The organism is Agromyces sp. GQ35 (genome assembly GCF_059758475.1).
Genome location: NZ_JCAXEO010000001.1, coordinates 1,464,582 through 1,522,252 on the forward strand (window position 1 = coordinate 1,464,582; position 57,671 = coordinate 1,522,252).

General features: G+C 68.3%; 38 protein-coding genes (2 of these 38 cut by a window edge). 25 read left to right on the forward strand and 13 right to left on the reverse strand.

From position 1 onward, the window contains the following. The 3 genes in view from AC6CH0_RS06900 to AC6CH0_RS06910 are tightly spaced (each overlapping or abutting the next) and all read left to right on the forward strand, a layout consistent with a single transcriptional unit that may run on beyond the window. Window positions 1–890, forward strand: partial view of a branched-chain amino acid ABC transporter permease gene (locus tag AC6CH0_RS06900; RefSeq protein WP_498099072.1) — the 3' portion only. 151 nt of this gene lie to the left of the window's left edge; the window shows 890 of its 1,041 coding nt (coding positions 152–1,041); the start codon falls outside the window, past its left edge; it ends in the stop codon at window positions 888–890. Then, window positions 887–1,606: an ABC transporter ATP-binding protein gene (locus AC6CH0_RS06905; protein ID WP_498099074.1), complete on the forward strand. Its 720-nt coding sequence runs from the start codon at window positions 887–889 to the stop codon at window positions 1,604–1,606. The genes AC6CH0_RS06900 and AC6CH0_RS06905 overlap by 4 nt, the downstream gene beginning before the upstream one ends. Then, window positions 1,603–2,322: an ABC transporter ATP-binding protein gene (locus AC6CH0_RS06910; protein ID WP_498099076.1), complete on the forward strand. Its 720-nt coding sequence runs from the start codon at window positions 1,603–1,605 to the stop codon at window positions 2,320–2,322. Before AC6CH0_RS06905 ends, AC6CH0_RS06910 begins: the two co-directional genes overlap by 4 nt. A gap of 42 nt (window positions 2,323–2,364) precedes the next feature. On the opposite strand, the gene AC6CH0_RS06915 is transcribed toward AC6CH0_RS06910, so the two are convergent. Both AC6CH0_RS06915 and AC6CH0_RS06920 read right to left on the reverse strand, forming a co-directional pair. Beyond that, a complete protein-coding gene (locus AC6CH0_RS06915; protein ID WP_498099078.1) occupies window positions 2,365–2,754 on the reverse strand; it encodes a nuclear transport factor 2 family protein in 390 nt (129 codons plus the stop codon). Between the two features lie 36 nt (window positions 2,755–2,790). Then, window positions 2,791–3,906 carry a zinc-dependent alcohol dehydrogenase gene (locus AC6CH0_RS06920; protein WP_498099080.1) on the reverse strand — a complete coding sequence of 372 codons (1,116 nt, stop codon included), beginning with the start codon at window positions 3,904–3,906 and terminating at the stop codon, window positions 2,791–2,793. A 167-nt stretch (window positions 3,907–4,073) separates the two neighbouring features. Here AC6CH0_RS06920 and AC6CH0_RS06925 point away from each other — a divergent pair, with 167 nt between their 5' ends. Next, entirely contained in the window at window positions 4,074–5,591 is a 1,518-nt protein-coding gene (locus AC6CH0_RS06925; RefSeq protein ID WP_498099082.1) for a GMC family oxidoreductase, read from the forward strand. Between the two features lie 31 nt (window positions 5,592–5,622). Then, on the forward strand, window positions 5,623–6,438 hold the full coding sequence (locus tag AC6CH0_RS06930) for a MoaF C-terminal domain-containing protein (RefSeq protein WP_498099084.1): 816 nt from the start codon (window positions 5,623–5,625) through the stop codon (window positions 6,436–6,438). A gap of 34 nt (window positions 6,439–6,472) precedes the next feature. Here AC6CH0_RS06930 and AC6CH0_RS06935 read toward each other — a convergent pair whose 3' ends face one another. Continuing rightward, window positions 6,473–7,441, reverse strand: a complete 969-nt coding sequence (locus tag AC6CH0_RS06935; RefSeq protein WP_498099086.1) for an AraC-like ligand-binding domain-containing protein — start codon at window positions 7,439–7,441, stop codon at window positions 6,473–6,475. Between the two features lie 188 nt (window positions 7,442–7,629). Here AC6CH0_RS06935 and AC6CH0_RS06940 point away from each other — a divergent pair, with 188 nt between their 5' ends. Further along, window positions 7,630–8,535, forward strand: coding sequence for an EamA family transporter (locus AC6CH0_RS06940; protein ID WP_498099088.1), 906 nt, complete (start codon window positions 7,630–7,632; stop codon window positions 8,533–8,535). Between the two features lie 62 nt (window positions 8,536–8,597). Here the strand turns inward: AC6CH0_RS06940 and AC6CH0_RS06945 are convergent, their stop codons facing one another. Beyond that, the gene (locus AC6CH0_RS06945; RefSeq protein WP_498099090.1) at window positions 8,598–9,011 is read right to left on the reverse strand and encodes an ACT domain-containing protein; all 414 of its coding nucleotides are present in this window, start codon (window positions 9,009–9,011) and stop codon (window positions 8,598–8,600) included. Window positions 9,012–9,216: 205 nt separating this feature from the next. Here AC6CH0_RS06945 and AC6CH0_RS06950 point away from each other — a divergent pair, with 205 nt between their 5' ends. After that, window positions 9,217–9,426 (forward strand): three-helix bundle dimerization domain-containing protein, encoded by a 210-nt coding sequence (locus AC6CH0_RS06950; protein ID WP_498099092.1) that lies wholly within the window; start codon window positions 9,217–9,219, stop codon window positions 9,424–9,426. Between the two features lie 120 nt (window positions 9,427–9,546). On the opposite strand, the gene AC6CH0_RS06955 is transcribed toward AC6CH0_RS06950, so the two are convergent. Together AC6CH0_RS06955 and AC6CH0_RS06960 are read right to left on the reverse strand one after the other, a co-directional pair. Beyond that, a complete protein-coding gene (locus AC6CH0_RS06955) occupies window positions 9,547–11,817 on the reverse strand; it encodes an alpha-L-fucosidase (RefSeq protein WP_498099094.1) in 2,271 nt (756 codons plus the stop codon). Between the two features lie 311 nt (window positions 11,818–12,128). After that, window positions 12,129–14,654, reverse strand: a complete 2,526-nt coding sequence (locus tag AC6CH0_RS06960; protein ID WP_498099096.1) for an excinuclease ABC subunit UvrA — start codon at window positions 14,652–14,654, stop codon at window positions 12,129–12,131. Between the two features lie 49 nt (window positions 14,655–14,703). Between AC6CH0_RS06960 and AC6CH0_RS06965 the strand changes: the two genes are divergently transcribed. Then, complete coding sequence (locus tag AC6CH0_RS06965) at window positions 14,704–15,171, forward strand: VOC family protein (RefSeq protein ID WP_498099098.1); 468 nt, start codon at window positions 14,704–14,706, stop codon at window positions 15,169–15,171. A 50-nt stretch (window positions 15,172–15,221) separates the two neighbouring features. On the opposite strand, the gene AC6CH0_RS06970 is transcribed toward AC6CH0_RS06965, so the two are convergent. Next, window positions 15,222–15,671: a MarR family winged helix-turn-helix transcriptional regulator gene (locus AC6CH0_RS06970; protein WP_498099100.1), complete on the reverse strand. Its 450-nt coding sequence runs from the start codon at window positions 15,669–15,671 to the stop codon at window positions 15,222–15,224. Between the two features lie 114 nt (window positions 15,672–15,785). Continuing rightward, entirely contained in the window at window positions 15,786–16,733 is a 948-nt protein-coding gene (locus AC6CH0_RS06975; protein WP_498099102.1) for a GlxA family transcriptional regulator, read from the reverse strand. A 127-nt stretch (window positions 16,734–16,860) separates the two neighbouring features. Here AC6CH0_RS06975 and AC6CH0_RS06980 point away from each other — a divergent pair, with 127 nt between their 5' ends. Genes AC6CH0_RS06980 through AC6CH0_RS07000 form a run of 5 tightly spaced genes read left to right on the forward strand, consistent with a single transcriptional unit; the run spans window position 16,861 to window position 19,477 of the window. Further along, window positions 16,861–17,487 (forward strand): isochorismatase family protein, encoded by a 627-nt coding sequence (locus AC6CH0_RS06980; protein WP_498099104.1) that lies wholly within the window; start codon window positions 16,861–16,863, stop codon window positions 17,485–17,487. 60 nt (window positions 17,488–17,547) lie between these two features. Further along, window positions 17,548–18,084, forward strand: coding sequence for a TetR/AcrR family transcriptional regulator (locus AC6CH0_RS06985; protein WP_498099106.1), 537 nt, complete (start codon window positions 17,548–17,550; stop codon window positions 18,082–18,084). Beyond that, on the forward strand, window positions 18,081–18,431 hold the full coding sequence (locus AC6CH0_RS06990) for a DMT family transporter (RefSeq protein WP_498099108.1): 351 nt from the start codon (window positions 18,081–18,083) through the stop codon (window positions 18,429–18,431). Before AC6CH0_RS06985 ends, AC6CH0_RS06990 begins: the two co-directional genes overlap by 4 nt. Beyond that, window positions 18,428–18,754 (forward strand): DMT family transporter, encoded by a 327-nt coding sequence (locus AC6CH0_RS06995; RefSeq protein ID WP_498099110.1) that lies wholly within the window; start codon window positions 18,428–18,430, stop codon window positions 18,752–18,754. The genes AC6CH0_RS06990 and AC6CH0_RS06995 overlap by 4 nt, the downstream gene beginning before the upstream one ends. A 54-nt stretch (window positions 18,755–18,808) precedes the next feature. Further along, window positions 18,809–19,477, forward strand: a complete 669-nt coding sequence (locus AC6CH0_RS07000; RefSeq protein WP_498099112.1) for a hypothetical protein — start codon at window positions 18,809–18,811, stop codon at window positions 19,475–19,477. Window positions 19,478–19,619: 142 nt separating this feature from the next. Here the strand turns inward: AC6CH0_RS07000 and AC6CH0_RS07005 are convergent, their stop codons facing one another. After that, on the reverse strand, window positions 19,620–20,255 hold the full coding sequence (locus tag AC6CH0_RS07005) for a TetR/AcrR family transcriptional regulator (protein ID WP_498099114.1): 636 nt from the start codon (window positions 20,253–20,255) through the stop codon (window positions 19,620–19,622). A gap of 123 nt (window positions 20,256–20,378) precedes the next feature. Between AC6CH0_RS07005 and AC6CH0_RS07010 the strand changes: the two genes are divergently transcribed. Continuing rightward, the gene (locus AC6CH0_RS07010; protein ID WP_498099116.1) at window positions 20,379–20,921 is read left to right on the forward strand and encodes a dihydrofolate reductase family protein; all 543 of its coding nucleotides are present in this window, start codon (window positions 20,379–20,381) and stop codon (window positions 20,919–20,921) included. 152 nt (window positions 20,922–21,073) lie between these two features. On the opposite strand, the gene AC6CH0_RS07015 is transcribed toward AC6CH0_RS07010, so the two are convergent. From AC6CH0_RS07015 to AC6CH0_RS07025, 3 genes are read right to left on the reverse strand one after another with little or no spacing between them, the layout of a single operon-like run. Then, entirely contained in the window at window positions 21,074–23,272 is a 2,199-nt protein-coding gene (locus tag AC6CH0_RS07015) for a family 43 glycosylhydrolase (RefSeq protein ID WP_498099118.1), read from the reverse strand. Next, entirely contained in the window at window positions 23,266–26,157 is a 2,892-nt protein-coding gene (locus tag AC6CH0_RS07020) for an immunoglobulin-like domain-containing protein (RefSeq protein ID WP_498099120.1), read from the reverse strand. Before AC6CH0_RS07020 ends, AC6CH0_RS07015 begins: the two co-directional genes overlap by 7 nt. A 28-nt stretch (window positions 26,158–26,185) precedes the next feature. Further along, window positions 26,186–29,155, reverse strand: coding sequence for an immunoglobulin-like domain-containing protein (locus AC6CH0_RS07025; protein WP_498099122.1), 2,970 nt, complete (start codon window positions 29,153–29,155; stop codon window positions 26,186–26,188). Between the two features lie 225 nt (window positions 29,156–29,380). On the opposite strand from AC6CH0_RS07025, the gene AC6CH0_RS07030 reads away from it, so the two are divergent. The 9 genes from AC6CH0_RS07030 to AC6CH0_RS07070 all read left to right on the forward strand — a co-directional run bounded on the left by AC6CH0_RS07030 (window position 29,381) and on the right by AC6CH0_RS07070 (window position 51,640). Beyond that, on the forward strand, window positions 29,381–32,062 hold the full coding sequence (locus tag AC6CH0_RS07030) for a LamG-like jellyroll fold domain-containing protein (RefSeq protein ID WP_498099124.1): 2,682 nt from the start codon (window positions 29,381–29,383) through the stop codon (window positions 32,060–32,062). Window positions 32,063–32,098: 36 nt separating this feature from the next. Continuing rightward, window positions 32,099–36,256, forward strand: coding sequence for a beta-L-arabinofuranosidase domain-containing protein (locus AC6CH0_RS07035; protein ID WP_498099125.1), 4,158 nt, complete (start codon window positions 32,099–32,101; stop codon window positions 36,254–36,256). 34 nt (window positions 36,257–36,290) lie between these two features. Beyond that, on the forward strand, window positions 36,291–39,524 hold the full coding sequence (locus AC6CH0_RS07040; RefSeq protein WP_498099126.1) for a family 43 glycosylhydrolase: 3,234 nt from the start codon (window positions 36,291–36,293) through the stop codon (window positions 39,522–39,524). Window positions 39,525–39,750: 226 nt separating this feature from the next. After that, a complete protein-coding gene (locus AC6CH0_RS07045) occupies window positions 39,751–40,386 on the forward strand; it encodes a hypothetical protein (protein WP_498099128.1) in 636 nt (211 codons plus the stop codon). A 4-nt stretch (window positions 40,387–40,390) separates the two neighbouring features. Next, window positions 40,391–41,449, forward strand: coding sequence for a hypothetical protein (locus AC6CH0_RS07050; protein ID WP_498099130.1), 1,059 nt, complete (start codon window positions 40,391–40,393; stop codon window positions 41,447–41,449). Between the two features lie 112 nt (window positions 41,450–41,561). Further along, a complete protein-coding gene (locus AC6CH0_RS07055; RefSeq protein ID WP_498099132.1) occupies window positions 41,562–44,987 on the forward strand; it encodes a family 43 glycosylhydrolase in 3,426 nt (1,141 codons plus the stop codon). A 13-nt stretch (window positions 44,988–45,000) separates the two neighbouring features. Continuing rightward, window positions 45,001–47,190 (forward strand): family 43 glycosylhydrolase, encoded by a 2,190-nt coding sequence (locus AC6CH0_RS07060; RefSeq protein ID WP_498099134.1) that lies wholly within the window; start codon window positions 45,001–45,003, stop codon window positions 47,188–47,190. A gap of 98 nt (window positions 47,191–47,288) precedes the next feature. Next, a complete protein-coding gene (locus AC6CH0_RS07065; protein ID WP_498099136.1) occupies window positions 47,289–49,952 on the forward strand; it encodes an immunoglobulin-like domain-containing protein in 2,664 nt (887 codons plus the stop codon). Continuing rightward, window positions 49,949–51,640: an AbfB domain-containing protein gene (locus tag AC6CH0_RS07070; RefSeq protein ID WP_498099138.1), complete on the forward strand. Its 1,692-nt coding sequence runs from the start codon at window positions 49,949–49,951 to the stop codon at window positions 51,638–51,640. Before AC6CH0_RS07065 ends, AC6CH0_RS07070 begins: the two co-directional genes overlap by 4 nt. Window positions 51,641–51,644: 4 nt before the next feature. Here the strand turns inward: AC6CH0_RS07070 and AC6CH0_RS07075 are convergent, their stop codons facing one another. Then, window positions 51,645–52,685 carry a LacI family DNA-binding transcriptional regulator gene (locus AC6CH0_RS07075; protein ID WP_498099140.1) on the reverse strand — a complete coding sequence of 347 codons (1,041 nt, stop codon included), beginning with the start codon at window positions 52,683–52,685 and terminating at the stop codon, window positions 51,645–51,647. A gap of 214 nt (window positions 52,686–52,899) precedes the next feature. Between AC6CH0_RS07075 and AC6CH0_RS07080 the strand changes: the two genes are divergently transcribed. Next, window positions 52,900–55,836 carry a beta-xylosidase family glycoside hydrolase gene (locus tag AC6CH0_RS07080; protein WP_498099142.1) on the forward strand — a complete coding sequence of 979 codons (2,937 nt, stop codon included), beginning with the start codon at window positions 52,900–52,902 and terminating at the stop codon, window positions 55,834–55,836. A gap of 112 nt (window positions 55,837–55,948) precedes the next feature. Then, window positions 55,949–57,671, forward strand: the 5' portion of a protein-coding gene (locus tag AC6CH0_RS07085) for a family 43 glycosylhydrolase (protein ID WP_498099144.1). It continues 701 nt past the right edge of the window; the window shows 1,723 of its 2,424 coding nt (coding positions 1–1,723); it begins with the start codon at window positions 55,949–55,951; its stop codon lies beyond the right edge, outside the window.

Sequence of the window (57,671 nt, forward strand, 5' to 3'; positions counted from 1 at the left end):
CGGTCTCGATGATCTTCGCCATCGCGGCGGCGGGCATCGCCCTGCTGTACGGCCGGCTCGGCCTCGTCTCGCTCGGGCAGGTGTCGCTGATCGGGGTCGGCGGGTGGATCACGCTTCGCGTCGGCCACGCGACCGAGATGCCCTTCGAGATGGTGCTCGTCGTCGCTGCGATCGGCACCGGACTCATCGGGGTACTGGTCGGTCTGCCGGCACTGCGCCTCTCGGGCCTCAATCTCGCGATCGTGACGCTCATGCTGGCCGGCGCCTTCGAGGTCGTCTTCAACGTGACCGGGTTCCCGAACGGCGGCGAGGGCTTCCTGGGCCGGGCCCAGGGCGGCGTGCTGCAGCAACCGCTGCCGCGCCCGGCGCTGGGAACCACGGATGCCGACTACTTCCGCTACGTGCTCGTGGTCTCGGCGATCATGTTCCTCATCATCGCGCTGCACCTGTCGAATCGTCCGGGCAGAGCCTGGGCGGCGATCCGGCAGAGCGAAGCCGGTGCTCTCGCCGCCGGCATCGGCACCGTGCGGTATCGCCTCTGGGCCCTCGCCGTCGTCTCCGCCACCACCGGAGTCGCGGGCGGGCTGCTAGCCGCGAACGCCGGACTCCTGGACCCGATCTCGTTCAAGGCATCGCAGTCCATCCTGCTCTTCGCGACCGTGCTCATCGGCGGAGCGTTCTCGCTGCTCGGCGCGGCCATCGCCGGCTTCCTCTCCCAAGGACTTCCACCCCTGCTGGATGCCTGGGGCGTCGACGGCAACCTCATCTTCGTGATCCTCGGGCTCGGCATGATCCAGGCGATCACCACAGCTCCCCAAGGGATCGCCGGGCAGTTGAAGGCGCTCGCCGAACGAATTCGCAAACGACTCACTCGAGGGAGGTCGCGATGAGCGGCGGACTGCTCGTCGAAGGCTTGACCGTGCAATACGGCGGAGTGAAGCCGCTCGACGATGTCTCCCTAGGCTTCGAAAGCGACGTCTGCGGCCTGATCGGCCCGAACGGTGCCGGGAAGACCACGTTCTTCAATGCGCTGTCGGGGTTTGCGATACCGGCATCCGGATCTCTCACCATGGCAGGAAGTAATCTGCTGGCGATGAATCCGGCGAAGCGGGCGCGCTGGGGGTTGCGGCGAACGTTCCAGCAGGAGCAGGTCGTTCATACCCTGAGCGCGTGGGACAACATCCGCCTCTCTTCCGAGCACACGGGCGGCGGCCGCTTCGCGGTCGATCGTGCCATCGAGTTCGTCGGGCTCGATGGCGTCGACCGATTCGGCGCAGGCCTCTCGATGCTCGAGCGGCGGCTGGTCGAGATCGCGAAGGCCGTCTGCGGGGATCCGCGACTCATTCTGCTCGATGAGCCTGCAGCTGGATTGGATGCCGGTGAGACGGAGCGGTTGACCGCCCTGATTCGCCGGATCCCTGCGGAATTCGGGGCCCTCGTCATTCTCGTCGACCACGACATGGATCTCGTCTCCACCGTCTGCCGCACCACGGCCGTGCTCGACTTCGGTCGCGTGATCGCGGTCGGCACGACGGCTGAGGTGCTCGCCTCAGCCGAGGTTCGCCGAGCGTATCTCGGCACCGTTGAACTCGAGGAGCAGGCATGAGCGGCGATGGGCGACTGGTCATCGAAGGGGTCGCGATCGAACGCGGCGGACGCGAAGTCGTGCACGGGGTCGATCTCGTGGCGGAGGAGGGCGCCATCACGGCGCTCCTCGGCCCGAACGGCGCAGGCAAGTCATCGCTCGTCCTGGCCATCGCCGGCACCATCAAGGTCTCTCGCGGATCGGTGCGGCTCGACGGTGCCGACATGGTCGGCAAGAGCCCGACGGCCATTCGCGCGGCAGGGATCGCAACCGTGCCCGAGGGGCATCGCGTGCTCAAGGACATGACGGTCGCCGACAACCTGCGCGTGGCCTCACTGCTCGTACCGCGCGCCGAACGCCAGCCTGCAGTGGAGCGCGTCGAAGCCCTCTTCGAGGAGCTCGTCCCGTTGCGCGGTCGATTGGCAGGGTCGCTGTCGGGCGGCCAGCAGCAGATGCTGGCGATCGGCCAAGCGCTCGTCGCGCAGCCCCGGTACCTGATCGTCGATGAGATGTCACTCGGACTCGCCCCGATCATCGTGCGCCGACTCGTGCCGGCGCTGCGTCGCATCGCGGCCGCCGGCGTCGGTGTGATCCTGATCGAGCAGTTCACCCAGGTCGCGCTCGATCTCGCGACCGATGCGTATGCCATGGCGCAAGGCCAGGTGGTCATCCACGCCCCGGCTGCAGAGCTGCGAGAGGCGCCGGAGCGGCTCGAGCAGGCGTACCGCCTCGCTTGAGCCGCACCGGCTGCCGTTCAGGACATGGCCTGGAGTCGGTGCTCAGGGCATGGCTTCGAGAACTTCGGCCGTGTCCGTGATCTGTTCGAACTTGACGGCTTTGCCTTCTCGCACGCGCCAGATGTGCGCGACACGAGCGCTGACCGACTTGCCCGTCGCCTTGTTCGTGCCGGTGTAGGTGCCGAGCCCGACCACGGTCTCACCGTCGACCGCGAGTTCGTCGATCGCCACCGCCCAGCCGTCCCACTCCTGCGCAAGGGCGATGAACACGTGATCGCGCACCGAATCGGGGCCGACGTAGGTGCCTGCGACAGGGAAGCCGGCCGCTTCGGTCCAAACGATGTCCGACGCGAAATCCGCCATCATGCCTGGCAGATCGCCTCGCTCTCCGGCGGCGTAGTGCGATTCGATGACCTCGCGGGGGCTCTTCATGGTGACGACTCCTTGTGATGGGCGGGATGCGGCGTGTCAGTCGGCGAGGACCAGCACAGCCTTGATGACGTCATCGCGCTTGTTGCGCACGACGTCGTACGCGTCACCGACCTGTTCGAGGGAGAACCGGTGGGTGACGAGGTCTGCGAAGGGAAATGCCGAGTCGGCGAGCGCGGCGATCGACGGCTCGTAGCCGCCGGCGGAGAGGAACGAGGGCAGCACATCGATCTCGCGAGTGAGCAGGTCTCGGTCGGAACCGAACGTGACATCCGCACCCCATCCGCAGGCGCCGGCCAGCACGACCCGGCCGCCACGACGCACCAGCGTCACGGCGAGCGACTGCGCATCAGTCACGCCGGCGATCTCGATGACGACATCCGCGAGCCCGCCGAGTGCTTCGGCGACGGCATCGCGGACGTTCTCGACCTCACGGGAGTTGACGGTGGCATCCGTGCCGAAGCGACGAGCGAGGTCGAGCCGGTTCGGTCGGGTACCGACCATGACGACGCGAGCGGCACCGGCGACCTTCGCGGCCGCCGAGATCAGCAGGCCGACCGGGCCCGGGCCGATGACGACGACCGAGTCTCCTGCAGCGACGCGGCCGCGCTGCACTGCCCGGAACGACACGGCGAGCGGCTCGACGAGCGCAGCGGTGTCCCACGGAATGTGCGCCGGGAGCCGATGCACGATGGCTTCCGCCGGCACGTGCAGGACGTCTGCGTAGCCACCCCAGAGGCCGGGTGCCGCCGTGCGCGGGATGTTGACGCCGTACTCCCGCCCGACCGGCAGCCCATCGGCCGGATCATCACGATCGCAGATGTTGTACCGACCCTCGGCGCAGCGCGGGCACGCACCGCACGGCAGCTGCATCTCGACGGCGATCCGGTCGCCGACAGCGAGCTCGCGCCGGCGCGCGGCCTCGTCGCCGATCGCCGCCACCTCACCGACGAACTCGTGGCCGGGCACCAGCGGGAACGGGTCTCCGATGTGCCCGTCGAGGAGGTGCAGGTCGGTGGCGCAGATGCCGACCCGACGCACTCGCATGAGCAATTCATCGGATGCCGGCGGCGCTACTTCGATCGAAGTGAGTTCGATCACGCCCCGCTCGGGGAAGACGACTTGCCGGGAGGTGGTCGACTCGGCGGTCACCATGGAGTACTCCTTCGACGTGGATCACGGTCGCGTACCGGGATGCTCAACCCAGCATCCCCAGAAGCGGTCTCCGCGCACTTGTCGCGGGCCGAACGCCCCTTGACTCAGAGTGAACGGAGACCCGTTCGCCATGGTGGCGCCCGCGGGTGCCGTGACACGCTCAGGCCATGAATGAACGACCCGATGTCATCGTGGTGGGCGGCGGCTCCAGCGGTGCGGTCATCTGCCGCCGTCTCGTGGATGCCGGCAAGCGCGTGCTGCTCCTCGAGGCAGGAGGTCCTGATGAGAACCCTGCGATCCACGATCCTGCCCGACTGGGCGAGCTCTGGCACAGCGCGGACGACTGGGACCACTTCACCGTGCCCCAGGCCCACGCGGCCGACCGGCGACTCCACCTGCCCCGCGGCAAGGTGCTCGGGGGCTCGCACTCCCTCAACGCGATGATCTACGTTCGTTGCGCACCTCAGGACTACGACCACTGGGAGTCCCTCGGCAACCCGGGCTGGGGCTGGAACGACGTGCTTCCGGTCTTCAAGGCGATCGAGAGCTACGACGGTCCGCCGTCGGAGCTTCGCGGCACCGATGGTCTTCTCGACGTCACCGTCGACTACGCGCTCCATCCCATCCAGCAGTCGATCATCGATGCCTCGGCGGAGATCGGGATCCAGCAGAACCGCGACTACAACGGCGAGCACATGGACGGCATCTCGAAGATGCAGCTGAACATCAGGGATGGCAAGCGGCTCAGCACGTGGCGGGCCTACGCGCAGCCGGTACGGGATTCGCCGCTGTTCACCGTGCTGACCGGGGCCTGGGTGCACCGGCTGCTCCTCGACGGCACGCGCGTCACCGGTGTCGAGGTCGAACGGGACGGCCGGATCGAGCAAGTCGAGGCCGACCAGGTCGTGCTCGCGGCCGGCGCACTCGCTTCTCCCCGAATACTGATGCGCAGTGGCATCGGGCCAGGCGGAGCACTCCACGACCTCGGATTCGACGTGGTCGTCGATCTCCCGGGCGTGGGGCAGAACCTGCACGACCACTTCCTCTCGCCGGTGATCTTCGCAACGGATACGCGGCCCATCGACCCGCCTCCGTTCGGCACCGGCATCACGCAGACCCACTCCTTCTGGCGGAGCCGGCCAGAGCTCGAGGTGCCCGACACCCAGCCGATCAACTTCAGCGTTCCGATGTACGAGCCATGGATGACCGGGCCAGCGTCGGGCTTCTCCCTCATGGCCGGCATCGTGAGCCCGAAGAGTCGTGGCAGTCTCACCTTGGCGGGGGACGACCCGCATGCGGCGTTGCTCATCGACGTCGCCGCGCTCGCCGAGGACGAAGACCTCCGGGCCCTCGCGGCGAGCGTGCGACAGTGTCGAGAGATCGGCGCCGCATCGGCGCTCGCCGACGGCTGGGGTGCACGCGAACTGTATCCCGGGCCTGATGTCGACGACGACGAGGCCCTGACGGACTACATCCGTCGCACCGTCATCACGTACCACCACCAAGTCGGCACCTGCAAGATGGGCGTCGATGATCTCGCGGTGGTCGATCCCACGCTGCGGGTGCACGGTGTCGAGGGCCTGATGGTCGCGGATGCCTCGATCATGCCGCGTATCACGACCGGCAACACGAACGCACCGACCATCATGATCGGCGAGAAGGCCGCCGGGTTCCTGCTGCACTGACCGATTCGAGAAAGAGAGTTGAGAGACGATGATGTCCGAACACGACACTGAGACGGTGCTCCGCGAGGAATCCACCGAATGGCTGAACATGGACGACTTCTCGGTCGGCATCGATGCCAACCGGGTTGCCCGGAGCACGGACCTCGCGGGGCGCGCCCTCGTCATCAGCACGGCTGACGGTGAGCTGGCACTCGCCTTCGGAGACGACGGCACGGTGGCCTGGGAAGCCACAGGATTCGCCTGGTCGGGATCGGGCGCGGATGTGTACGAGGAGGTGCCGGTCGGCGATGGAGCCTACTGGGTCGATTTCACGCTCGGCGCGCATCGCGTCGAGAGCCTCACGGTGGCCCTCCACCCGGAGCGGGGCTGGGCGCTGATCGTTCACTCGCGCATCCATGACGAGCGTGCCGAGGTCGAGACACGCGTCATGCAGAGCTTCCACGGCGGCACGATCGAGGGTGCACCCGGTTCGGCTGTGACGCCGGCTCCGACTCGCGACCTGATCGGAAAGCGCACCCTCTTCCGCTACAGCCCGAATCACCTCTACGAGCACATCTATCTCAGCTCGCGGCGGTTCGTGTGGCACAACCTCGTCGGCGAACAGCGAGGGCACGCCGCCGCAGAGCTGGCCACGACCTACAAGCTCGACGACGAGCTCTACCTCTTCACCTGGCGCGAAGAGAAGATCCCGGTCGGCACCGTCTTCGTCTTCGACTACGCCGGTGGTCGCTCGACCGGCAAGTTCATCGGCCTCGAGAGCGACGGAAGGATCGCCAACTCGCCCGGCGGTGCGCTGATCATTCCGTTCGGCAGGTCGGACTACGCGGAACACCAAGAGCCGGTCTGACCCGGTTCTCCCGCGAACGTCGAACCGCGGGCGCTCAGCGGCCCACGCTGCGCGCCCGCAGTTCGCTCGGCGAGGCGCCGTAGGCCGCTTTGAACACACGCGAGAAGTGCGCCGCCTCGACGAATCCCCACCGTGCGGCGATCGCGCCGACCGAGAGGTGGGCGTTGAGGGGGTCGATGAGATCGCGTCGACAATTCTCGAGCCGCCGTTCTCGGATCCACGTCGAGACGGTCGTGCCCTTCTGACGGAAGAGACCATGCAGATGCCGTGTCGAGATGAAGTGAACGGCGGCGATCTGCGACGGGCTGAGTTCGGTCGAGCCGAGATTGGCCTCGATGTAGCGCCGAACCTGCTGCATGAGCAGTTGGTGGCTGTCGCGCGGGTTGACCTCGAGGTCGAGTTCGTTCGCGAACATCGTGGTGATGAGGTCGATGGCGGTGCGCACCAGTCGAGGTCCGGTGACCCCGCCCACTCGGTCGAGGCTCTGCGAGACGTTCTGCAGGAACGGAATGATCATCGCGCCGAGCCCGATCGCACTCGAGAACCGATGCGCCGTCAGTTGTTGCATCATGTCGGGTGGCAGCCCCAGCTGCTCACGCGGGAACATGAGCACGAGCATGCGCATGTCGTGCTCGAACAGCATCGAGTACGGCCGGGCGGTGTCGTAGATCGCCAGGTCTCCGGGCTGCAGCAGGGCCTCGCGACCGTCTTGGATGAGCAGGCCGGTGCCGGAGAGCTGCAGGCTCGCCTTGTAGAAGCGCGGGTCGTTGGCGGCGACGAGCGTCTCGGTGCGCTCGACCATGTGCTGCGACGCGGTCACCTCGTGCACGTGCGCATCATCGAAGTCGATACTGCGCAGGCGCCCCCAGAACGGATCGGCGCTCACGCGCGTGACATCGAGCGGCACGAAGGAGCTGACGACCGCGTGCCGGTATTCCCGGAAGCTGTGCGACACCGAGGTGTGCACGCGACCGGCGGGCTCGATGGGAGGGTGAACGTCCACGTATTACCACCTTGTAATAGCGAAACTTCGGGCCGCGGGGGAGTCGACTCGGTGAAGGCCAAGTATACGCTGGCGAAGCGCGCAAATTGTATATCATTTCAAATACCTGACCCGGATGAGGGCGCGGTGCCAGGAGCATCGAGGCTGCACCGGCGAATCGGGCGGCGGGGCATCGTGAGGTGGCCGGAATGATCGCCAGTATCGTGGCAGCGCTCATCGCGTCGCTCTCATACGGCGTCTCCGACTTCCTTGGGGCGGTCGCGGCCTCCCGCTTGCGGGTCATCCCGACCACGACCGTCAGCTACCTGGCGGCGACTGTGGTGCTCGCCGCGGCCGTTCTGATGACGGGGGGCCGGTGGTCGAACGAGGTGTTCGTCTGGGGTGCGATCGCGGGCGCGTGCGCGGTTGTCGGTTTCACCACATTCTATGCTGCGATGTCCCGTGGACCGATGAGCCTCGCATCTCCCCTGATCGCCGTGCTCAGCGCCGCAGTGCCGATCGCCGCCGCTGTTCTGCTGGGCGAAGTGCTCCCACCGGCAGCATGGGCGGGCGTGGTGCTCGCCCTGGTTGCTGCCGTGCTGATCGCATCCCAACCACGCGGCAGCAGCGGACGCATCGCCCTGCCGACCGGGGTGCTCGCGGTGGTCTCGGGCGTCAGTCTCGGCAGCTCGGTCATCGCGCTCGACCGGGCACCGGCCGACTCCGGACTCATCGCCGCCCTGATTCAGATCAGCGTCGGGCTCGTGCTGTTGCTCGTGACCATCGCGTTGTCGTTCGCCTCTGCGCCGGTGCGATGTTTCCTCGATGCACTGGGCTCCGAGGTGACGGCCGCGGGGGCTCACGGTCGTCGATGGGCCGTCATCGCCGGCATCGTGGCCGGCGCCTTGATGGGGCTCTCGGCGGCTCTCGTGCTCGCCGCCCTGCGGTCGGGAAGCCTCGCCGTCGTTTCGGTGCTCATCGCCCTGTATCCGCTCGCCACGCTGGTGCTCGCTCGCCTCGTTCTCAAAGAGCGCATCTCAGGGGTGCAGTTCGGTGGCGTCGGGCTCGCGATCGCGGCATCGGCCGTGCTCGGGCTCGCGCTGGGCGGGGTGTAAGGCCGCGTTGTGCAACCGGCAGCTCGGTCTCAGCCCGGCGCACCGGCATCCGGCAGTGCTCGTCAGGCGACCTCGTGGCCTGCGTCGCGCAGAGCGGATGCCGCTGCATCGGCGTGATCGAGCGGCGCCATGATGAGGTCGCTGTCGAACGTCGACACCACGAACACGGGTATTCCTCGTGATGAGAGCGGAGACACGACCGACTGAACGACACCGGTTAGCCCGAACGGAATCGGGCCGACGATGTACCAGGCGGCCCACGGCCCGTCGATTTCGGCTCCGTCGGGGGCCATGGTGCGCGGGCAGACGATCGACAGCTCCGAACCGGTGCGGGTGACCGAGGTGACCGAGGCGTCGGCACTGAACAACGATGGCGGGATCGGCTCGCCCGGATCGAGTCTCGCGATGACGAGTTCTTCCTCGATACGGGAGAGGCGAACGGTGGGAGCGGAGGAGGGATTCACGAGGTGGCCCATCGGAGCTGCGGAAGGCTGACAGTCGGTGCAGCCACGGTGATCGCACAATGATTGTGGCAGGCGGCACGACCTGCCTCAACTCGCATGACGCACCCGCCGAGACTGACGTGCTCGAGTGCCGGCCCCAAGGCGGCGAGCGTGAACCACGCGTGACGATCCGTCGAATCGTGTTGACGCGGCCTCGGGAATTTCGGAGACTCGCACCATGGAAGAACGTGAGAAGGGCGAGCAGCGCAGCGTCGACGAGGTGATCGACCGGCTCGCGGTGAAGTACCCGACCGTCGACCGCCCCGAGATCGCGCGGATCGTTGCCGCCGAGCATGAAGCGTTCGAGGGGCTGCCCATTCGGGACTTCGTGCCGGTACTCGTCGAGAAGAGCGCGAAGAAGCGGGTCAAGAAGCTCGCAGCGGCGTGACATCCTCGCCATGCTCTCTTTCCCCCCACCTCGGGATCGGGAGGGCCTCGCTCTGCGCCAACCCTGTGGCGAGCGGAACGAAGCGAGGCCCTCGAACTCGGCAACCGTTACGCGGTCAGCTCACCCGCACGTTGCCGCCGCGTACGCTGCCTCGAGCCTGGCGGTGACATGGCTCCCATCGACCTGCGCACTGAGATCGGCGCTGGCGGTGCCCGCGCCGATCGTGGCCTGACGCGTAGAGAACGCATGGAGTGCTGTCTTGCCGGGGAGGAGGGTGAAGGTCTTGTCTCCGAAGTCGGTCGACACGCTCACGTTGACCGGCAGCACCGACCCGTTCTGAACGCGAACCACCAAGGTCACCTTCGAGGCGACGCAGCGGGTGGTCGCGGTGAATGACACATCTGTGAACGTCGGATCCATGGCCTCCGACACCGTCCACGCGAGCGTCGTGTCGCTCGTCGAGGAGGGGCGCAGGGTCACCGGTACTCCCGATGCGACGTCACCGGAAGTCGGGCCCAGGGTCAACATGTTGAATCGGTTGGTCAACAGGTAGGTACCGTTCTCCAGGGCCGAGATCGCCCACTGCTGACGGAACGTCCGCTCTCGGGGCGCAAGCGTCACAGCAGCCCCGGAGTTTCGGTTGGTTCCGGTGAGGGTCAGCACCATCGAGCTGTCGAGGCTCTCGAGATACCAGTAGTGGTCTTCGGCCTCCCGCACGACCCAGACCTGGCTTGCGCTCTCGTCCGCCGCGCGCGCCGAGGCGGCCCCCGCGGCAGCCGTGAGCGCCGCACCCGTGGCGGGGTTGGTGACGCGGATCTGCTGGTCGGTCAACGGGTGATCCTTGCGCTGCGGGCGGGCATTGCGTCCACCGACCTTGATGCCGTTGACGTTGGAGTAATTGCCCGACCCGGCGAGCACCTCGAACTTGACGTAGGCGACATCCCGAGGCGCCCATTCGACCGTCTTCGGCGACGGATTCTGGCCCCACACCCCCGTGGCGACGTGTTCATACTCGATTCCGTCCGTCGACACGTACACGCGCGCGTGGGTGATGTCCCCGTCGGTGGTTCCCGAGCGCCGCCATTGCTTGGGCAGGTACTGCAACGTGCTCACCTCGGACCAGGTGCCACCCAGGTCGACGATGAGGGTCGCAGGGAGTGCGAGTGCTCCAGTGCCCGGCCACGTCGACCAGCAGGTCTCGAAGTCCTTGTCGCCGCGTCCGTCGATGGCATGAAATGGACCCTCACCGACGCGATACGCGGTGGCGTACGCCGCGATCGGCACCACGGGCCACTCGACCTTCACCGGTTGCGCGGGCAGGGGTGGTCGTGCCGCGTCGGGGCCGGGCCAGGCGGCGCCGACCTCCGTCAAGCGTTGCACCACGTTCGTATCGAGGCGCCCGTTGCGATTCGGCGGGCAGTTGAGCAGGAACGAGGTGTAGCGCGGCTCCAGCTCATTCAGGTGCTCCAGGATGTCGTTGACCGACATCAGCGCCTCGGTCGGCACCGAAGGATGCCAGAACCAGCCGTTGCTGATCGTCTGACCCTGCATCCCTCCATAGATGTTGCCCTCGGGCACGGTGATCCCGAGCGGCTCCTCCCAGAAGATCGCGTCGCCGAGCCACGGCTGCGTGACTGCGCAGATATCGGTGAGTAGGCAGTCGGGCTGGAGCTCCTTGACCAACTCCTGGACACGCCGGTAGCTGACCGATTGCATGCCCATCTGCCACGTGTAGCCATCGGTCATGAGCAGGTCGATCGGGCCGTAGTCGGTCAGCAGCTCGGTGAGCTGGCCGAGGATGAGGTCGAGGTTCTCGGGCTCGATGTGCTTCGTGGTGTCCGAGACGTGGCCGCCGTAGGCCTGGATGGGAGCCGTTCGATCCCAGATCGAAAAGTAGAACCCGATGCGCAACCCCTCGGCACGGAACGCATCGACGTAGTTGCGCACGACGTCTTGCCGGTACCCGCTGTGCGCGACGTTCTGCGTGCCGAAGGCCGTCGGCCAGAGTGAGAACCCGTCGTGGTGCTTCGTCGTCAGCACGGCGTACTCCATCTTCGCTGCCTTGGCTGCCGCAGCCCATTGCGCACAGTCAACCGATGTGGGGGCGAACAGGGTCGGCGACTGGTTCGGCAGCGCCCACTCCTCGTTCGAGTAGGTGCCCAGGCTGTAGTGCAGGAACATGCCGAACCGCATGTCGACGAAGTTGCCGAGGAGCCCCTGCATTCGATCGGTCGTGCTCTCGCTGGGGTCGCTCTGGGCGACGAACGCAGAGGGCACGCTCCTGCCGAGTGCAGCGCTCGCCTGTGCCGGCAGGATCGCCGGCAGCACAGCGGCTCCCGCGATCGCGCCGTAGCCGGTGAATTGGCGGCGTGTGAGTCCGGTTGCAGTCATGTTGTAGAACCTCACTTCAATGTGATGGATGGACCGTGGCGGGATGAGCGTCCGGAGTTCCGAGGTGGCGCGTCCGATGGTTGAGCGCTCCCTTGCGCCCGTTCAATCGGCCTTTCGTCACTGCCGAACTCCACGGAACGACACGTTACGTTACCGTTAACATCCGATGTTAGTCACTGGTAATGCACGAGCCCAAGCGGTATTTTCGCCCCGGTGCCAGCTGGATGACTGGAAATTCCATGATTTTGAGTTCAGGGAGCTTGGTGCGCTTGACCTGATGGTCTGATGTCATGGCGCGGCCTTGTCTCCCTTCATCGGAGGACGAGGCTGGCGAGGTGGCTTCCCGTGACGCTGCTTGGATTCCCGGCGACGCGCTCAGGCGTACCGGTCGCGACGATCTGTCCGCCGTCGGCGCCGCCGCCGGGGCCGAGGTCGATGACGTGGTCGGCGTTCGCAATCATGTCGAGGTCGTGCTCGATCACGATCACCGTCGCGCCCGTCTCGAGCAGCCGGTCGAGGACCTTCAGCAGAACGCGGATGTCGAGGGGGTGAAGGCCCACGGAGGGCTCGTCGAAGACGAAGAGCGTTCCGGTGTGGGTGCGTCCGAGCTCGGTGGCGAGCTTGAGGCGCTGGGCCTCCCCGCCGGAGAGGGCGGGGGTGTCTTCGCCGAGGGTGAGGTAGCCCAGCCCGAGGTCGATGAGCCGCTGCAACTTCTTGCGCACTTTCGGCAAGCGCGAAAGCAGGTCTGCTGCGTCGGCGACCGTGGTCCCGAGGAGTTCGGGGAGCGAACGGTTTCCGCTGGTCGTGTCGAGCCCGATCCCGGCGGCGTCGGGTGAGTAGCGAGTGCCGCCGCACTCCGGGCAGGGGATGTCGACGTCGGGGAGGAACTGGACGTCGAGGACGACCTGGCCGGTGCCTTCGCAGCGGGGGCACTTCAGTGAACCGGTGTTGTAGGAGAAATCTCCGGCGGTCAGCCCGCGCTCCTTCGCGACGGGTGTCGTCGCGTAGGCGCGGCGCAGGTCGTCGAGCACGCCGCTGTAGGTGGCGACTGTGGAGCGCACGTTGGTGCCGATGGGGGTCGCATCGACGACGTCGGCCCGGGTCACGCCCTCGGCGTCGAGGGCGGTGACGTGCGCGGGCAGCGGGCCCCCGCTGTGGGCGGCGGCGAGAGCCGGCACGAGGCTGTCGAGCACGAGCGTCGTCTTACCGGAACCGGACATACCCGTGACGGCGATGAGGCGACCCTTGGGGATCGCCACGTCGAGCGCGCGGACCGTGTGGATCGGCGCGGTCGACAGCCGGATCGCCCCGTGCGCGAACACCTCGGTCTCGGGGGCGCGTTGGCGCATGGTCACGGGTTCGCGGCCAGCGAGGAATCCGCCGATCAACGACGCCGGATGCTCACTGACCTGTTCGACGGAGCCCTCGGCGAGGATGGTGCCGCCTGCGGTGCCGGAGCCGGGGCCGATCTCGATCATCCAATCGGCCTCGCGGAGCACCTGCACATCGTGGTCCACGAGAACGATGGAGTTCCCGTCGGTCAGGAGGTCTCGCATCACCCCGATGAGGCCTTCGATGTTGGCCGGGTGCAGGCCGATGGAGGGTTCGTCGAGCACGTACAGCACCCCGGTGGTCTCGTTGCGAACGGCCCGTGCGAGCTGGACGCGCTGGCGCTCCCCGGTCGACAGGGTGGAGCTCGCCCGGTCGAGGGTGAGGTAGCCGAGGCCGAGCTGCATCAGCCTCCTGCCCATCTCGACGAACTGGCCGGTGATCAGCTCGGCCATGGGGCGCATGTTGGCGGGCAGGGTGACGGGGACGGTTGGGACCCAGGCAAGAGCATCAGCGAGGGTCTTCGCGCTCGCGTCGGCCAGGTTGATACCAGTCACCTGGGTGCCCCGCGCCTGCTCGGAGAGACGGGTGCCGTGACAGGTCGAGCAAGTGCCGGCGCTGATGAACCGGTTGATGCGAGCGAGGCCCTTCTCACTTGTGGCGTTGTTCATCGACTCCCGCACGGCCTGGCGCGCGTTGCGATAGGTGAAGTTGAGGTCGAACAGCTTGCCCGACTTCGACGGGACCCGGATCTGCCGCTTCTCGGCCGGGCCGTCGAGCACGATGTGCTGCTCCTGCTCGGTCAGCTCCGCGTAGGGGATGTCGGTGCGCACACCGAACTCGGCGACGACCTGCGGCATCACCGCGAGCCCGAACATGCCCCACGGTGCCACGGCGCCCTGGTCGATGGTCTTCGACGGATCGGGGATGAGGGTCCGGTCGTCGATGTCGCGCACCACTCCCGTTCCCGCGCAGGTGGGACACGCGCCATCAGAGTTGAACGCGAGCGACTCCGCACCCGGCGGGTAGAACACCGCCCCGCACACCGGGCAGACGAGATCCTTGTTGGCGGCCACGTCGATCGTGGGGTCCTGCCGATGTCCGTTGGGGCACACGTGCGAGCCGAGGCGCGAGAACATCACGCGCAGCACGTTCAGCAGTTCCGTCGACGTTCCGAACGTGGACCGTACGCCGGGAACCCCCGGTCGCTGGCGGAGAGCGAGTGCCGCGGGGATGTGTCGCACGGAGTCGACCGTGGCCCGGCTCGCGTGCGACATTCGGCGACGCGTGTAGGTCGACAGCGCCTCGACGTACCGGCGCGACCCCTCGGCGTACAGCACCCCCATCGCCAACGACGACTTCCCTGACCCCGATACTCCCGCGATCGCCACCAGCTGCTGCAAGGGAACGTCGACATCGATGTTCTTCAGGTTGTGCACCCGGGCGCCGCGCACCTGCGTGACGAGGGGTGCATCAGCGGCTGCGAGGCTGTGCTGGTCGATGCTCATCGGTTGCTCCCTGACTCATCAATTTGATTCCGCGGCAACTATATCGCTTATGCTGGGACCCGTCCTCCCGCTGCCGATCGGCCTTGGGAGTCGTCACGAAGTCTGCCTGCGGGCGATTGGAGATGCAATTGTGAACACTCCGGCTATCGGTTCGGTGTCCTGGTTCGAAATCGGCAGCGACAAGCCCGAGGAGGTCAAGAAGTTCTTCGGTGAGCTGTTCGGGTGGCAGTTCCGCCTCAACACCGACCTGGAAGGCGTGGAGTACCACGCCGCGATCACGCCCGGTGCTCCCGGGCCTGGCGGTGGCGTCTTCGATCACGCTGGCCGATTCGACGATTACGCGATCTTCTACGTGCTGGTCGAGGATGTACCTGCCACCATCCAAAAGGCAGAACGACTCGGCGCCGAGGTGCTCATGCCACCTGTAGTGGATGCCTCCGGTGTCAGCTTCGCCCGTCTGCGCGACGCGAACGGCCATCACTTCGGCGTGTACTCGATGCCTGTGGCCGGAGCTTGACCGAACCGCCGTCGCGAACCGCCGACGCGGATCGCGACGGCGGTCAAGGCTCACGCGGTGAGTCGGTCGTCGCCGGCGAAGGCGCTGGATCGGAGGAGCTTCAGCCCGGCCGCCATCCGCTCGAGCTCAGCGGTGCCGAGTACTGATCCGAACCGCCGCTGCAGCTCGTCCTCGAACACCGGGAGCGCCTCGTCGAGCTTCGCTCTTCCGGCGGGTGTGAGCACAAGCAATGCCGAGCGTCGGTCGTTCGGGTTGGGCATTCGCAGGCAGAATCCGGCCTTCTCGATGCGATCGATCACCTTGCTCGTTCCGCCCACAGTGATCACGAACTCCTTGGCGACATCCTGTACTCGCAGCCCCGAACGACGCCCGAGCAGCTGCATGATCTCGAACCAGGTCAGCTGCAGTTCGCAGTCATGGCGCAGGCGCGCATCCACCACAGCCCACAACTCGGTCTCGAACCGAACGAGGTCGTGGTACAGCTGCTTCAAATTCGTCATGCGTCACCTCAGGTCGCGTCACACGCATCCATTCCATGGAAGTCTCTGCAATTGTCGCACGCCACTCGCGAGACGGCGTCCGACAACCACTACCGACGTCGGATGCGCGCTGCGTCAGTGGCGAGCGTCGAATCGGCGTCGGTAGCTCGACGGTGTGCTGCCGAAGGCCGAAGCGAAGTTCTGGCGAAGCGTGACCGGGTTGCCGAAACCACACGAGGCAGCGATCTGGTCGATCGAGAGGTCGGTCGTCTCGAGCATGCTGCGGGCCGCATCGAGACGCCGGGACCGCACCCATGCTGCAGGTGTCGAGCCAGTCGTGACTCGGAAGGCCCGTATGAACGAGCGTCGGCTCATGTGCGCCACCTCGGCGAGTCGTTCGACGCTGAGTTCCTCGTCGAGGTGCAACAGTGCCCAGGCGGAGGTCGCAGCGATCGGATCGCTGCCGGCGCCCACCGAGATCGGTCGTTCGATGTACTGGGCTTGCCCGCCTTCACGGTGCGGTGCCACGACGAGACTGCGAGCGACCCGGTTGGCGGCGTCTGCCCCGAGCCGCGTGCGGACGATGTGCAGGCACGCGTCGAGAGCCGAAGCCGTGCCGGCGGAGGTGAGTACGTCTCCGTGGTCGAGGTAGAGCACCGAGGCATCCACCGTGATGTCGGGGTGGCGTGCGGCGAGGTTGTCGACGGAGTGCCAGTGCGTCACGGCACTGCGCCCCGTGAGCAGGCCGGCGTCGGCCACTGCGATGGCGCCGAGACACAGGCCGGCGACGGTGGCCCCGCGCTCCTGGGCGTTGACGAGGGCCCGGCGGAATGCCGGCCGGGGCTCACGACCGTCGTCGACCCAGGATGGCACCACCACGACATCCGCGTCTTCGGCGGCACTCAGCCCGCGGATGCCGCCGATGCTGTAGCCCTCAGCGGTCTGCACCGATCCGGCGCGGTCTGAGAACAGCACCGTCTGCCAGTCGCCGAGGCCGAGACGGGCGACCTCGTCGAACACCATCTGCGGCACGGACAGGTGGAACATGGTCACGCCGTCGAAGGCGTAGATCGCGATTTTCATGGTTCCCTCGTTTGGCCTGTTTTCATCATAACGCGGCATTTGTGCCAATGGTGTTCACGGGCGTGTCGCGTCACTATCGAGAGGCCGCGACAAACGCGACTCCCCGAATCACCAGGAGTAGATGACCATGAGCACCCCGCGCCGCGCCCTGATCCTCGTCGACGTGCAGCAGGAGTACTTCGACGGACCACTCGAGATCCAGTACCCGCCGCACGCCGACTCGCTGCCGAAGATCACCGCGGCGATCGACGCGGCGACGTCTGCTGGCGTGCCCGTGGCCGTGATCCAGCACACGTCCGGAGACGACGCGCCGGTGTTCAACCCGACCATGCCGGGATTCCAGTTGCACCCGGAGATCGCGCAGCGCCGGAGCCCGCAGTGGAAGGCGGTGACGAAGACGTTCGGCACCGTCTTCGCCGGCACCGACCTGCTCGAGTGGCTGCGCGAGCTTGACGTCGACACGATCACGCTCGTCGGGTACATGACGAACAACTGCATTCTCGCCTCGGCCGCCGAGTCGGAGACGCACGGGCTCGCCGCGGAAGTACTCTCGGACGCCACGGGTGCCATCAACATCGCCAATGACGCCGGTTCTGCCGACGCCAGGACGGTGCACACCACGCTCATGGCCCTGCTCAACTCGAACTTCGCCGCCGTCGGGACCACCGACGACTGGACTCGTGCCCTCGGCGATGGCGCGGCGCTTCCGAAAGACAACCTGCCCGGCTCCGCACTCCGCGGCGCGGCGATCTGAGTGACGCGAGCCCCGGCGGCCGATGCCAGAACTTTACCGTACGTAAGGTAAAGTTCTGGCATGAGAACAAGTTCCCGCACCGACATCCTCGATGCCGCGATGCGAGTGGTCGACGAGATCGGCGGCGCCGACCTCACATACCAGTCGGTCGCCCACGAGGCGGGCCTGACCAAGGCCGGCCTCATGTACCACTTCCCGACGAAGGACGCGATGATGATCGCCGTCATCGAGCACGTCATCGGGCGGTGGCAGGCCGAGCTGCGAAACGTGCTCGGGGTGCCGCTCGAGGAGTCGACGCTCGCGGAACGCGTTCGAGCGTTCGTGCTCTTCGCCGGCGAGGGCGGCGTGACTCAGGGGGAGTTCGTCGTGTTCTCCGAAGCGGTCAGGCGGCCGGAGCTCTCGCGGCCGTGGCTGGAGTACCTCCAGACCTGGTTCGGCTTCGGCGACGGGGTCGATACGACGCCCCTCCTCCTCGTCTGGCTGGCAGCGAACGGCCTCTGGGTTGCCGAGGCGACCGGCATCCTCACCATCGACGCTGCGCAGCGCGCAGATCTGCTGACCAGACTCACCGCACTCCTCGAAGGGGCACCCGCATGAAGAAATGGCTCATCCTGGCCGGCGCGATCCTGCTCGAGGTCACCGCGACGCTCGCGCTGCGCGCCGCGATCGACGACCCGTGGTGGGCGCTGCTCGCCGTGGTCGGGTACGGGGGCGCGTTCGTCGCCTTGGCCCTGCTGCTCCGAATGGGCGCACCGATCGGCGTCGTCTACGGCATCTGGGCGGCCGCCGGGGTCGCGCTGACCGCGGTGATCGCCTCCGTGATCTTCGGCGAGCCCTTCACGTTCATGATCGGGCTGGGCATCGCGATCGTGATCGCGGGAGTCGTGCTCGTCGAGACCGGCCACGTCACGCCCAAGCCGGCGAAGCCGGAGGTGCGCTCATGACCTGGCTGCTCCTCGCCGGTGCGATCCTGACCGAAGTCGCCGCGACCATGTCCTTGCGGGCCTCGGAGGGGCTTCGCAAGAAGCGCTGGATCGCGCCCGTCGCGGTGTTCTACATCTCGGCCTTCTCGTTGTTGACGATCGCGCTCGCCGAAGGGATGCCGGTCGGCATCGCCTACGGCATCTGGGCGGCATGCGGCGTCGCGCTCACCGCCGTCGGTGCTCGCGTGTTCTTCAAGGAACGCCTCACCTGGCGCATGATCGCCGGAATCGTGCTGATCGCGATCGGCGTCTTCGTCATCGAGCTCGGCAGCCAGGCTCACTGAACCGCGACGACCACGGCGGCGGCGATGCAAGCATCGACGACCTAACCTGATGGGATGGCTTTCACGCTCATCCTGCCGGAATCGCGCCCGAGGATCGAAGCGGTCGGAACCGACGAGGCGGCGATCGCCGAGGCTGATCAGGTGGTCACGCAGCTGCGCCACGACTATGAGCGCTGGTCGCGCTGGGTCTGGGGCCTCTCCGCCTTCGTCGTGACGACGCTGGCGGTCTTCGTCACGGGCGGCATGGTCGATGCGATCGCCGCGCTCGGGCGCCCGCCGGCTGCCGTCGATGTCACCGTGCTCGCCGTGGCGGTGCTGATTGCGCTCACGGGTGTGTTCGTGTTGGTGCGTCTGTGGACGACGGGCGGCGCCCTCACGAGGGCGGCTGCGGCCTGGCTCCGCGTACCGTATCGCCACGGTGGGCGACAGCGGCGCGGTGGCGCCTGGGTGCTCACTCGCACGACCAACTTCGAACCCCCGATCTTCGCGCGACTGACCACGGCGACGCTGGCTTTCTTGCTCGCGATCGCCGGCGTCGCCCTCGTGGCGCGCGACGTCGCGGGCGATCGATTCGGTGCGATGTCGATCGCCGCGGGGTGCATCGGCCTGATTTCGCTCGCGTGCGGTCTCGGTCAGTCCGGCGGCGTCGCGCGCATCGTGTCGGGCGTGAGTGAGGGCGACCCGCTCTGGCAGCGCATCCGCTCCGCCGTCACCGGCCGCTGAGCCGCCTCGGTCGGTTCGAATCCGTGAACCAGTCGACAGGCACGACTCCGGCGGTGCGAAGGCACGACGTGATGCGTCGCGGCCGCACCGTTCGATTCCGTCGCTGCACCTCTGGTGGTTCTGCTCTCGGTCGTATGACCTGTCATCTGTGCTCGTCGGAAGCGGCGTAGCGGGCGGCGATCGTTCGCGCGGCCTCGTCGACGGTGCGGAGCACCTCGTCGTCAGTGAGCGACCAATCGCCGTGGACGAGGCGGGGCCAGAAGACGACGGTGGCGATCATGCCGAGGAACTGCGCCGCGGCGACGTCGAGGTCGCTCACGTTCGCGGTTCCGTGAGCGTTCGCCTCGTGGAGGAAGCGCCGGAGCGCCCGGAGCACGGGCAGCGTGCCGAAATCGAATGTGCGCTGGCGCAGTTCGGGGAACCGCGCGGATTCGGCGATCACCGCCCGGATCAGGTCCGCGATTCGGGGCCGCGACAACAGCTCGGCGTACGCCATGCCCAGGCTGACCAAGCCCGCATGGAAGTCATCGGGTGGCGGCTCGAGCAGTTCGGAATCCGGCGTCGCGCCCGCCGCGAGCACCGTTGCCTCGAAGAGCTCCGCCTTCGTCGGGAACTGCTTGAACAGCGTCGCCTTCGAGACGCCCGCGTTGATGGCGACTCGGGCCAGCGGCGTTCGGTCATACCCGAGTTCGAGGAACAGCCCGGCGGCCGCCTCGAGAATCGCAGCGCGGTTCTCGGCGGCGACCTGTCGATGGTACGCAGAGAGTTCGCGTGGCATCCCTCAAGTATGACGCAAAGGTGAGTCCATTGACTCACGACAAAGGGGGCGGTACTCTCGGCAGAGGTGAGTCGACCGACTCACCTCTGGCGGCATCGAAGTAGCCGCGTTCAAGGAGGAGCAATGTCGAAGGTATTCATTCACGCGACGGTGACACTGGATGGGTTCATGGCCGACGTGGACGGAGGGGTCGACTGGATGAACGGATTCCCGGCGGCTCCTGAAGACGAAGACGCCGTCCAGAGGGTGGTACAGCGCATCGGCGCCGTCGTCGGCGGCGCGAACAAGACCCAGACCATCGAGGACGGAGAAGTTCCGTACGGGGCCATGATCAAGGTGCCGGTGTATCTGATGACCCACAGCGCTCACGAGCCCATCGAGAAGGACGGCGTGACGTACACCTTCGTCGTCGATGACATCGCGCAGGCTGTTGCAGCTGCCAAGCAGGCGGCGGGGGAGAAGTGGGTCAGCCTGCTCGGCGGCAGCATCTCGAGACAGTGCCTCGAACTCGGGCTCGTCGATGAGATCCACTTGGACGTCGTGCCGATCCTGCTCGGAGAAGGGATCTCGCTCTTCACCGGACTGAGCAAGCGCATCACGCTCGAACGACTCGAAACGTCGGCCTTCGCGAGCGAGACCCACCTCCGCTACCGCGTTCTTGCGTAGCCGGCGCTGCCGCGCTCTTCTTCATCGGTCTCGATCTCGATCTCGATCTCGATCGTCGGTCGTCAGGCCCACGAGTCGACGAAGGCCGGTCGGGATGCTTCCCGACCGGCCTTCATCGTTGCAGTGTTGACCGCGCGATCAGTGCCGAGGCGTCAGCAGCTCGCGGCCGGATGACTCGCCGTGACCGTCACCGACCGGCTCGGGTCGGCGGGATCAGCTGCCGAGACCGTCACCGACCCCGCGCCGACCGACTTCGCCCGGGTCGAGAACGCCGTGCTGCTCGACGCACCGGCGTCGAGCGCGAACGTCTTCGATCCGTAGGCACCGGCGGCGGTCACCTCGAGGGCGACGGCGTCGGCGTTGCGCACCGTGGTGACGATGACGGCCTTGCCGGCGACGCAGCGCGTCGTGGCGGTCGCCTCGAGCATCGGCGCGTCGACGGGGTCGGCCGCGACCGAGGCGATGCGGTAGCGCTGGCAGTCGTTGTTCAGCACGCTGTACTGGTGGATGCGCGTGCCGTCGGCCGCCGCGCAGAACGAGAGGTCGAGCGCCTTCAGGCTCGTGCCGTTGCGGAACTCGACGGTGCCGTCGTTGCCGACGAGCACTCGCCAGGTGCTGCCGGCGATGCCGCACGCGCCTTGTGTGACCGCGACGCTGTCGGCCGTCGATCCGCCGGCCACGGCGAGGCACTTCTCGGGTGCCGAGCCGAGGTGCAACTCGGCTTCGCCGTTCGCGGCAGCGGTGAAGCTCACGCCCTGGCAGGGCGCAGCGACGTACTCGCGCTGCTGCAGGATCGCGCCATCGGCCGTCGAGCACCCGGGCAGGTCGAACGACTTGCCCGTGACGATCGAGGTGACCACGACCTGGCCGGCGGGGCGGAGCGCCCAGTCCTGCCCGGCCGCGGCGTTCGCCGTCGACTGCACGAGCGCGGCGCCGGCCGCCGTGCCTGAGCCCGCGTCGAGCACCTTGCCGCTCGTGCGGTTCGTCAGCTTCGACCAGCCGCCGGTCGTCGAGGTGACGGTCCACTGCTGGCATCCCGTGGTGAGGAAGGGCGTCTGCAGCACGGCAGCGCCCTCGGCCGTGGCGCACTCGTCGGGCCCGAGCGACTCGCCGCTCACGGCGTTCACGACCCGCAGGTAACCGTCTCCGGTGGTGTCGAGCACGAAGCGAGCGCGCGACGAGGAACAGTCGCCCTGCACCGCGGCAGCGCCGGCTTCATCAGTCGGCACCGTGGCGCAGAGCCCCGTGCTGCGGCTCACGAGGTTCCACCTGGCGCCTTCGACCCGGGCGGTGATCGGCGCGTTCTCGCCGCTCGGCACCGACACCTGCGTGCTGGTCGCCTGCGGGACGCCGAAGTCGGGGTCGCCGTCGGCGCCCCAGTTCACGATCTGCGCGCGGGCTGAGCGTTCGCGGCTGCATCCGCCGTTCGGCCGGTTGTTGGCGTGGTAGAGATTCCACGTCTCGGTGCCGTCGGGCGAGGTGAAGAAGTCGTTGTGACCCGTGCCGTAGACGCCGTTCGCCTTCGAGAACACCGGGCCGTCGCTCTTCTGCCATGATGCCGACAGCACGGGGTCGCCGCCGAGGTACTCGAGGGTGCCGAGCTGGTAGTCCTCGGTGCCGCAGAAGCTCGCCGAGTAGACGATCCAGGTCTTTCCATCCTTCTGCAGCGGAATCGGGCCCTCGTTCACCGGTTGCCCGATGACCTCCCAGGGCTCGGTCGGCTGCGAGAGGATGTTGAGCGGCCCGGTCGCCGACCACGGCGTCGTCATGCGCGCGATGTAGTTGCTCTGCAGCCCGTCGGGTGCGAACGCCGACCAGGTCACGAAGAGCTCACCGTTCAGGTGCAGGTACGCGCCGTCGATGTTCCAGTCGTCGGTCGGGATCGGCCGGCCCTTGTAGGTGTACGGGCCCATCGGGTCATCCGCTGCGCTCTCGATCACCTGCAGGTGCTGCGTGCCGAAATTGCCGGAGATGCCCATCGTGTACATGAGGTACCAGCGCCAGCCGTTCGGCCCTTCGATGCGTTCGAGCTCGGGAGCCCACATGTTGCCGTTGCGGCCCGCATTGGTGTCGGAGTAGACCGTCACCGGCTTGGTCGTGCCGAGGCCCGCGAGTGTCGGCGCCTTGCGCATCACGACCTTGTTGTCCCACGTGGTGGCGACCATGTAGTAGTTGCCGTCGTGGAACTCGATCGTCGGATCGGCCGTGTCGGGCGCCAGGGGATTGGTGAAGGTGTCCTCTCCGATCGCCTCGGCGGTAGGGGCCTGCGCGGCGTCGATGGCGGTGAGGCCGCCGAACGCGAGCGCGGCGATCAGCGCCGTGCGCAGCACGGTGCGAAGCGGTCTCAGCATGAGCGGCCTCCGAATGCAGCGGTGGTGGTGACGCCGTCGGCGGTGGCCGAGACCTCACCGGTGGGCACCGTCACGAGACGGCTCGAGAACGTGGCCGACTGGCTCGCGCCCGCCGTGATCGTCACGACGCGCTCGCCGTAGGGCGAGGTGATCGTGACGCTCGACGCCTGGTCCGACTGGTTCGTCGCTTTGACGACGATGACGGCCTTGCCGGCCACGCACCGGGTCGAGGCCGCCACGTCGATGCCGGGCGTGACGGTCACGGTCGCCGTCACCGGCATCCGCGAATCGTCGTGCGCAACGCCGCGCACCGTGAACGTGCCGGGTGCCTGGTAGTCGCCGGGCGAGACGCCCTCCCACGTGACGTCGACCTGGTCGGTCGTGCCGTCGACCGTCGTGAGCGAAGCACCGGGAAGCACCGGTGCCTGACCGGGGCGCGTGGTGACCTCGATGGGGGCGACCTCGGCCACGGCGACCGCCGGGGCGTAGGCCTCGAGCACCGTCTGGTACTCGGCCCGGGTCACCGGGATCACGGTGCCGTGGCGCGGCTTGCCGCCGTCGCTGTTCTGCGGCAGGTTCTCGCGCAGCGTGGCACCGAGCGGCTGCCACGACGAGCCATCGGCGATGTCGTTCGAGCCGAACGGGATGTAGTAGTTCGGGCCGTCGTGATACGAGGGCTGGTCGATGAACAGGAACCAGTCGAGGTTGTTCACGTCACCGGGGTTCGCGGGGAAGATGCTCGGCCCCTCGCCGCTCGTGAAGGTCTTGCCCGGTTCGCCGTTCGGCAGTCCGGTGGCCACCTGCTCCTTGACGAGCGTCCACTCGTCGGCGGCGCCCGTGGTGCCGGGCAGCGAGCCGTTGATCGTCGCGAGCAGGTCGGTCGACTTCTCCTCGCGGATCGTCATGGATGCCTCGTCTTTGGTGAAGCGGTAGTAGATGTCGTCGACCTTGGCGACCGTGGAGTCGATCAGGCCGCGGCCGGTTCCCCGCTTGACATCGGACCAGACCTGCGGCTCGGAGAAGGTCACGAAGTCGTCGGTCGTGGCGTACATCATGCGGTTGTAGGTGACGGCCGTGCGAGCAGCGGGGTCGGTGCCCGGGTACAGGTTCGACGCCCAGAACACCACGTAGCGGCCGAGCTCGTCGTCCCAGTACGCCTCGGGCGCCCAGGTGTTGCCCGCGTATGGGGTCGAGACCTGCACATGGCGCTGGTCGGACCAGTTCACGAGGTCGGTCGACTCCCACACCTCGATGCCGAGCGAGCCCGAGATCTGCGCCGTCGTGAAGCCGCCGGGCAGGCCGGCGACCTTCAGGTCGGTGGCGAGCATGTAGAACTTGTCGCCCTCGTGCGAGCGGATGATGAACGGGTCGCGCAGCCCGCTCGTGCCCTGCGTCGAGGTGAAGATGGGCTCGCCGTCGTTCAGCGTGTTCCAGCGCAAGGCGTCGTTGCCCTTGGATGCCGCGAGGCTGACGCGCTCGGCTCCGGCGCCCTCGCCCGTGAAGAAGGCCCAGACGTAGGCCTCGGGGTCGGCCGTCGTCTCCGGCGCCGCGGGCACCGTCAGGGTGAACGTGCGTGAGGCGGTGGCCGCGCCACTGGTCGCGGTTGCGGTGAGCACGATGTCGGATGCCGCGGCGGGACGTGTGATCGCGACGGTCGCGGTGCCCGGCTTGACGCCGTCGCGGAGCGCCGCGATGCCCTCGCCCGAGGTGACAGCCCACGAAATCGTCGAGCCGTTCTCGCCGGTCGTCGGCACCGAGAAGCTCGTGCGCACGTCGGCGGCTCCGGGAATGGCGAGGGCCGCAGCATCCGCGTCGACCTTCGCCTGGTCGGAGAGTTGCGCCGGCACCGTGACGGTGTAGCTGCGGGTCGCCGTCGCGCTGCCCGCGGTGAAGGTCGCGGTCAAGGTGACCACGGCGTCGGCCGAGCCGCCGGCGGGGCGGGTGACCGTCGCCGTTCCGTCCGACACGGCGATCGCCGCACCGTCGGAGGCCCACGAGACGGTTGCGCCGTGGCTCGTCGTCGGCAGGGCGAAGTCGGCCGTCGCGCTCGCCGGAGGCGAGACCGCCGCGGTCGCGCGATCGATCGCCTGGTCGGCGAACACCTGCTGCACGGTGGTCGTGTCGAGCGCTTCAGCGTACACGGCGAAGTCGTCGATGTCGCCGGCCCAGCCCGGGTCGTTGTAGGTCGAGCGGCCGAGGTACGACAGCAGGCTCGAGCCGAACGACGACACATCGCGCGCGATCGCGTGCTGGCCGATCTGCTGGCCGTTGACGTACACCGTGAGCTTCGCGTTCATCCCGTCGATGACGGTCGTGTAGAGCGCCATGCCCGACGGCGTGCGTGCACCCGTGGTCGCGGTGTTCGTCGCGCCGGGGCCGATCTCGGTGCCCCACGGGGCGCCGGCATTGACGGTGTTCGTCACGACCGACTTCACGAAGCCGCTCGGGTTCGTCGGGTTGAGCATCCAGTAGCCGCTCGAGTACGAGGCTCCCGACGCGACCGGCGCGCCGATGAACACGGCCCCGACGTTCGCCGGGCCCGAACGGTTGCTGAGCCAGGTCGAGATCGTGAGCTGCTTCTTGCCGACGAGGCCCACGGTCGGGATCTCGAGGTAGGCGGCGCTCGCGCGTGCCCCACCCGGGAGGGAGAGCGCTCCCGCGTTGACGGTGGCGCCGCTCTGCTTGATGACGCCGTCGTGCCCGTTGCCGGACGCGTCGCTGACGACGCCGCCGACGGCGGCGTCGAAGGTGTAGTGGATCAGCGGGGCGGGCGCCTCGACGGCACCGGCGGCCTGCGGGGCGATGGCGCCCGCAACAGCGAGGGCGGCGACGGCCGCAACCGCTGCGGCCCCCGTTCGCAGCTTTCGCACGAGGATGTCGCGCATGTCACTCCTTTGTGATGGGTGGTGGGGTTCAGCCGCAGTGAGCGGCCGGGGTGCTGAACGATCCCTCGAAGGTGCTGCCGCCGGCGGTGCTGCCGGTCAGCGTGAGCGAGCCCGCCGCGATCGACGCCGCGCGTGTCGCGAACGCGGCCGAGGCGGAGGCACCGGCGGCGATCGCGACGCTCTTGCCGCCGTACGGGGTCTGGATCGCGACCGCGGCACGCTCGTCGTCGGCGTTGTGCACGGTGACCACGAGCTGCACCTTGCCGGCGACGCACCGGGTCGTCGCCGTGGCGTCGAGCTCGAGGTCGCCGTGCAGTTCGACGGGCTCCGAGGCGGAGGTGGCCACGAGGGCATCACGGTAGCCGTCGTAGGTCGCGGTCACCGACGTGACCTCGGCGGGAGCGGTGACCGTCGCCGTGCCGTTCTGCAGCGGCACGGTGGTGCTCCAGTCGCCACCCGAGAACGTCACCGTTCCGGCGATGTCACCGGCGTCGGCGGCGGCCACTTCGGCCGTGACGTCACGGCCGTCGGCGGTCAGCTGCGTGGTCGACGCGACGGCAGTGATTCCGGTCCAGTCGTGCATGGCCGTGAGCACCGTCTGCGGCACGCTGACGAACGCGCCGTGCCGCGGGCTCGCCGGCAACCCGCCGACCGGGCGCACGTTCCAGTTCGAGCGCTGCGAGATGCGGTCGCTCTGCGAGCTCGAGGCGATCTCGGCGCCCGTCGTCGCGAAGGCGCGGTAGCCGCCGGCACCGTAGTTGTCGACGAGGAAGACGTAGCCGTCGCCCGAGGTGTTGTTCGGGTCGCCCTCGTTGAGCTTCACGATCTCGGGTCCTTCTCCGGCCTGACCGGTCTCGAGGCTCGTCATGTGGGTGTCGGTGAGCTGCCACGTCGTGGCGGGGTCGGCGCTCCAGCTCGACGAGGTCGTCGGCGCGGTGAGCACCTTCGATCGCTCGAGGAAGATGTCCTTGCCGGCCTCGAGCGTGCCGGCGGCGCCGCCCTCCTCGTTCTTCGTGAAGCGGTAGTAGTAGTCGTCGATCTTGGTGACCGTCGAGTCGATGCGGGCGTACCCGGTGTCCTGCCACGTCGCGGGCGGCGAGGTGAAGGTTCGGAAGTCGCGCGTGAGCACCGAGAACATGCGGGCGTAGAGCTTGTCTGTGTTGGTGTGCGACGCGTCCGAGTAGAGGCGCGATGCGAAGAACACGACGTACGACTGCAGCTCGTCGTCCCAGTACGCCTCGGGCGCCCAGGTCATGCCGGCCTCGGGCTGGTTGATCGTGATGCCGGTGTCGATGCCGTTCGTACGCGTCCAGTGCACGAGGTCGACCGACTCCCAGACCTCGATCTTCAGGCTGCCCGCCGACTGGGCGGGTCCCCAGCCCGTGCCGCAGCCGATGCAGAGGTCGGTGGCGACCATGTAGTACTTGTCGCCGTCGTGCGATCGCAGGATGTACGGGTCGCGCAGGCCCTTGGTGTCGGTCGTCGACGTGATCACCGCGGCGCCGCCGTTGACGGGCGAGAACGTGAAGAAGTCGTTGCCCGACGTTGCGGCCTGGTAGATCTTCTCGTCGCCGTCGGACTTGAAGTAGGCGGCGGCATAGCCGGCGTCGGGGGCCGAGCGTGCGTGCTCGGCGACGGCGACGGTGAACGTCTTCTCGACCGTCGACTGGCCGAGCACTGCGTGCGCGGTGAGCGTGACCTCGCGGTCGCCGGCACCGTAGGCGGGTCGGTCGACGAGGCCGCCGCCCTCGAACGGGTCGGGGGCGCCGACCGCGGGAGCGGTGTAGCCGGGGTCGGTCGGCGTGACCAGCGCGGGATCGGAGGAGGTCCACGTGATGGTCGCGCCGTTGACCGATCCGGTCGTGACGAGCGGCAGGTTCTCGGTCGTGCGCGCGGTGAGCGAGATCGCTTCGAGGTCGGCCGACGCCGAGGCGGCGAGCACGGTGAGGTCGAAGGCGATCGTGGTGCCGAGCGAGGTGGTCGCCGTGACCGTCACCGGGGTGTCGGTCGTGACGGCGCGCGAGACGACGCCGGTGTTCGAGATCACCGAGGGGTCGCTCGAGGCCCAACTCAGCGTGACGCCGTTGACGGATGCCGGCAGGGTGAGGTTCTGCGAGACGGCGTCGGCAGAGGGGTTGCCCGCCAGCACGGTCGGCAGCAGGTCGGCGCGCAGCATCGCGTCGGTCGTCGCCGACTTCGCCGCCGCCGTCGGCATGCTCTCGGTGACCTGTGCCTGGCTCAGCGCGACGTCCCAGAACTTCACGTCGGTGACGTCGGCCTGCAGCATCGGATCGGGGGCGTAGAGCGAGCGGCCGAGGTAGCCGAGCGTCGTGCCGGCCGGCACGATCGAGCTCATGGCGTACGAGTGGGTGACCGTCGAGGCCTGCACGCCGTCGCGGTAGAGCGTGAGGGTGTTGCCGCTGCCCACGAGAGTCAGGGTGGTGAAGCCCGGGTTGAGCCCGCCGCCGTTCGGCAGGCGCACCTCGCCGTTGCTCGTGCCCGTCTTGACCCTGATTCCCGAGAGCACCGCGTTGCTGTACGCGGATTCGCTCGAGCGCGGGTTGACGAACACGTGGTTGCCGAGGGCAGTGGTGTTCCATGCGCCGACGCCGTCGCCGATCACCCAGCCGAACTGGTTGCCGGCGGTCTCGCTCGAGACCGTGTACTCGACGGTGAAGTCGTTATCGGCGGCGGTCACGAGGCCCTTGGGCAGCGCGGCGTAGCCGTTCTTCTTGAACCGGAGCACGGCGTCGCCGCCGGCATCGGCGAACGAGGCATCGGTGAGACCGCTGAGTGCGGCGTTGCGACCGTTGCCCGAGATGTCGAGCAGTGCACCGCCCGCGTGCGACATGTCGTAGTGAGCCGTGACGGGCGGCAGCTCAGCGGCCGACGCGGAGAGCGGAGCCGTGGCGCACAGGCCCGCGACCACGGCGCCGGCGAGGCCCGCGGCGAGCAGTCGTCGCGCACGAGTTGGGGGGAGGGCGGCAGACGGGCGCATGGGTCTCCTTGTAGTCGCCATTGACGGAGGGCCGACGATGATCGCCGGGAGCTCGAATGTTACCGGACACATTGCCGCAAAACCAAGGATCGTGGACGAAGTGCTCGACTGCCGAAATCTTCTGGCGTCGCTTCACGACTCTGTGCTACGGTCTGGCGTTACCGGTAACAAAGGATGTCGCCGGTATCGCCCCGCCACCGAAGTCGTAGGCTCGAGGAGCTGTCAATGTCGACGCATGCCCCCACCGTTCGCGCGTTCCGTGCCGCTGCACTCGCCCTCGGCGCCGCCCTCCTGGCGACCGTCACCGCGGCCGGTCCCTTCCTTCCTGCCGCGGCCAATGCCGCGCCGGCAGATGCCCCGCGCGACGGCCTGCTGGCGGAGTACCTCTTCACCCAGACGACCGGCAGCACAGTGGCGAATACGGCGGGCGGCTCGTCATCGCTCGGTCCGGCCACGGTCATCAACGGAACCGATGCCCTCTGGACCGGATCCTCGCTGCGGTTCACCGGCGGGGCCAAGACCAGCACGGCCGATTGGGTGCGCCTGCCCGATGGGCTGCTCGCCGGCGAGCAGTCCGCGACGATCACCGTCGAGACGAAGTTCGACGCCGCGATGGCCTCGACCTGGCACTTTCTCTGGAACATCGGCAACGACAGCACCACCTCGTACTACTTCGCGTCGCTGAAAGACCTGGCGCGCACCGCGATCACCACCGCGAGCAACGGCGGAGAGGCGAACGCCCGCGCGGCCTCGGCGCTCGTGCCCGATCGCTGGTACAGCGTCACCTCGGTGATCGACGGTGCCGCCGGCACGATCTCGTTCTACATCGACGGAGTGCGGGTCGGGCAGACGGCCACCGCGCTCACCCCGGCGTCGATCACCGCCCAGACCCTCAACGCGATCGGCCGCTCGCCGTGGCCCGACTCGTTCTACCGGGGCGAGGTGTCGACGTTCCGGGCGTACGACCGCGCACTGTCGGCCGCCGAGGTCGCCGCCGTGTCAGACGCCGACGGCAGCCTGCACGCGTCGTCGTTCCAAGCGAGCGCGCAGGCGTCGCTCGATTCGATCCAGCCGATCGCCATGTCGGACTCGTCGATCACCCTGCCCACCCCGGCCGGCGTCGCGATGAGCTGGTCGAACCCGTCTGCCGGCCTCGCGCTCGGCGCGGCGGGCGATACCCTGCAGGCCGTGCAGCCGGCGCCGGGCTCGACGGAGCTCAGCGGCACGGTGACCGCGACGGCCACCGTGCGCGGCGTGAGCGTATCGAAGGAGATCCCCGTGACGGTCGCCCCTGCCGCTGCCGCGAACGACGACTACGGCTACCTGATGGTGCACTTCATCGAGGACTCGGCCGGCTACGCCGAGAAGATCTACCTCGACGTCTCGCGCGGCGACGACCCCGAGCAGTGGGACCCGCTGAACGACGGCAAGCCGATCCTCGCGTCGCAACTCGGCACCACCGGCATCCGCGACCCGTATCTCACTCGCAACCCCGAAACCGGCACCTACTACATCATCGCGACCGACCTGCGGGTGTTCGGCGGTGACGGCGGCGCGGGTTCGTGCACGAGCTGGTGCCACTGGACGACGAAGGGCAGCACGAAGCTGCTCGTCTGGGAGTCGACCGACCTCGTGAGCTGGGGCGAGCCACGCAGCCTCGACGTCTCACTCGACGCGAGCGGCGGCAAGGTCGCCGAGCTCGGCATGGCCTGGGCACCCGAGGCGACCTGGGTCGATGACTACTTCCCCGACGGCCGCGGCGCCTTCGTCATGTACTGGTCGTCGAACCGCTACGACAACCCCGAGCACACCGGCGCGAGCCACAACGAGGTGCTGTGGGGGGCCACGACCGACTTCACCCAGCAGACCTACGCCTACGGCGGGTCGTTCATCGACACCGGCGCGAACGCCATCGACACCACGATGATCCAGAACGAGGGCACCACCTACCGCATCACGAAGGACAACGGCCTCGGCAAGGGCATCTACATGGAGTCGACGACCGCCGAGCGCTGGTGGGAGCCGGGCACCTCGTGGACCCAGCTGCAGTCGGCGATCGGCGCGGCCTGGGCCGGCGGCAATGCCGGCGGCGTCGAGGGCCCTGCTGTCTTCAAGAGCCACAGCGACGAACGCTGGTACCTCTACGTCGACGTCATCCCCTCGACCGGCTACCGGCCGATGACCACCACGAACCTCGACGCGGGCTGGAGCCAGCTGAACGACCCTTCGTTCTTCATGGCTCCCAGCACCAAGCACGGCGGTGTGATCTCGCTCACCAAGGCGCAGTACGACACGGTGCGGTCAGCGGATGCCGCGGCCGCCGTGTCTTCCGACCTCGGCTCGATCGAGATCGAGGCAGGCAGCGAGCCGAGCGAACTCGCCGACGCGTTGCCGGCGACCGCCGACGTCGTGCTCGCCTACGACCGGGGCACGGCGCCCCGGCCGGTCGCGTGGAACGAGGCATCCGTCGATCTCGACACCCCTGGCACGTACCCGATCACGGGAACGGTGAGCACGTACTCCGCGAACCTCGACACGTGGGTCGGCGCCGGCGGCTCGACGGCGTGGAACGCGCCCGACCGGGTGCTCTCGAGCAGCGCGGCGATCACCGTGAACGCGACCGTGATCGTGAAGCCGCCAGCGGGGCCCTCGTTCACCGTGCTGGCCGACACCCGCTGCGTCGCCGGCAAGGTCGTGCTCGTCACCAAGGCCGCGAACACCGGTGAGACCTCCGCCGAGATCGCGATCGCCACCCCATACGGCTCGAAGACGGTGCAACTCAGTGCGGGCAAGGCCACGAGCCTGACGTTCGCGACTCGCCTCGCCTCCATTCCGGCGGGCAGCGTCGAGGCGACGTCTGCCGGCGGCACGCAGACGGCCGCGTTCTCGGCACGCGCCTGCAACTGACCTTTCTTCTCGCTCCCATCACACCGAAGGACTCCCATGTCGAAACCGGTTCGCACCACCGCCATCGCGGCGATCGCCGCCATCGGCGCGCTCATCGGCGGGCTCGTCACGTCGGCGATGCCAGCTGCCGCCGCGACGGGCGAGCTCAGCATCGAGGCATCCAAGGTGCTCGAACTGAACTTCGACGGCGACCTCGCCGACTCGAGCGCCAATGCCGCGAACGTCGGCCTGCAGAAGGGCGTCGCCGGCTTCGCCACCGGCATCGACGGCCAGGCGTTCTCGTTCAACGGCGCCACGGCGCTGAAGCTCGGAACGGCCTCGTACCTGCAGCCGCAAGACCTCACCGTCTCGTTCTGGGTCAACCCGAGCGCCGCAATGAGCGGCGAGCAGACGTTCACCTGGAGCAAGACCACGTACAACTCCGACGGCTGGTACCTCACCTCTGAGAACGCCACCACGCCGCTCGCGCTGTCGATCGGCCCGTCGGCCGGCCAGCCGTACAAGGTCGCCGTCGAGGCCGACCGCGCAGCCTTCTTCCCGACCGGCCAGTGGACCCACGTCGTGGCGAGCTACGACCACGAGACGAAGGCCGTGGCCTTCTACCGCAACGGCATCCGCCAGCCCGCGATCGTGAAGGTCCCCGTGAGCGCGACCGCCTCCGGCGTGCTCGGATCCGAGAGCACGAGCACCAAGACCATCGGCTACAACGGCCCGACCTACAACGGCTCGCACCTGAACGGCCTGCTCGACGAATACGCCCTGTACGACGGGGTCGCCACCGTCGAAGACGTGGTGACGCTCACGCAGCGAGGCATCCCCGGCTTCGACCCGGCGACCGTCGCACGCGGCGATCTCGATGCGATCACCCTCCCAGAGAGCGCGGCCGTCGACTTCTCGGTGCCGACCACCGGCGCCGGCGGCAGTGAGATCGCCTGGACCTCCTCCGACGAGGGCGTGATCTCGATCGACGGCGGCACCGCGCACGTGACCCGGCCCGACGGTGCTGCGGCCCCGGTGCGCCTCAGCGCGAGCGCGAGCTACGGCGGCAGTGCGGCGGTCACCCGCGACTTCGACCTGGTGGTGCAACCCGCCGGCGAGACATCCACTCAGTACCTCTCGGATGCCGGCCTCGAGAACGTGACGCTCGCCGACGACTACCTCGAGAACGCCAACCAGAAGACGATCGACTACCTGCTGAGTCTCGACCCCGAGAAGTTCCTCTACTCCTGGTACGTGCAGGCGGGCCTCACCCCGACGACCGCGACCGGATACGGCGGGTGGGAGCGCGCGACCGGCACCCGGTTCCAGGGCCACTTCTTCGGCCACTACATCTCCTCCCTGTCGCAGGCCTACGCGACCACGACGGATGCCTCGGTCAAGGCGCAGCTGCTGGCGAAACTGACTGCCGCGGTCGACGGCCTCGAGCGCTGTCAGGATGCTTGGGCGGCCGCGAATCCCTCCAGTGCCGGGTACGTCGCGCCGTTCCCGCTGAACGCGCTGCCGAGCGGCCGTGACGGGCTGCTCGTGCCGTTCTACAACCTGCACAAGGTGCTCGCTGGGCTCATCGACGCGCACCAGTACGCCCCGGCCGAGGTCTCGGCGAAAGCCATCTCCGTGGCATCCGGCTTCGGCTCCTGGGTGAAGAACTACGCGGCATCGCTCTCGAACCCCGCCGTCATTCTGGGCACCGAGTACGGCGGCATGAACGAGGCGCTCTACGAGCTCTTCAGCATCACGAGAAGTGCCGACCACAAGCGTGCGGCCGAGTACTTCGACGAGGTGCCGCTCTTCCAGGCGCTCGCCAACGGGCAGGACGTGCTGAACGGCAAGCACGCCAACACGACCATCCCGAAGCTCATCGGTGCGCTCAAGCGCTACACGCTCTTCATGGACGACGAAGAGCTCTACGCGACCCTCACGCAAGCCGAGAAGGACGCGCTGCCGATGTACCGCGCCGCGGCCGAGAACTTCTGGCAGATCGTGATCGACGACCACACCTACGCGAACGGAGCGAACAGCCACTCCGAGCACTTCCACGGCGCCGACACGCTGTACCAGTTCGCGACCAACGGCGTCACCTCGGGCTACGGCGAGAACTCCACCGCCGAGGGATGCAACGAGTACAACATGCTGAAGCTCAGCCATGCCCTGTTCGCGGTGACGAAAGAGGTGAAGTACGCCGACTACTACGAGTCGACGTTCATCAACACGATCCTCGCCTCGCAGAGCCCCGAGACCGGCATGGTCACCTACTTCCAGCCGCAGACCTCGGGCTACGCGAAGATCTTCGGCACTCCGCTCGACCAGTTCTGGTGCGACCACGGCACGGGCATCGAGAGCTTCACGAAGCTGAACGACTCGATCTACTTCAGCGACGAGACATCCGTGTACGTGAATCAGTTCCGCAGCTCGGAGCTGCGGTCGGCGGCGCAGAACCTGCGCCTCACGCAGACGGCCGACGTGCCGGCCAGCCCGACCGTGCGATTGACGGTTGCGGCCCTCGACGGCGGGGCGGTCGCGGCCGGCACCGTGCTGAAGCTGCGCGTGCCGAGCTGGGTCGCCTCGGCCCCGACACTGTCGGTCAACGGCGAGGTGACGGATGCCGCGGCGCTCACGAGTGACGGCTACGTCACGCTGCCCGTCGCCGGCGGTGACGAGATCGAGTACTCGCTGCCCGCGAAGGTCACCGTCGACGACGGCACCGAGAACCCGAACTGGGTCGCGTTCAAGTACGGCCCGGTGCTGCTCGCGACCGAACTCAGCCGCAGCAACGTCGACGCCAGCTACACCGCCGGAGTGCTCGTGCAGATGGGCGTCGCCGACAAGTCGCTGAACTCGAACGTCGTCGTGGCCGACACGACCGCGTGGAAGGCGAACGCGGCGACGAACATCGAGCGCATCGCCGACGGGGTGAACGCGAACGGCATGACGACCATGCGGTTCAAGCTGCACGGGGTCGACGCGACCTCGGCCGCGCTCACCTTCGAGCCGTACTACAGCCTCTACGACGCCCGCTACGCGACCTACATGACGCTCGTGCAGCCCGACTCGGCCGAAGCGCAAGCGCTGATCCTCAAGCGCAAGCAGCAGTTGCGCGTCGACGAGACGACGATCGACTCGCTCACCTCGTTCGACGACAACAACAGCGAGGCCGACAAGAACTACGCGTTCTCGAACTCGACCGTCGGCGTGTTCAACGGCAACAGCTTCCGGCACGCACCGCCCGCCGCCGGGGCGTTCTTCCAGTACGACATGATCGTCGACCCCTCGCTGCCCAAGAACTACCTGGCCGCCAGGTACTACGGCGGCGACAACGGGCGCACCTTCGATGTCTACCTCAACGATGTGCTGCTGAAGCACGAGCGGGTGACGAACGCGAACGGTGCGACGAGCTGGTACCTCCAGTACGACGAGATCCCGCAGGCGATCCTCGACGGCATCGCCGCCGAAGACAGCTTCAAGCGCGACCAGTCGGGCAACTACGTGCTGGATGCCGCTGGGCAGAAGATCCCCGTCGTGACGGTGCGTTTCCAGAGCAACGGCACGAGCTACGTGGGCGGCCTGTTCGGCCTGTACACCTCGTCGACGAACCAGTACGCCACCGCTGCCGAGCTCTCGAAGCTCGAGGTCGCAGATGGCCGGCTCACACCCGCCCTGACGCCCGGCACGCACGAGTACTCCGCGACCGTGCCACTCGGCGCGACGAGCGTGCAGCTCGACCTCGACCCGGCCGTGCCGAGCGGGCTCGTCTACGTCGACGGCGTCCTCGTCGACGACACCGAGCCGCGCACCGTGACGCTCACGCCGGGGGATGCCCCGACGACCGTGTCGATCGAGGCGCGCGCACAAGACCACACGACGAGCGTCACCTATGCCCTGCAGATCGTGCGCGCAGCAGCGGAGCCCGAGCTCGCCGTGACCGCGCAGGCGAGCACCCGGTGCGTGGCGGGCAAGGTCGTGGTGGTCGTGAAGGCGACGAACGGCGCCGATGTGCCGGTGGAACTCGTCGCGGCATCCGCTTTCGGCACGGCGACGGCAAGCCTCGCCGTCGGGGCGTCGGTGACGAAGGCCATCTCGACCCGAGCCGCGTCGGTCGATGCCGGCGCGGTGACGGTCACGGCGACCGCGACCGTCGCCGGCGCACTCCGCTCGACCGAGATCGCGGCCGCGTATGCGGCCCGCAACTGCGGCTGAGTCGACCACGGCGACGGAACGGGAGACCATGCAGATGAGACGTACGCGAGGACTGCTGGCGGGTGCCGTCACGTTCGCCCTCGGCCTCGGCCTCCTCACTCCGTCGGTGGCGATGGCGGCGGGAGCCGATGACGCGCTGCTGGCCGACTTCGCATTCGAGACCGGCTCGTCGAGCTTCGACGGCGGCGGTGCGGTCGCGACGACGCACGGCGCCGCCGCGCTCGTCGACGGGCCGAGTGGCAAGGCGGCCCGGGTCGGCAGCGGCTTCTGGCTGAACGTCACGAAACCCGATGGCAGTCCGTTGCTCGCCGGCCTCGACGACGTCACGATCTCGTACGACAGCAAGCCCGATGCCACAGGCAATGCGGGATGGTCGATGTTCGCCGCTCGCAGCGCGGCCACGCAGGCCTACCAGCAGGAGCACTACCTCGGCTTCCTCGACAAGACCGCGGGCGTCACGGTCGAGCGGTACGACAACGCCGGCGTGCGTGTCACCACCGGGAACCTCGCCGTCGCGAACACGGGAACCAGCTGGAAGCACGTCGACCTGGTCCTCTCCGGCGCCACGGCCCGCCTGTTCGTGGACCAACGGCTCGTCGCGACGAACACGGCGGGCGAGAGCCTGTCGACGATCCTCGGCGCTGCCGGGGGCGTGCTGCAGCTCGGCAAGGCGAACTGGGGAAGCGGCGAGTACTTCTCCGGCCTGCTCGACAACGTGCGCATCCACGCCCGAGCGCTCACGCCAGACGAACTCGGCGTGCCGACCGCGCCGAGCGATCCGGCGGCGGCACTCGCGATCCCGGCGAGCGTCACCGGCGACCTGCCGTCGAGCGTGCTCGGCCGGTCCGTGACGTGGCAGGCTTCCGGTGACGGGGCATCGCTCGTCGCCGCGGACGGCACCGTCACCCGCCCCGAGTCCGGACCCGTCGAGGTGACCGTGACGGCGACCATCGACGGTGTCGCGACCGCGGTCACGGGTGACACGCAGATCCTCGACGCGGGCGGCGATGTCGCCACGTACGTCAAGACCGTGACGACCGTTGCCGGGGTCAAAGACGACCCGCTCGCGTACAACGACGACCGCCGCGCCGATTCGCTGTTCGTCTCGGCACGTGCAGAAGGCGCCACGACCTGGGAACCGCTGAACAGGTCGCAGGCGATCCTCTCCGCCGTGTGGAGCGGCACGCAGTCTGCGAACCCGAACGCACAGCTCGGTTCGCCGTCGCTCCTGCGCTTCGCCGACGGCACGCTCGGCGCCGTCGCCTCCCAGAACAACGCGACCGACTCGGTCTACGTGTGGGATGCCGCCGATGGCGCGACGTTCCGCAACCAGCGCACGGTGAAGGTCTCGGCCGACGGCTCCATCGTCGCCGATCCGCGCATCGTGTTCGACGCCGCGGCTGAGACCTACAAGGCGTATTGGACCGATGCGCTCACCGGTGAAGGGCGTGTCGCCCAGCTCGACGAGCTCACGGCCGCTGCCGTGCCGACCTCCGCGACGAGGGCCGACGCCATCGCACTCGGAGTCGACGGCGACGGGCTGCCCTCGTTCATCACACAGGCCCAGGCCGGCTCGTTCGCGATGTCGAAGGCCGAGTTCGCGGTGTTCTTCGAGAACTACGTCGACCTGCAGAACACCGGAGTGGCCGCGATCGCCGATGTCGAGGTCGAACACGGTGCATCGGTGGGTGCCGACACGCTGCCCGCGACGGTGACCATGGAGTACAACGACGGGTCGACGAAGAACCTGCCCGTCGCCTGGAACGACGACGAGCTCGCTGCCGTCGACACCAGCACGCCGGGCACCTACGAGGTGAACGGCACCGTGCGGCAGGTCGCCGAGCAGATGGTCAACGACGCACGGGCAGATCCCGACCTGTTCTTCAACGAAGACGACGGCTACTGGTATCTCACCGGCTCGCACTACTCGATTCCGTCGGATGCCCCGAACAGCGCGCTCATCGATGCGAACGCCTACCGCAGCATCGGGCTCAAGCGCGCGACGACGATCGAGGGCCTGAAGGACGCGCCCGAGCAGATCGTCATCGACCCGGATGCCGGCACACCCGGCCGGCAGGCGCAGTACCCGAACACCTTCTACGGGTGGGGCGGCTACATCTGGGCGCAGGAGTTCCACAGGATCAACGACCAGTGGTGGATCGTCGCCGGCATGAACCGGGGCTACGCGCCGACCGGTGGCTGGTGCGACAACACGGTGCTCATTCCGTACATCGGCACCGAGCAGTCGTTGCGCAACGGCGGCCTCGTCGACCCGGTCAATTGGGGCGAGCCGACCATCTTGCAGGGGGCGGCGTTCGACGTGTCGTACCTCGAACGCGAGGAGAACGGCGTGACCCAGGGCTACTGGGTCATGCCGATCGGAGCGAAGCTCCATGTCGCCAAGGCAACGATGGGGCCGAAGGGCACCGTGCCCCTGATCGACGGCGACCTCAGCCAGATCTACGGCCTCAGCCAGCCGTGGGAGTACGGCAAGTCTTCGCCGACGCCGTCGGACACGAACGAGGGCGCCGACCAGGGCATCGTCGAGGCGCCGTTCATGGTCGCGCACGGCGACTACATCTACCTCACCTATTCGGGCGGCACGGTCGACAAGTACTACGACCTCGGCCTGCTGCGCGCGGCGAAGGACGCCGACCTGAAGAACCCCGCCAGTTGGACCCAGGTGCCCTTCCCGGTGCTCGATACCAACGACACCGCGGCCGGACGCATCGGCGGGGCCGGCCAGGGCGGCCCGGGCCACAACTCCTTCGCCGTCGATGAGGCGGGCAATCTCGTTCTCGCGTATCACGCGCGGCCCTACCCCGAGCAACACACCGGCCCGGCCGCTGGGGGCCTGTTCGACCCCGATCGCAACACGTGGTTCAAGGCCGTCAACGTGCGCTCGAACGGCATGCTCGATCTGTCGATCAGCAGTGAGCAGGAGGTGGCGCCCGAGCACCGAACCGTGACGCTGCGCGTCATCGTCGAGCCACCGGCCTCCGCGCTGCAGGTGACGAGCGCGACGCGATGCGTGGCCGGCAAGGTCGCGCTGGTCGTGACGATCGGCAACGACGCGCCGGTCGCGGACTCGGTGCACGTCGTCACACCGTTCGGCGAGAAGACCGCCGAGATCACGGCGGGCAAGGCCGCGTCGCTCGTCTTCAGCACCCGTCAGAAGTCGATCGCGGCCGGGACGGTGACGGCGGTGTCGTCGAACGTCTCGCAGGCGCCCGTCGAAGCGGCGTACGCAGCGGCGGAGTGTGGTTGACATGTCGTTCCGCGAAATGCGGGAGCGCCTTGACGGTGCTCGGAACCATCCCTACGCTAGAAATGTTCCCGCTAACATTGGCGAAGAACACCTGGCCCCTCGCGGGGCCGTACCCGGCAAGGACGCCGACCTCGGTCGCGACCAGAGCCACCACTGCGTACGTGTCAGCCCCCTGCTGCACGACGGAACGGCTCGGCATGCGCCGACCGAGGAAACTGGAGACAACATGATCAGCAAAGGTGCTGCACTGCGTACCGCAGCAGGAGTGCTCGGCGGGCTCATGCTCGTCGGCGTCGGAAGCGCGGCGTTCGCCGCGTACCCCGACCCCACGAGCGGATCCGACGTCGACGTGAACGTCGACATCGCCGCCGTCGAGAACGGCGCGTTGAGCCTCACGGTCGACGCCAACGCGACGAGCCTCGCCGAGACCGGCTCGAACGCCTCGTACCGTCAGTTCACCGGTACACTGCCCAACGTGACGGTCACCGACACGCGCACCGAGGTGCCGGCTGGCGTGTTCTGGTACGTCACCGGCCAGGCGAGCAGCTTCGTCGGTGCGACCGGCCAGCCCGACATCACCGCCGACCACCTCGGCTGGGCGCCGGCGCTCGTGAACCCGGCCAATGGCGACGACGTGGTAGAGGGCCCCGCCGTCGACACGTCGCTCGACCCCACGACGCCGAACAACGTCGGTCTCGTCGGCGAAGAGCTGCTGGCGCTCAACCTGACCGACTCGCAGGCCGCGGCCACCGCCGGCCAGTGGACCGCCAACGCCGGCCTCGTGCTGAAGACCGCGGTCGATGTCGCTCCCGGCGCCTACACCTCGACGCTGACGCTCTCGCTCTTCGAGGACGCGCTCTAAGCACGTGAACCGATCTCGTCTCCGCCGCGCGCTCGCCGCCGTCGCCGCCGTCCTCTCGGTCGGCGTCGGCGGCGTGCTCGCGGCCGCGGGTCCCGCCGCCGCTGAGGAAGCGGCGCCCGTGTCGTGGTCGGTCACGCCGTCGGATGCCTCCGGGCCCGACGGGCGCTTCTCGGTCGAGCACGAGATCGACCCGGGTGCGAGCGTCGACGACTTCCTCGCGGTGCGCAACCTCGGCGCCGAAGAGGTCACGTTCGTGCTGTCGGCGGCCGACGGGTTCTACAACGACAACGGCCGCTTCGACATGCTGCCGTCCGGGCAGCCGTCCGTCGACGCGGGCACCTGGATCAGCCTGCCCGAATCGGTCACCGTCGCGCCCGCCGGCACCGTCGTGGTGCCGTTCACCGTGACCGTGCCCGAGAACGCCGAACCTGGCGACCACGCGGCGGGCATCGCCGCCTCCGTCATGTCGACGAGTTCGGGTGACGGGGCAGCGGTCGGTGTCGAGAGCCGCGTCGGGTTCCGGGTGATGACGCAGGTGACGGGTGAGCTCGAGCCCGCCTTCTCGGTGCAGCACGTCGCCACCGAGTACCGCACGTCGTGGAACCCCCTGCATCCCGGTGACGTCGCCGTCTCGTTCGACGTGGTGAACGAGGGCAATGTCCGGCTCTCGGTCGGCGGCACCGTCGACATCGCGGGCAGGCAGGTCGCCTTCCCCGCCGACGCCGAGCGCCAGCAAGACATCCTGCCCGGAGAGCACCACACCTTCACCGCCGACCTCGACGAGGTCTGGCCGCTCTTCGGATTCGCGGGCGAGATCGTCGTCTCGCCGACCGTCACCACGGTCGGCGGCGACACCGCAGAGGTCGCCCCAGCTTCGACCTCGATCTTCGTGTGGGCGGTGCCCTGGCCCCAGTTGCTGGTGCTGATCGGGCTCGCTCTCATCATCGTGGCGCTCGCTTGGCGCCGCGGGCGCTCGAAGCGCCGCTTCGACACGCTGCTCGCCGAGGCCCGTGAAGCGGGCCGTCAAGACTCCGCCGCAGGAGGGCTGGAAGCGACTTCCTAGCTTGCCAGAGGGCTCGCTGTTTCGACTCGCAGTTCCGCGCCGAGGCCGATGGTCTCGTGGCGCTCGTTCTGCACGCCTGCTCGGCGTGCCCGTCTGCACTGGAGGATCACCGATGATTCGAGAGACACCGATTCGAGAGACACCGATTCGAACGGCGTCACCCGCTGAGCGTCGTGCGCGGCGCTGGGTGGCCGGTGCGACGGGCGCGTTGCTCGCGGCGAGCAGTCTTGCGCTGGCGGGGCCGGGTGCGGCGACCGCCGTCACTCCGGGTTCGCTGATCGCGTCGTACGATTTCTCGGAGTCGTCGGGCACGATCGCCCACGATCTCTCGGGCACCGGGCACGATGGCACGGTCGTCGGCGGCGAGGCGTGGCGCGGCGGGTTCCTGCAGTTGAACGGCGCGAACCACGTGAAGCTGCCCGAAGGGCTGCTGGCGGGTCAGGCGGCGGCGACGATCGTGGTCGAGACGAACCCGATCGCGCTCAGCGGGGGGAAGTTCCTCTGGAACATCGGCGGGTCAGGCGATGGTTCCACCGGCCAGTTCTTCATCCAGCCCGTGGCGCCGCGACTGGCGATCTCGAAGACGAACTGGTCGGGTGAACAGTCGGTCACCTCGACCACGAAGCTCGCTGCCGGCCGGTGGCAGTCCGTCGCGGCGACGATCGCGAAGAACGCCGACGGAACGACCTCCACGCTGCGCCTGTACATCGATGGCGCGCTCGTGGCCGCGAAGACGGACTCGACGACGAATCTCAGCGATCTCACGACGCACACCATGAACTACCTCGGCAAGAGCGCCTACTCCGGTGACTCGCTCTATCAGGGCGGGGTGTCGTCCTTCCGGGTCTACACCGAGGCGCTCACCGCGGCCGAGCTCGGCACCATCGCCGAGACCGACGCGGGCGACGTGGCGGCCGAAGTTGCGGCCGCCGTCGACCTCGGCGCGGCGAACGCGCAAGACCTCGCGGCCGTCGAGGGCGACCTCGTGCTGCCGACGAGCGGGGGAGTGACCTGGTCGTCGTCGCCCGCCGGAATCGTGGCCGCCGACGGCACGGTGAGCCCACCGGCATCCGACACGGAGGTCACGCTGACCGCGAGCGCAACCGTTCGCGGCGCGACCGCGACGAAGCAGTTCGCGGTGACCGTGCTCGCCGCGCCGACCGCCGCAGAAGCGGCCGAGCGCGCGGCTGCTGCGATCGTGCTGCCGTCGGTGCTCGAGCAGGGCTACGCCCTGCCGGCCACCGTGCTCGGCCTGCCGGTCACGTGGTCGCACGTATCGGGCGCCGGCTCGGTCGACGGCGGGGCGATCGGCTCGGCCCCCGAGTCGGGTCTCAACGACGCGACGCTCGAGGCCGTCGTCGGCACCGCCCCTGACACGGCGAACGCACGATTCGACGTGCGCATCGCCGAGGCGCAGGCGCAGCGACTCGCGAGCTACTCGACCACGAAGAACACCCGCGGGGGCGATGACCCCGAGGTCACGCGCACCGCTCACCTCGCCCTCAGCGCCGACGGCACCACCTACACCGCGCTGAACTCGGGCGCCGGCGTGGTGTTCCCGAAGGTCACCGGCATGACCGAGACGAGCAACGGCACCAAGCGCTACCTCGCGAACCCCTACCTGTTCCGTCTGAAGGGCGACGAGGGCTTCGGCCTGATCGCACGCCGGGTCGACGCGGCGGGTGCGGGCGATGCCTCGGGCGCACTGGTCTTCACCTCGCCCGACCTCGTGCACTGGACCGAACTCGACTTCTTGCCCCTTCCGGGCCAGGGCGCGTCGGGTGCGGTCTCGGCTGAATGGGATGCCCGGGCCGACGCCTACCGGGTCGTGTGGACCGGCCCGACCGGATCCTCGCTCACCGGCACCACCGCGGCGTTCGCCTCGGTCGACTTCCACGGCGTCGGTCAGCAGCCGGTAGGACGCACGGGTGCCGTCGGCGTCGCGTTTGCCGAGAGCGCGTCGATCATCCCGCTCACCGCCGGCGAGGCGCAGGCGGTCGGGCAGTTGCTCGGCCGCGTGCACAACACCGGCGTTCAAGGTCCCGCGACGGTCGAGGTCGAGGCGGGCGGGCAGCTCGAACTCCCCGAGACGGTCACTGCCGACTACTCCGACGGCGGCACGCACGAGTTCCGCGTCGACTGGGACGCGTCGGCCGTCGACACGACGACCCCCGGCGAGTACACGGCGACCGGCACCCTGCAGCGCAACGACGCGGTCTACCCGCTCGCCACTCGCCGCGCCGACCCGCACATGCTGCGGTACACGCTGCCGAACGGCGAGAAGACCTGGCTGTTCATCTCGACCGACGACAACGGGCAAGACGAGTTCTTCATCCGCCGCGCCGACACCATCGCGGGTCTGGCGACCGCCGCCGATAACCGGATCCTCGGCATCGGGCTCTCGGGCGCCGCCCCGGTCGGCTCGCAGCTGTGGGCGCCCGAGCTGCACGTCGTCGACGGCGAGCTGTACCTGCTCTTCGCCGCGAACGCGAACAACGTGAACGGATGGAACGGGGTGCAGTCCTACACGATGCACCTGCGCTCGGGCGGCGACCCGCTCGTGCGTGCCGATTGGGAGGCGCCGCAGCGCGTCGTCGATGCGGCCGGCCAGCCGCTGACCACCTACGGCACCGGCATCACGCTCGACATGACCCACTTCGAAGACGCGGGCACCGACTACGTCGTGTGGTCCGAGCGCAACGTGCCCTCGACCGGCAACGGCCCCGCTGTGCTGAAGATCGCGAAGGTCACCCCATCGGCGACCGGGCCGTGGCAGCTCGACGGCGAGCGCTCGACGATCGTCTTCCCCGATCGCGGCTGGTCCGACAACACGACCGAGGTCGTCGAGGGCCCGTTCGTGATCCAGCGCGACGGCAAGGTGATGATCACCTTCTCGGGGTCGGGCGTCGACTGGACCTACAGCGTCGGTCTCGCGACCGGGCAATCGGGCGACGACCTGCTCGATCCCGCGGCGTGGGTCGTGCGCGACTACCCGATCTGGAGCTACGAAGGCCCGAACACCGACAACTGGGGGCCGGGGCACAACTCGTACACCTATGACGATGACGGCAACCTGCTGAACGTGTTCCACGCGAAGGTCACCCAGAACGGCACCCGCGACGCGGGCGTCCGCATGGTCTACTTCCGTCAGGACGGCAGCCCCATCCTCGACATGACCGACACCGAGTGGCTCGCCGTCGCCAACCGCACCGTGACCGCGACGGTCGTCGTCGAGGCGCCCGCCGAGCCGCCGATCACGGTCACCGCGCAGAGCCGCTGCATCGCGGGCAAGGCGACGTTGATCGCCTCGCTCTCGAACGCGGGCGAGACGCAGGCCGAGGTGTTCGTCGAGTCGCAGTACGGCACGAAGCGGCTCTCGCTGGCAGCCGGCAAGAGCACCTCGACGAGCTTCAGCACGCGCGCCTCCGAGCTGGCCGCCGGTCAGTTGACGGCGAAGGTCACCACGACCGTCGCCGGTTCCGGTCAAACGCTGACGACCAACTACACCGCCGCCTACACGACCCGCACCTGCGGTTGATCGGAGCACACCCATGAATCGCACCAGCAGAACGCGGCTGACGACCGTGGCGTCCCTCGTCGTCGGGGCCGCACTGGCCTCGTCACTCGGCGCATCGCTGCCCGCGGCGGCAGAGGAGCCGGCCGCCCCGCAGCCGATCGCCGCCTACGCCTTCGACGACGGCACCCTGCACGACTCGGTCGGCACGGCCGACCTCACCGCTTCGGGCACCGCGGCGCTCGTGACGGATGCCGATCGGGGCCGGGTGCTGCGCCTCGACGGTTCCGCCAACGGCTTCGCGGCCTTCCCGCAGGGCTTCTTCGACGGCCGCGACGCCATGACGGTGTCGATGGACATCAAGAGCGAGAAGACGAGCGGCAACTTCTTCACCTTCGCCTTCGGCGCCGATTCGACGAAGTACTCCTTCCTGCGCGTGCGCGGCGCCGATGTGCGCAGCGCGATCACGAATGCGTCGTGGCAGAGCGAGTCGGCCGTGACGGGCACGGTCGCGAGCGGGTCGTGGCACCACTACGACCTCGTGTTCGACGGCGCGAAGATGACCGTCTACGTCGACGGGGCGAAGTTCGGCGAGAACCCCGCGCTCGGCACCACCGTGTCCGGGCTGGGCTCGAACCTCCTCGGCTATCTCGGCAAGTCGTTCTATGCGGCCGACGGGTACTTCCAGGGCTCGTTCGACGAGGTACAGGTGTTCGATCGGGCGCTCACCGCCGCTGAGGTGCTCACCAACGCCGGCGCGACCGACCAGTTGACCGACGTGTCGCTCAATGACCCGTCGGTGTTGAAGATCGCTCCGATCGTGAACGGAGCAGCCCGCACGGCGATCCTGCCGCTGCGACCGGGCACGGATGCCTCGGCGCTCGCGCCGACCTTCACCGCCGCCGCCGGAGTGAGCGTCTCGCCCGCGTCGGGCGAGATCGTCGACCTCCGCGCGCCGGTCACGTACACGCTGACCGCGCCGGGCGGAACGACGGCGACCTGGACGCTCTCGGCGCACGTGATGCAGAGCCCCGTGCTGCCCGGGCTGTACGCCGACCCGAACATCGCGGTCTTCGGCGACACCTATTACCTCTACGCCACGACCGACGGCACCGCCGGCTGGGGTGGCAAGGACTTCTTCGTCTGGAAGTCGCCCGACCTCGTGAACTGGACCCGCTCCGCGGAGCCCTTCCTCACCCTCGACGGCGCCAACGGAAACGTGCCGTGGGCGAGTGGCAACGCGTGGGCGCCGACGATCATCGAGCGCGACGGCAGGTACTTCTTCTACTTCAGCGGCCACAACGCGGCCCTGAATCGAAAGACGATCGGCGTGGCCGTGGCCGAGAGCCCCGAGGGGCCGTTCACCGCGCAGCCCACGGCGATGATCCTGAACAACGAGTCCGTCACCTCGGGTCAGGCCATCGACCCGTCCGCGTTCCTCGACCCCGTGTCGGGCAAGTACTACCTGTTCTGGGGCAACGGCAGCCCGGTCTACGCCGAGCTGAGCGACGACATGCTGTCGCTGAAGCCGGGCACGATCGCACGCATCAGCGGGCTGACCTCGTTCCGCGAGGGAACGTTCGTGAACCACCGCGACGGCCTGTATCACCTGACGTATTCGATCGACGACACCGGGTCCGAGAACTACCGGGTCGGCTACGCGACCTCGACGAGCGTGCACGGGCCGTGGACCTACCGCGGGGTCATCCTGCAGAAAGACCTCTCACTCGGCATCAAGGGCACCGGCCACAGCTCGATCATCAACGTGCCTGGCACCGACGACTGGTACATCGCCTACCACCGCTTCGCCATGCCGAACGGCGACGGCACCCACCGCGAGACGACGATCGACAAGCTCACGATCGGCCCGGACGGGCTCTTCCAAGCGGTGCAGCCGACCCTCACGAGCGTCGCACCTCAGACGATCGCGAGCCCCGTCGAGGTGACGGCCGCGGCATCCACTCGCTGCGCAGCGGGCCGGGCCGTGCTCGTGGTCACCGCGACCAACGCGTCCGACGAGGCCGTCGGGCCGGTGGCTGTCGGCATCGAGACCGCGTACGGCTCGAAGGAGCTCGCCGCGCTCGCCGCCGGCGCCGCGAGCAGCACGACCTTCTCGAGCCGGCTCGCGTCGATGCCCGCGGGCACGGCGACCATCACCGCGAACGCGACGGATGCCTCGGCCGCCCACCCCGTCGAGGTCGCGTACGCAGCACGCAGCTGCGGCTGAGGGCGACGGCCGGCCGCATGCAGCACCGCACAGCAGACACCAGCATCAACAACCGACAGCGCCCACCGGCGCGAACACACCACTCCGGAGGATCACCGATGATTCGAGAGACACCGATTCGAGAGACACCGATTCGAACGACGTCACCCACTGCACGTCGTGCGCGGCGCTGGGTCGCCGGCGCGACGGGCGCGTTGCTCGCGGCGAGCAGTCTGGCGCTCGCCGGCCCGGGTGCGGCGACCGCCGTCACTCCGGGCTCGCTGATCGCGTCGTACGACTTCTCGGAGGCGTCGGGCACGGTCGCCCACGATCTCTCGGGCACCGGGCACGACGGGACGGTCGTCGGCGGCGAGGCATGGCGCGGCGGGTTCCTGCAGTTGAACGGCGCGAACCACGTGAAGCTGCCCGATGGGCTGCTTGCCGGTCAGTCGGCCGCGACGATCGTGGTCGAGACGAACCCGACCGCGCTCAGCGGCGCCAAGTTCCTGTGGAACATCGGCGGTTCGGGTGAGGGTGCCACGGGCCAGTTCTTCATCCAGCCGGTGGCGCCGCGATTGGCGATCTCGAAGACGAACTGGTCCGGTGAGCAGACCGTGACGTCGACGACGAAGCTCGCCGAGGGGCGGTGGCAGTCGGTCGCGGCGACGATCGCGAAGAACGCCGATGGTACGACTTCGACGCTGCGGCTGTATATCGATGGTGCGCTCGTGGCCGAGAAGTCGAACTCCACGACGAACCTCAGCGATCTCACGACGCACACGATGAACTTCCTGGGCAAGAGCGCCTACGCCGCTGACTCGCTGTACCAGGGCGGGGTGTCGTCGTTCCGGGTCTACACCGAGGCGCTCACCGCCGCAGAGCTCGGCACCATCGCCGCGACCGACGCGCAGGCCGCGGCGAACGAGGCGGCAGCCGCGCTCGACCTCGATGCCGTGAACGAGCAGGATCTCGCCGCCGTGGAGACCGACCTCGTGCTGCCGACGAGCGGGGGAGTGACCTGGTCGTCGTCGCCCGCCGGAATCGTGGGCGCCGACGGCACGATCAGTCAACCGGCATCCGACACCGTCGTGACCCTCACGGGCACCGCGACCGTGCGCGGCACGACCGCGACCAAGCAGTTCTCGGTGACCGTGCTCGCCGCACCGACCGATGCAGAAGCGGCCCAGCGCGACGTCGACGCGATCGCCCTCGCGAACGCCGGCGACGTGCGCGGCAACCTCACGCTGCCGACGACCGGCGAGCGGTTCGGCTCGACGCTGAGCTGGAATTCTTCGGATGCCGCGATCGTCGACGTCGCGGGCACCGATGCGGTTGCGCCCGGCGTCGTCACGCGGCCCACGACCGTCGACACGACCGTCGTGCTCACCGTCACCGGGGCGTTCGGCGACGCCGTCGCCACCCGCGAGATCCCGCTCACGGTGCGCAAGTCGACGCCGCTCGCGAAGACCACCGACTACCTCTTCGCGCACTTCACCGGCACCGAGGGCAGTGCGAGCGACGAGCAGATCTACATCGCCACGAGCCGCGACGCGCTGACCTTCACCGACACCCGTGCGAACGGCGATCCGGTGCTGTCGCTCGCCGCCGACCAGGGCGACGGGGGCGTGCGCGACCCGTTCGTGGTGCGCTCGCCCGAGGGCGACCGCTTCTTCATGATCGCGACCGACCTGAGCATCTACCACCGTGGGGGCTGGGGCAACTCGAACGCGACCGTCACCGGCTCGAAGTTCCTCGTCGTGTGGGAATCCACCGACCTCGTCGACTGGAGCGAGCCGCGCTTCGTCGATGTGGCGAGCGAGATCCCGAACGCGGGCATGGCCTGGGCGCCCGAGGCGATCTGGGACGACGTGACCCAGCAGTACTACGTCTACTGGGCGACCCGTGCCGACGGCAACACCGAGCTCGGCGACAGCGTCGACGTCTACCTCTCGACCACCCGCGACTTCACCACCTTCTCGACGCCGGTCAAGTGGATCGACCGTTCGCACTCCATCATCGACACCACGGTGATCAAGGTCGGCGACTGGTTCTACCGGGCGTCGGGCGACGGCGAGATCACCATCGAGCGGTCGAAGAAGCTCGACGCGATCACCACCTCCGCGACGGCGAAGACCAGCGGCACCGAGCAGGAGTGGGTGCTCGTCGGCACGCTGCAGTCGATCCTGAGCGGCAGCGGCACCTGCTCGGGCGGGAACAACTACACCGGTGGATGCCTCGAGGGACCGGAGTTCTTCGCGTACAACGACGACGACCGAGGCGCCGCTGAGCAGCTCTACGGCCTGCTCGCCGACCAGTACGCCACCGGCCGCGGATACCTGCCGTTCCGCTCGACCGACCTCGCCTCGACCTCCGCGTCGGTGTGGTCGAAAGCGGGCGGCGTGAATCTCGGCACACTCAAGAAGCGCCACGGCGGCATCCTGCCGATCACGGCCGAGGAGTACCAGCGCGTCATGTTCACCTACGCCGGCGTCGGCACGAACCCCGATCTCGCGATCGAGACGAGCGCGAGCACCCGCTGCGTCGCCGGCAAGGTCACGGTCGTCGCCTCGGCGAAGAACGCCGACACCAGGCCGGCGGATGTCACGGTGACGACCGTCTACGGCTCGAAGACGTTCACCTCCGTGCAGCCGGGCAAGACCGTCTCGCAGGCGTTCTCGACGAGGCTCGCCGCAATCGACGCCGGGTTCGTCGGCGTCACAGCGACGGCGAGCAGCGCGAACTCCGATGACAGTGCGGCCTACGCCGCACGGAGCTGCGGATGACCGCGCTCACCCGTCGGGACGTGCTCGGGGGGGCGCTGATCGCGGCATCCCTCGCGGCGGCCGGCGCGGCGGGCGCGACAGCGCTCCCCGCGCAGGCCATGGCCGGAGGCACGGTCGCCCCGCGCTCGGCGTTCACGTCGCTGGGCACCTCCACGTCTGCACATCCGGGACTGCTGCACACGGCATCCGATCTCGGTGACCTGGCCGCTCGCATCGCTGCACAGTCCCAGCCGTGGTATTCGGGATACGAACGCCTCGCGGCCAACGGGCGCAGCAACCCCGCCTGGAATCCGCGGCCGCTCGCAACCGTGATCCGCGGTGGCACCGGCCAGAACTACATGCAGATGGCCTACGACATCCACGCCGCTTATCAGAACGCGCTGCGGTGGCGGGCGACCGGCCTCGAGGAGCACGGCGCGACCGCGGTGCGCATCCTCAACGCCTGGTCGTCGTCGCTCGTCGCGATCGGCGGAAACGCCGACCGCTTCCTCGCAGCGGGCATCTACGGGTACCAGTTCGCGAATGCCGCGGAGCTCGTGCGCGAACGGAGCGACTTCCGGCTGACGGCGTTCCGCGACATGCTGCTGAATGTCTTCCAACCGATGAACGAGCAGTTCCTGGCATTCCACAACAACGCCGTGATCACCAACTACTGGGCGAATTGGGATCTGTGCAACATGGCGTCGATCCTCGCGATCGGGATTTTCGCCGACCGCGACGACCTCGTCGATCGAGCGGTCGACTACTTCGCCAACGGCGCGGGCAACGGCTCGCTGCCGCATGCGGTGCCGTTCGTCTACGCCGACGAGGGCCTCGCGCAGTGGCAGGAGAGCGGTCGCGACCAGGGCCACACCATGATGGGCATGGGGCTCATGGGCGCGATCTGCGAAATGGCGTGGAATCAAGGCATCGACCTGTGGGGCGCCGACGACAACCGGTTCCTGAAGGCGGCCGAGTACGTCGCCAAGTACAACCTCGGCAACGACGTGCCGTTCACGCCGTACACCTGGCAGTCGGGCCCGAACACGACGGCCGGCCATGTCGGCTGGCAGACCCAGACCGTCGTGGGCGGCGGATCGCGGGGGCAGCTCAGACCCGTGTGGGAGGCGATCCTCGGGCACTATGCAGGCCGGCGCGGCCTGCAGGCGCCGTGGACGGCGCAGATGGTGCAGCTCGTTCGAGCCGAGGGGGGCGGCGGCGACTACGGCCAGGAGTCCGGCGGGTACGACCAGCTCGGATTCGGCACTCTGACGGCTGCGGCCTCTGGGGTCGGCGAGCGCGTCTCGCGCCTGCAGGCGTTCACGCATCCGAGTCACTACGTCGCCGCCTCGGCGGGCTCGGTCGCGCTCGCCGCCGACCCGGCGCTCGGCCTCTCACGGTTCAGGGTCGTCTCGGGGCTGGCGGGCACGGCAGATGGCCGTGTGTCGTTCGAGTCCGTCGAACGGCCGGGCACCTACCTGCGGCACAGTTTCTTCAGGCTCGTCGCGAACCAGGGCGATGGTTCGTCGCTGTTCGCGGCGGACGCGACCTTCGTGCCGGTCGCCGGGCTCGGGCACTCGATGCTCACCTCCTTTCGCTCGCACAACTTCGCAGAACGGTACATCCGTCACCGGAACTTCCAGCTGTGGATCGATCCGATCAGGGACGACCAGGATCGAAAGGACTCGACCTTCCGGCTCGTCGACTGACGGGTCAGGCGCTGCGCACGCGACGGGTCGTCTCGCGTTCGACGATCGACGTCGGATGCACGACGACGCGCCGTTCCAGCACGCCCTCCCGATGTTGCAGGCGCGAGACGAGCAATTCGGCCACTGTCTCTGCCCTGGCCTCATTCGAGGGCTCCACGGTGGTCAGGCGCGGCACGGTGTACTGGCTGGCGGTCGTATTGTCGAACCCCACCACCTGCACGTCTTCGGGAACGCGCAGCCCGGCGTCTGCCAGTGCTCGGAGCGCGCCGATGGCGAGGCCATCGGTGAAGGCGAAGACCGCATCGAACCGCCGCCCTGACGCGATCAGGGCGCGGATGCTGCCGTGCCCGCCTTCGGCGTTGAACGACGACGGGAGCACGAGGGCCGGGTCGAATTCGCTGTCGATCTCGGCGTGCGCCTCGGCGTAGCCGCGGGTGCGGAGACCCGGCATGGACTCCTCAGCGTCGTGCACGCCGCCGAGGGCGACGATCGAGCGCGCTCCGGTGCGCAGCAGCAGCCCGGTCGCGAGCCGGGCGCCGCCCTCGTTGTCCATGAGCACGTGGTCGAATCGGCTCGACAGGGCGCGCTCGCCGAGGAGCACGACGGGCTTGTCGATGCTGATGCGATCGAAGTCGGGGGTATCACCGGCGGCGAGCGCGAGCACGAATCCGTCGTACGAATCGAGGTGCGACGACGCGAGCGACTCGACCTCGGCGCGCACGGCACCGCCGGTGTTCTCGGTCACGAGTCGCAGCCCGCGCTCGGCGAATCGGTCGTTCAGGGCCTGCGCGAGCGCGCCGTAGTACTCCGAGTCGAACGTCGGGATGGCGAGTCCGACCATGCCGGTGCGGCCACGCCGAAGCGAGCGCGCCGACTGGTTGAGGCGGTACCCGAGCTGGGCGATGGATTCGATCACCCGCACACGCGTCTCGTCGCCGACGCGCGCCGAGCGCCCGTTGACCACGTTCGACACGGTCTGCGGCGATACGCCCGCGTGCCGAGCCACGTCCTGCATGGTGACGTTCATGCGGTCGTGACCGGGCATGCCCCCATCCTCCCACTCGCCTGGCGCTGACCGCGCAGAAGCTCGGAGATCGAGGCGACCGAAGCGGGCGCTCGTGGCATGAGCAGGAGCACGAGCGACTCGGACGGTCTTGCCACCGCCGGAATGTTCGCGGTAACATCCGAAAGCCGTTCGGGAGTTTATCGATCCACTCCAGTACCGAATCCGGCCCGTTCGCAATCGAAGGAGATCGCAGATGAGCACGCGTGCAGTGTTGGTTCGGCGGGTCGTCTCGCTCGTCACCGCCGGTCTGTTGGTCGGCGTCGGCCTCGCCGCGACCGCCGGTGCCGCGCAGGCCGCCGACGACTGGAACCCGGAGTCGTCGTACACCTCGACCGACACGGGCGACGGCACGTACACGGTTCCACTGCTCAACGCCGACGTTCCCGACGTGAGCGTCGAGCGCGTCCCGGCATCGCAGAACGACGAAGGCCGCGACATCTACTACATGATCAGCACCACGATGCAGCTCAGTCCGGGCGCACCGATCATGAAGTCGTACGACCTCGTCAACTGGGAGATCGTGAACTACGCGTTCGACCGCCTCGCCATCGGTGATGCCGCCTCCTTGCGAAACGGCTCGAACTCGTACGGGCAGGGGCAGTGGGCGTCGTCGCTCCGCTTCCACGACGGCACCTTCTACGTGCTCATCAATTCACTGAACCTGGGCGGCGCGTACATCTATCGCACCGACGACATCGAGAACGGGGCGTGGACGAGGGCGGCACTCGGCCGAAGCCTGCACGATCCTTCGCTGTTCTTCGACGACGCCGACGGCGGAACGCCGTACATTATCTACGGCGGCGTCAGCGCCGTGCGGCTGAACCCGGCGCTGACCGCGATCGAGCAGGACTTTCCGAACTTCATCCAGCGCGGCGACTACGCGAGCCAGCCGTACGTCGGCAGCACCGGGCTCTTCGAGGGCGCCCAGGCGTTCTTCATCGACGGCTACTACTACGTGGTGATGATCACCTGGCCGAGCAGCGGTCGACAGGTCGCGATGTTCCGCTCGACCGAGCTGCTCGGGCGCCTCGCGGCGACACCGGCGCCCTACGAGTCCCGCGGCGTGCTGAACTCGAACGGATTCGCGCAGGGCAGCCTCGTGCCCATCTCGAATGACGCGGGCGCTGATGACTGGTACGGCTTCTTCTTCCGCGACACGTTTCCGATCGGCAGAATTCCGGCACTGATCCCGGCGACCTGGAGCGACGGGTGGCCGACCTTCGGCGAAAACGGCGTCGTGCCGGTGGACGGCGTCTTCGCGAAGCCGATCGAGCTCGCTCCTGCGCAGGAGCGGTTCGAGCGGCTCAAGGGCATCGTCGCGTCCGACGACTTCGACAACGATGCACCGCATCGCGCCTACCAGGACGAGCAGTGGACGCTGCCGACGGCACCCGACCTCGACGAGACGCTGATCGGCGTCGAGCTCTTCGGCAATCCCGGCGTCGAGTCCGGAAGCACCGAGGGCTGGATGGCCAATGACAGCGCGACGCTCTCGACGACCACCGACGCGCACACCGGCTCGACGGCCATCGCCGTCTCCGGGCGGAGCACCACCGGATCGGGCCCGGCGCAGAACGTCACGGGCAAGGTGCAGCACGGCGTCACGTACGACGTCTCGGCATGGGTCAAGTACGAGAATCCTGCGAGCCCGGCGACCAAGCAGTTCCTCATCACGGCCCGCTACGGCGGAGGCAGCACGGTCTTCACCAACCTCTCCCCCGCCACGGCCGTGACCCGCGGGAGCTGGGGCAAGGTGACGGGATCGTTCACGATCCCGTCATCGCAGGCACTCTCCGACGTGCGCATCTTCATCGAGACTCCGTGGACGAGCACGCCGTCGACCGCCCCCGACACCCACCTCATGGACTTCGCGGTCGATGACGTGTCACTCATCGGACGCCCGGCCACCACCGAGCTGCCCCATGCCGACGAGATCGCCCCGAACGGGTCGAACCTCGATCTCGCATGGGAGTGGAACCACACGCCCGACAATCGATACTGGTCGCTCACCGCTCGCGAAGGCTGGTTGCGGATGACGGCCGGCAAGGTCGTGACCGGTGCGTACACGCATCGCGGCTCCGGCGGCGAGCTGACCTGGCTCGAAGAGACTCGGAACACGCTCTCGCAGCGCACGTTCGGACCTCGGCAGTCGGTCGAGACGAAGCTCGACATCTCGGGCATGAACGACGGCGACGTCGCCGGTCTCGCGGCGTACAACCGCGACTTCTCGTACGTCGCGGTCAAGCGCGTGAACGGCGTGAGCTCGGTGGGTGTCGTCCATCGCGGCCAGCCCTTCGCGGCGTCGATCGATCAGTCGGCCGTCGAGAGCTTTCTGCCGGGCCGCTCTGCGGCACTTGGTGACGCCACGGAGGTGCATTTGAAGGCGGACCTCGACTTCGCTCGGACTCCGGGTCAGCTCTTCACGACGTTCTCCTACAGTCTCGACGGGCTCCAGTGGACGACGTTCGGCGACGCCGTCGGGCCGCTCCGGCTCGACGGAGGGCTGACGCACTTCATGGGGCACCGGGTCGGACTGTTCAACTACGCGACCCAGCAGACCGGCGGCCACGTCGACGTCGACCGCTTCCTGCTGAGCGACACGCTGACGGCGCAGAACCAGCCGCTCGACACGAGCGACCTGGCGGCAGCCATCGCCTACGCCGACTCGCTCGACTCGGGGGACTATCCCGCCGACGCATGGGCGACCATGGCCGACACGCTTGCCGAGGCGCGAACGGTGGCAGCAGGGGCGATCGGTACGCAGAACCAGATCGATGCCCCCGAGCGAGCGCTCAGTTATGAACTCGCTCGCCTCGGAACGCTGCAGGCGCCGGCCCCGACCCTCGACGTCGAACTGACGGCCGGCACCCGCTGCGTGGCCGGAAAGGTCGTCGTCACTGTGCGTGCGACCAACGCCGAGGAGGTGCCGATCATGGTCGCCTTCGAGACGCCGTACGGCAGCAAGTCCTTCGCGTCGGTCGCTCCCGGCAAGAACGCGGTGCACGCGTTCACGACCCGCCTCGCGAGCCTGCCCGCGGGAGCCGTATCCGCTGAGTTCTCGGCGACCATCGACGGCGAATCCGTCTCGATGGAGCGCGAGGCGGGGTACCCGGCCCGCGCGTGCAATTGATCTGGGCGGGCGGAGCCGGTCGACCCGGATCCGTACCGCTCGGAACCCGGTCCCGAGGCTGGCCTCGGGACCGGGGATCCAACGTCCCACGACACTAAATCAAGGAGGATTCGTGGAACTGCAACAGGAACGGCGCAGACGCGTGCCGAGGCGGACCCTGGCCGGTCTCGCCCTGGCGGCGCTCATGACCGCATCATTCGCTGCGACGACGACATCGTACGCCGCCGACGAGGAGCTCGTGCTGAACGGCGGCTTCGAGAACGGCACGACCAACTGGATCGTGAACAACGGCAACGGAACCGACGGCGGAACCCTCGCCACGACGACCGATGCCTACTCGGGATCGAGCGCGGCCATCATCACCGGCCGCGCCACCACCGGCTCAGGCCCGATGCAGGACCTGACCGGCAAGGTGGCGGCCGGGCAGACGTACACGCTCAAGGCCAGGATCAAGTACGACAACGCCAACGGGCCCGCGACGAAGCAGTTCTTCGCCACGATGCACTACGGCGGCAGCACCTACACGAACCTCGTCAGCGTCACGGCGACGAAGGGGCAGTGGGCGTACATCAACGGCAGCTTCACGATCCCGACCGGGCAGAGCGTGGCGACCGCCCGTGTCTTCTTCGAGACGCCGTGGACCTCGACGCCGTCGTCAGCACCCGACACGCACCTGATGGACTTCACCCTCGACGACGTCTCGATGGTCGGCGCCCCGCCGCCCCCGCCGCCGTCGAGGACCGTGGAGGTCGAAGGCCGGCTTCCGGGGGACCACAACCCCCTGCTCGGGCACAAGTTCGGGGCCGACGGCTTCGGCTTCGTCGACAAGGGCCGCGTGTACATGTACATGACGAACGACACCCAGGGGTACGCTCCCAACCCGGTCACCGGAGTCTCTCCGCAGATCAACTACGGGGCGATCAACCAGGTGACGCTCATCTCGTCGACCGACATGGTGAACTGGACGGACCACGGTGAGATCCAGGTCGCCGGGCCGAACGGCGTCGCTCCGTTCACGAACAACTCGTGGGCTCCGGGCATGGCAAAGCAGGTCGTCGGCGGCGTGGAGAAGTACTACCTCTACTACGCCAACGGCGGTGGGTCGAGCAACGTGCTCACGGGCACGAGCCCGCTGGGCCCGTGGACGAGCGAGCGCACGAGCACGCTGATCAACAGCAGCACTCCCGGCGCGCAGGGCGTCTCCTGGCTCTTCGACCCCGCGCCGCTGGTCGACGACGACGGCGAGGAGTACCTCTTCTTCGGCGGCGGTCCCGCGTCGACGAGCATGCCGGCCGCTGAGCGCTTCAACAACCCGAAGAACATCCGCGTCATCGAACTCGGCGACGACATGATCTCGACGGAGGGCACCGCTGCCGTCGTCGACGCGCCGGTCGCCTTCGAGGCGGCGCAGGTGTTCAAGCGCGGAGAGAAGTACTACCTCTCGTACTCGTCGCACTTCGGGGGTACCGACTTCGGCGGCAGCCAGACCCCGCTGCCGGGGTACCCGGGCGGCGGCCAGATCGGCTACATGATGTCGGAGGATCCGATGTCGTGGCCGAAAGAGGCGTACGCCGGCGTCATGTTCCCGAACCAGTCCCAGTTCTTCGGATCGGGCACTGGAGGCAACAACCACCAGTCGGTCTTCGAGTACGAAGGCAAGTTCTACTTCACCTATCACGCGCCGACGCTGAACAAGCGCATCAACGGCGACACGACGCAGGGCTATCGAAGCCCGCACATCGAGGAGCTGACGTTCAAGGCCGACGGCACCGTCAACCAGGTCGTCGGCACGTATGCGGGTGTCGATCAGGTGCGGGACTTCGATCCGTTCCGCG

Coding starts and splice junctions, on each gene's coding strand:
- AC6CH0_RS06905 (WP_498099074.1), top strand. CDS start 887: ATGAGCGGCGGACTGCTCGTCGAAGGCTTGACCGTGCAATACGGCGGA.
- AC6CH0_RS06910 (WP_498099076.1), top strand. CDS start 1,603: ATGAGCGGCGATGGGCGACTGGTCATCGAAGGGGTCGCGATCGAACGC.
- AC6CH0_RS06915 (WP_498099078.1), bottom strand. CDS start 2,754: ATGAAGAGCCCCCGCGAGGTCATCGAATCGCACTACGCCGCCGGAGAG.
- AC6CH0_RS06920 (WP_498099080.1), bottom strand. CDS start 3,906: ATGGTGACCGCCGAGTCGACCACCTCCCGGCAAGTCGTCTTCCCCGAG.
- AC6CH0_RS06925 (WP_498099082.1), top strand. CDS start 4,074: ATGAATGAACGACCCGATGTCATCGTGGTGGGCGGCGGCTCCAGCGGT.
- AC6CH0_RS06930 (WP_498099084.1), top strand. CDS start 5,623: ATGTCCGAACACGACACTGAGACGGTGCTCCGCGAGGAATCCACCGAA.
- AC6CH0_RS06940 (WP_498099088.1), top strand. CDS start 7,630: ATGATCGCCAGTATCGTGGCAGCGCTCATCGCGTCGCTCTCATACGGC.
- AC6CH0_RS06945 (WP_498099090.1), bottom strand. CDS start 9,011: ATGGGCCACCTCGTGAATCCCTCCTCCGCTCCCACCGTTCGCCTCTCC.
- AC6CH0_RS06950 (WP_498099092.1), top strand. CDS start 9,217: ATGGAAGAACGTGAGAAGGGCGAGCAGCGCAGCGTCGACGAGGTGATC.
- AC6CH0_RS06955 (WP_498099094.1), bottom strand. CDS start 11,817: ATGACTGCAACCGGACTCACACGCCGCCAATTCACCGGCTACGGCGCG.
- AC6CH0_RS06960 (WP_498099096.1), bottom strand. CDS start 14,654: ATGAGCATCGACCAGCACAGCCTCGCAGCCGCTGATGCACCCCTCGTC.
- AC6CH0_RS06965 (WP_498099098.1), top strand. CDS start 14,704: ATGCTGGGACCCGTCCTCCCGCTGCCGATCGGCCTTGGGAGTCGTCAC.
- AC6CH0_RS06970 (WP_498099100.1), bottom strand. CDS start 15,671: ATGACGAATTTGAAGCAGCTGTACCACGACCTCGTTCGGTTCGAGACC.
- AC6CH0_RS06975 (WP_498099102.1), bottom strand. CDS start 16,733: ATGAAAATCGCGATCTACGCCTTCGACGGCGTGACCATGTTCCACCTG.
- AC6CH0_RS06980 (WP_498099104.1), top strand. CDS start 16,861: ATGAGCACCCCGCGCCGCGCCCTGATCCTCGTCGACGTGCAGCAGGAG.
- AC6CH0_RS06985 (WP_498099106.1), top strand. CDS start 17,548: ATGAGAACAAGTTCCCGCACCGACATCCTCGATGCCGCGATGCGAGTG.
- AC6CH0_RS06990 (WP_498099108.1), top strand. CDS start 18,081: ATGAAGAAATGGCTCATCCTGGCCGGCGCGATCCTGCTCGAGGTCACC.
- AC6CH0_RS06995 (WP_498099110.1), top strand. CDS start 18,428: ATGACCTGGCTGCTCCTCGCCGGTGCGATCCTGACCGAAGTCGCCGCG.
- AC6CH0_RS07000 (WP_498099112.1), top strand. CDS start 18,809: ATGGCTTTCACGCTCATCCTGCCGGAATCGCGCCCGAGGATCGAAGCG.
- AC6CH0_RS07005 (WP_498099114.1), bottom strand. CDS start 20,255: ATGCCACGCGAACTCTCTGCGTACCATCGACAGGTCGCCGCCGAGAAC.
- AC6CH0_RS07010 (WP_498099116.1), top strand. CDS start 20,379: ATGTCGAAGGTATTCATTCACGCGACGGTGACACTGGATGGGTTCATG.
- AC6CH0_RS07015 (WP_498099118.1), bottom strand. CDS start 23,272: ATGCTGAGACCGCTTCGCACCGTGCTGCGCACGGCGCTGATCGCCGCG.
- AC6CH0_RS07020 (WP_498099120.1), bottom strand. CDS start 26,157: ATGCGCGACATCCTCGTGCGAAAGCTGCGAACGGGGGCCGCAGCGGTT.
- AC6CH0_RS07025 (WP_498099122.1), bottom strand. CDS start 29,155: ATGCGCCCGTCTGCCGCCCTCCCCCCAACTCGTGCGCGACGACTGCTC.
- AC6CH0_RS07030 (WP_498099124.1), top strand. CDS start 29,381: ATGTCGACGCATGCCCCCACCGTTCGCGCGTTCCGTGCCGCTGCACTC.
- AC6CH0_RS07035 (WP_498099125.1), top strand. CDS start 32,099: ATGTCGAAACCGGTTCGCACCACCGCCATCGCGGCGATCGCCGCCATC.
- AC6CH0_RS07040 (WP_498099126.1), top strand. CDS start 36,291: ATGAGACGTACGCGAGGACTGCTGGCGGGTGCCGTCACGTTCGCCCTC.
- AC6CH0_RS07045 (WP_498099128.1), top strand. CDS start 39,751: ATGATCAGCAAAGGTGCTGCACTGCGTACCGCAGCAGGAGTGCTCGGC.
- AC6CH0_RS07055 (WP_498099132.1), top strand. CDS start 41,562: ATGATTCGAGAGACACCGATTCGAGAGACACCGATTCGAACGGCGTCA.
- AC6CH0_RS07060 (WP_498099134.1), top strand. CDS start 45,001: ATGAATCGCACCAGCAGAACGCGGCTGACGACCGTGGCGTCCCTCGTC.
- AC6CH0_RS07065 (WP_498099136.1), top strand. CDS start 47,289: ATGATTCGAGAGACACCGATTCGAGAGACACCGATTCGAACGACGTCA.
- AC6CH0_RS07070 (WP_498099138.1), top strand. CDS start 49,949: ATGACCGCGCTCACCCGTCGGGACGTGCTCGGGGGGGCGCTGATCGCG.
- AC6CH0_RS07075 (WP_498099140.1), bottom strand. CDS start 52,685: ATGCCCGGTCACGACCGCATGAACGTCACCATGCAGGACGTGGCTCGG.
- AC6CH0_RS07080 (WP_498099142.1), top strand. CDS start 52,900: ATGAGCACGCGTGCAGTGTTGGTTCGGCGGGTCGTCTCGCTCGTCACC.